56 protein-coding genes and 1 tRNA gene (1 of these 57 cut by a window edge) are annotated in these 55,615 nt (G+C 59.6%); 22 read left to right on the top strand and 35 right to left on the bottom strand.

Annotated features, from left to right (window positions below; translation table 11 throughout):
- Positions 1–59 precede the first annotated feature (59 nt).
- Positions 60–1,358 (bottom strand): ABC transporter substrate-binding protein, encoded by a 1,299-nt coding sequence (locus JNB85_RS21475; RefSeq protein ID WP_220336331.1) that lies wholly within the window; start codon positions 1,356–1,358, stop codon positions 60–62.
- Between the two features lie 29 nt (positions 1,359–1,387).
- Entirely contained in the window at positions 1,388–2,476 is a 1,089-nt protein-coding gene (locus tag JNB85_RS21480) for an ABC transporter ATP-binding protein (protein WP_220336332.1), read from the bottom strand.
- 266 nt (positions 2,477–2,742) lie between these two features.
- On the opposite strand from JNB85_RS21480, the gene JNB85_RS21485 reads away from it, so the two are divergent.
- Complete coding sequence (locus tag JNB85_RS21485) at positions 2,743–3,453, top strand: GntR family transcriptional regulator (RefSeq protein WP_220336333.1); 711 nt, start codon at positions 2,743–2,745, stop codon at positions 3,451–3,453.
- A gap of 4 nt (positions 3,454–3,457) precedes the next feature.
- Here JNB85_RS21485 and JNB85_RS21490 read toward each other — a convergent pair whose 3' ends face one another.
- Positions 3,458–3,865 (bottom strand): DUF4174 domain-containing protein, encoded by a 408-nt coding sequence (locus JNB85_RS21490; RefSeq protein WP_220336334.1) that lies wholly within the window; start codon positions 3,863–3,865, stop codon positions 3,458–3,460.
- Positions 3,866–3,967: 102 nt separating this feature from the next.
- Positions 3,968–4,351 carry a BRA0787 family protein gene (locus JNB85_RS21495; RefSeq protein WP_112564635.1) on the bottom strand — a complete coding sequence of 128 codons (384 nt, stop codon included), beginning with the start codon at positions 4,349–4,351 and terminating at the stop codon, positions 3,968–3,970.
- 320 nt (positions 4,352–4,671) lie between these two features.
- On the opposite strand from JNB85_RS21495, the gene JNB85_RS21500 reads away from it, so the two are divergent.
- The 3 genes from JNB85_RS21500 to JNB85_RS21510 all read left to right on the top strand — a co-directional run bounded on the left by JNB85_RS21500 (position 4,672) and on the right by JNB85_RS21510 (position 5,571).
- Positions 4,672–4,878 (top strand): hypothetical protein, encoded by a 207-nt coding sequence (locus JNB85_RS21500; RefSeq protein ID WP_183740935.1) that lies wholly within the window; start codon positions 4,672–4,674, stop codon positions 4,876–4,878.
- A 9-nt stretch (positions 4,879–4,887) separates the two neighbouring features.
- On the top strand, positions 4,888–5,103 hold the full coding sequence (locus JNB85_RS21505; protein ID WP_338050341.1) for a hypothetical protein: 216 nt from the start codon (positions 4,888–4,890) through the stop codon (positions 5,101–5,103).
- Between the two features lie 219 nt (positions 5,104–5,322).
- Positions 5,323–5,571: a DUF2934 domain-containing protein gene (locus JNB85_RS21510; protein WP_220336563.1), complete on the top strand. Its 249-nt coding sequence runs from the start codon at positions 5,323–5,325 to the stop codon at positions 5,569–5,571.
- 9 nt (positions 5,572–5,580) lie between these two features.
- On the opposite strand, the gene JNB85_RS21515 is transcribed toward JNB85_RS21510, so the two are convergent.
- The gene (locus tag JNB85_RS21515) at positions 5,581–7,509 is read right to left on the bottom strand and encodes a DUF5054 domain-containing protein (protein WP_220336335.1); all 1,929 of its coding nucleotides are present in this window, start codon (positions 7,507–7,509) and stop codon (positions 5,581–5,583) included.
- Between the two features lie 468 nt (positions 7,510–7,977).
- Positions 7,978–8,163: a hypothetical protein gene (locus tag JNB85_RS21520; RefSeq protein ID WP_220336336.1), complete on the bottom strand. Its 186-nt coding sequence runs from the start codon at positions 8,161–8,163 to the stop codon at positions 7,978–7,980.
- A gap of 126 nt (positions 8,164–8,289) precedes the next feature.
- Here JNB85_RS21520 and JNB85_RS21525 point away from each other — a divergent pair, with 126 nt between their 5' ends.
- The 4 genes from JNB85_RS21525 to JNB85_RS21540 all read left to right on the top strand — a co-directional run bounded on the left by JNB85_RS21525 (position 8,290) and on the right by JNB85_RS21540 (position 10,508).
- Positions 8,290–9,015, top strand: coding sequence for a LuxR family transcriptional regulator (locus tag JNB85_RS21525; protein ID WP_220336337.1), 726 nt, complete (start codon positions 8,290–8,292; stop codon positions 9,013–9,015).
- Positions 9,016–9,172: 157 nt separating this feature from the next.
- The gene (locus JNB85_RS21530; protein WP_220336338.1) at positions 9,173–9,838 is read left to right on the top strand and encodes an acyl-homoserine-lactone synthase; all 666 of its coding nucleotides are present in this window, start codon (positions 9,173–9,175) and stop codon (positions 9,836–9,838) included.
- Positions 9,835–10,026 (top strand): hypothetical protein, encoded by a 192-nt coding sequence (locus JNB85_RS21535; RefSeq protein ID WP_183740948.1) that lies wholly within the window; start codon positions 9,835–9,837, stop codon positions 10,024–10,026. The genes JNB85_RS21530 and JNB85_RS21535 overlap by 4 nt, the downstream gene beginning before the upstream one ends.
- A gap of 251 nt (positions 10,027–10,277) precedes the next feature.
- Positions 10,278–10,508, top strand: coding sequence for a DUF2934 domain-containing protein (locus JNB85_RS21540; protein ID WP_220336339.1), 231 nt, complete (start codon positions 10,278–10,280; stop codon positions 10,506–10,508).
- Positions 10,509–10,521: 13 nt separating this feature from the next.
- On the opposite strand, the gene JNB85_RS21545 is transcribed toward JNB85_RS21540, so the two are convergent.
- A complete protein-coding gene (locus tag JNB85_RS21545) occupies positions 10,522–10,890 on the bottom strand; it encodes a response regulator (protein WP_112541191.1) in 369 nt (122 codons plus the stop codon).
- 192 nt (positions 10,891–11,082) lie between these two features.
- On the opposite strand from JNB85_RS21545, the gene JNB85_RS21550 reads away from it, so the two are divergent.
- Positions 11,083–11,158 (top strand) — tRNA-Ile (locus tag JNB85_RS21550).
- A gap of 23 nt (positions 11,159–11,181) precedes the next feature.
- Here the strand turns inward: JNB85_RS21550 and JNB85_RS21555 are convergent.
- Together JNB85_RS21555 and JNB85_RS31250 are read right to left on the bottom strand one after the other, a co-directional pair.
- Positions 11,182–12,372, bottom strand: a complete 1,191-nt coding sequence (locus tag JNB85_RS21555; protein WP_220336340.1) for an adenylate/guanylate cyclase domain-containing protein — start codon at positions 12,370–12,372, stop codon at positions 11,182–11,184.
- Between the two features lie 10 nt (positions 12,373–12,382).
- Complete coding sequence (locus JNB85_RS31250) at positions 12,383–13,243, bottom strand: polysaccharide lyase family 20 protein (protein ID WP_420852286.1); 861 nt, start codon at positions 13,241–13,243, stop codon at positions 12,383–12,385.
- A gap of 262 nt (positions 13,244–13,505) precedes the next feature.
- On the opposite strand from JNB85_RS31250, the gene JNB85_RS21565 reads away from it, so the two are divergent.
- Positions 13,506–14,096 carry an ankyrin repeat domain-containing protein gene (locus JNB85_RS21565; RefSeq protein ID WP_220336342.1) on the top strand — a complete coding sequence of 197 codons (591 nt, stop codon included), beginning with the start codon at positions 13,506–13,508 and terminating at the stop codon, positions 14,094–14,096.
- A gap of 29 nt (positions 14,097–14,125) precedes the next feature.
- Complete coding sequence (locus tag JNB85_RS21570; RefSeq protein ID WP_220336343.1) at positions 14,126–14,653, top strand: YHS domain-containing (seleno)protein; 528 nt, start codon at positions 14,126–14,128, stop codon at positions 14,651–14,653.
- On the opposite strand, the gene JNB85_RS21575 is transcribed toward JNB85_RS21570, so the two are convergent.
- The 3 genes from JNB85_RS21575 to JNB85_RS21585 all read right to left on the bottom strand — a co-directional run bounded on the left by JNB85_RS21575 (position 14,654) and on the right by JNB85_RS21585 (position 19,379).
- A complete protein-coding gene (locus JNB85_RS21575; RefSeq protein WP_220336344.1) occupies positions 14,654–16,870 on the bottom strand; it encodes an adenylate/guanylate cyclase domain-containing protein in 2,217 nt (738 codons plus the stop codon). It lies immediately after the preceding gene.
- Positions 16,871–17,304: 434 nt separating this feature from the next.
- Positions 17,305–18,648, bottom strand: coding sequence for an O-antigen ligase family protein (locus tag JNB85_RS21580; protein ID WP_220336345.1), 1,344 nt, complete (start codon positions 18,646–18,648; stop codon positions 17,305–17,307).
- A complete protein-coding gene (locus JNB85_RS21585; RefSeq protein ID WP_220336346.1) occupies positions 18,642–19,379 on the bottom strand; it encodes a glycosyltransferase family 25 protein in 738 nt (245 codons plus the stop codon). Before JNB85_RS21585 ends, JNB85_RS21580 begins: the two co-directional genes overlap by 7 nt.
- Positions 19,380–19,609: 230 nt before the next feature.
- On the opposite strand from JNB85_RS21585, the gene JNB85_RS21590 reads away from it, so the two are divergent.
- Positions 19,610–20,353, top strand: coding sequence for an SIMPL domain-containing protein (locus tag JNB85_RS21590; RefSeq protein WP_220336347.1), 744 nt, complete (start codon positions 19,610–19,612; stop codon positions 20,351–20,353).
- 113 nt (positions 20,354–20,466) lie between these two features.
- Here JNB85_RS21590 and JNB85_RS21595 read toward each other — a convergent pair whose 3' ends face one another.
- The 6 genes from JNB85_RS21595 to JNB85_RS21620 all read right to left on the bottom strand — a co-directional run bounded on the left by JNB85_RS21595 (position 20,467) and on the right by JNB85_RS21620 (position 23,863).
- Positions 20,467–20,847 (bottom strand): hypothetical protein, encoded by a 381-nt coding sequence (locus tag JNB85_RS21595; RefSeq protein ID WP_220336348.1) that lies wholly within the window; start codon positions 20,845–20,847, stop codon positions 20,467–20,469.
- A gap of 147 nt (positions 20,848–20,994) precedes the next feature.
- Positions 20,995–21,303: a hypothetical protein gene (locus JNB85_RS21600; RefSeq protein ID WP_220336349.1), complete on the bottom strand. Its 309-nt coding sequence runs from the start codon at positions 21,301–21,303 to the stop codon at positions 20,995–20,997.
- A 122-nt stretch (positions 21,304–21,425) separates the two neighbouring features.
- Positions 21,426–21,848, bottom strand: coding sequence for a secondary thiamine-phosphate synthase enzyme YjbQ (locus tag JNB85_RS21605; RefSeq protein ID WP_220336350.1), 423 nt, complete (start codon positions 21,846–21,848; stop codon positions 21,426–21,428).
- A 71-nt stretch (positions 21,849–21,919) separates the two neighbouring features.
- Positions 21,920–22,273 carry a DUF1428 domain-containing protein gene (locus JNB85_RS21610; RefSeq protein ID WP_220336351.1) on the bottom strand — a complete coding sequence of 118 codons (354 nt, stop codon included), beginning with the start codon at positions 22,271–22,273 and terminating at the stop codon, positions 21,920–21,922.
- A gap of 121 nt (positions 22,274–22,394) precedes the next feature.
- Positions 22,395–22,793: a DUF427 domain-containing protein gene (locus tag JNB85_RS21615; RefSeq protein ID WP_220336352.1), complete on the bottom strand. Its 399-nt coding sequence runs from the start codon at positions 22,791–22,793 to the stop codon at positions 22,395–22,397.
- A 134-nt stretch (positions 22,794–22,927) separates the two neighbouring features.
- Positions 22,928–23,863, bottom strand: coding sequence for a phytanoyl-CoA dioxygenase family protein (locus JNB85_RS21620; RefSeq protein WP_220336353.1), 936 nt, complete (start codon positions 23,861–23,863; stop codon positions 22,928–22,930).
- Positions 23,864–23,998: 135 nt separating this feature from the next.
- Here JNB85_RS21620 and JNB85_RS21625 point away from each other — a divergent pair, with 135 nt between their 5' ends.
- Positions 23,999–24,862 (top strand): helix-turn-helix domain-containing protein, encoded by an 864-nt coding sequence (locus tag JNB85_RS21625; protein ID WP_220336354.1) that lies wholly within the window; start codon positions 23,999–24,001, stop codon positions 24,860–24,862.
- Here JNB85_RS21625 and JNB85_RS21630 read toward each other — a convergent pair.
- The 10 genes from JNB85_RS21630 to JNB85_RS21675 form a co-directional block, all read right to left on the bottom strand.
- Entirely contained in the window at positions 24,859–25,746 is an 888-nt protein-coding gene (locus JNB85_RS21630) for a DMT family transporter (protein ID WP_220336355.1), read from the bottom strand. The genes JNB85_RS21625 and JNB85_RS21630 overlap by 4 nt on opposite strands.
- A gap of 83 nt (positions 25,747–25,829) precedes the next feature.
- Positions 25,830–26,630: an AraC family transcriptional regulator gene (locus tag JNB85_RS21635; RefSeq protein ID WP_220336356.1), complete on the bottom strand. Its 801-nt coding sequence runs from the start codon at positions 26,628–26,630 to the stop codon at positions 25,830–25,832.
- 100 nt (positions 26,631–26,730) lie between these two features.
- Positions 26,731–27,528, bottom strand: coding sequence for an APH(3') family aminoglycoside O-phosphotransferase (locus tag JNB85_RS21640; RefSeq protein WP_220336357.1), 798 nt, complete (start codon positions 27,526–27,528; stop codon positions 26,731–26,733).
- A gap of 50 nt (positions 27,529–27,578) precedes the next feature.
- Positions 27,579–27,740 (bottom strand): hypothetical protein, encoded by a 162-nt coding sequence (locus tag JNB85_RS21645; protein WP_220336358.1) that lies wholly within the window; start codon positions 27,738–27,740, stop codon positions 27,579–27,581.
- A gap of 101 nt (positions 27,741–27,841) precedes the next feature.
- The gene (locus tag JNB85_RS21650) at positions 27,842–28,936 is read right to left on the bottom strand and encodes a DUF930 domain-containing protein (RefSeq protein ID WP_220336359.1); all 1,095 of its coding nucleotides are present in this window, start codon (positions 28,934–28,936) and stop codon (positions 27,842–27,844) included.
- A 48-nt stretch (positions 28,937–28,984) separates the two neighbouring features.
- Complete coding sequence (locus JNB85_RS21655) at positions 28,985–29,728, bottom strand: DUF930 domain-containing protein (RefSeq protein WP_223216576.1); 744 nt, start codon at positions 29,726–29,728, stop codon at positions 28,985–28,987.
- Between the two features lie 108 nt (positions 29,729–29,836).
- Positions 29,837–30,130, bottom strand: coding sequence for a GYD domain-containing protein (locus JNB85_RS21660; RefSeq protein WP_220336361.1), 294 nt, complete (start codon positions 30,128–30,130; stop codon positions 29,837–29,839).
- Between the two features lie 235 nt (positions 30,131–30,365).
- On the bottom strand, positions 30,366–32,420 hold the full coding sequence (gene rpoD / locus JNB85_RS21665; RefSeq protein ID WP_220336362.1) for an RNA polymerase sigma factor RpoD: 2,055 nt from the start codon (positions 32,418–32,420) through the stop codon (positions 30,366–30,368).
- A gap of 520 nt (positions 32,421–32,940) precedes the next feature.
- Positions 32,941–33,978, bottom strand: a complete 1,038-nt coding sequence (gene tdh, locus JNB85_RS21670) for an L-threonine 3-dehydrogenase (RefSeq protein WP_220336363.1) — start codon at positions 33,976–33,978, stop codon at positions 32,941–32,943.
- Between the two features lie 21 nt (positions 33,979–33,999).
- Positions 34,000–35,187: a glycine C-acetyltransferase gene (locus JNB85_RS21675; RefSeq protein WP_220336364.1), complete on the bottom strand. Its 1,188-nt coding sequence runs from the start codon at positions 35,185–35,187 to the stop codon at positions 34,000–34,002.
- 175 nt (positions 35,188–35,362) lie between these two features.
- On the opposite strand from JNB85_RS21675, the gene JNB85_RS21680 reads away from it, so the two are divergent.
- On the top strand, positions 35,363–35,605 hold the full coding sequence (locus tag JNB85_RS21680) for a type II toxin-antitoxin system VapB family antitoxin (RefSeq protein ID WP_220336365.1): 243 nt from the start codon (positions 35,363–35,365) through the stop codon (positions 35,603–35,605).
- Positions 35,605–36,027, top strand: coding sequence for a type II toxin-antitoxin system VapC family toxin (locus tag JNB85_RS21685; protein ID WP_220336366.1), 423 nt, complete (start codon positions 35,605–35,607; stop codon positions 36,025–36,027). Before JNB85_RS21680 ends, JNB85_RS21685 begins: the two co-directional genes overlap by 1 nt.
- Positions 36,028–36,148: 121 nt before the next feature.
- Here the strand turns inward: JNB85_RS21685 and recQ are convergent, their stop codons facing one another.
- Together recQ and dnaG are read right to left on the bottom strand one after the other, a co-directional pair.
- A complete protein-coding gene (gene recQ, locus JNB85_RS21690) occupies positions 36,149–38,014 on the bottom strand; it encodes a DNA helicase RecQ (protein WP_220336367.1) in 1,866 nt (621 codons plus the stop codon).
- Positions 38,014–39,999 carry a DNA primase gene (dnaG, locus tag JNB85_RS21695; RefSeq protein ID WP_220336368.1) on the bottom strand — a complete coding sequence of 662 codons (1,986 nt, stop codon included), beginning with the start codon at positions 39,997–39,999 and terminating at the stop codon, positions 38,014–38,016. Before dnaG ends, recQ begins: the two co-directional genes overlap by 1 nt.
- Positions 40,000–40,665: 666 nt before the next feature.
- Between dnaG and JNB85_RS21700 the strand changes: the two genes are divergently transcribed.
- Positions 40,666–41,562: a hypothetical protein gene (locus JNB85_RS21700; RefSeq protein WP_220336369.1), complete on the top strand. Its 897-nt coding sequence runs from the start codon at positions 40,666–40,668 to the stop codon at positions 41,560–41,562.
- Here the strand turns inward: JNB85_RS21700 and JNB85_RS21705 are convergent.
- Positions 41,543–41,995 (bottom strand): GatB/YqeY domain-containing protein, encoded by a 453-nt coding sequence (locus tag JNB85_RS21705; protein ID WP_220336370.1) that lies wholly within the window; start codon positions 41,993–41,995, stop codon positions 41,543–41,545. The genes JNB85_RS21700 and JNB85_RS21705 overlap by 20 nt on opposite strands.
- A 272-nt stretch (positions 41,996–42,267) precedes the next feature.
- Between JNB85_RS21705 and carA the strand changes: the two genes are divergently transcribed.
- Both carA and JNB85_RS21715 read left to right on the top strand, forming a co-directional pair.
- Positions 42,268–43,473, top strand: a complete 1,206-nt coding sequence (gene carA / locus JNB85_RS21710; protein WP_220336564.1) for a glutamine-hydrolyzing carbamoyl-phosphate synthase small subunit — start codon at positions 42,268–42,270, stop codon at positions 43,471–43,473.
- Between the two features lie 115 nt (positions 43,474–43,588).
- Positions 43,589–43,909 (top strand): antibiotic biosynthesis monooxygenase, encoded by a 321-nt coding sequence (locus JNB85_RS21715; protein ID WP_220336371.1) that lies wholly within the window; start codon positions 43,589–43,591, stop codon positions 43,907–43,909.
- A gap of 22 nt (positions 43,910–43,931) precedes the next feature.
- Here the strand turns inward: JNB85_RS21715 and JNB85_RS21720 are convergent, their stop codons facing one another.
- The 3 genes from JNB85_RS21720 to JNB85_RS21730 all read right to left on the bottom strand — a co-directional run bounded on the left by JNB85_RS21720 (position 43,932) and on the right by JNB85_RS21730 (position 47,764).
- Complete coding sequence (locus JNB85_RS21720; protein WP_220336372.1) at positions 43,932–45,335, bottom strand: MATE family efflux transporter; 1,404 nt, start codon at positions 45,333–45,335, stop codon at positions 43,932–43,934.
- 141 nt (positions 45,336–45,476) lie between these two features.
- The gene (locus JNB85_RS21725; protein ID WP_220336373.1) at positions 45,477–46,724 is read right to left on the bottom strand and encodes a TCR/Tet family MFS transporter; all 1,248 of its coding nucleotides are present in this window, start codon (positions 46,722–46,724) and stop codon (positions 45,477–45,479) included.
- Between the two features lie 134 nt (positions 46,725–46,858).
- Complete coding sequence (locus JNB85_RS21730) at positions 46,859–47,764, bottom strand: LysR family transcriptional regulator (RefSeq protein ID WP_220336374.1); 906 nt, start codon at positions 47,762–47,764, stop codon at positions 46,859–46,861.
- A 111-nt stretch (positions 47,765–47,875) separates the two neighbouring features.
- Here JNB85_RS21730 and JNB85_RS21735 point away from each other — a divergent pair, with 111 nt between their 5' ends.
- Positions 47,876–48,868: an aldo/keto reductase gene (locus tag JNB85_RS21735; protein WP_220336375.1), complete on the top strand. Its 993-nt coding sequence runs from the start codon at positions 47,876–47,878 to the stop codon at positions 48,866–48,868.
- Between the two features lie 52 nt (positions 48,869–48,920).
- Here JNB85_RS21735 and ypfJ read toward each other — a convergent pair whose 3' ends face one another.
- Complete coding sequence (gene ypfJ, locus JNB85_RS21740; protein ID WP_220336376.1) at positions 48,921–49,853, bottom strand: KPN_02809 family neutral zinc metallopeptidase; 933 nt, start codon at positions 49,851–49,853, stop codon at positions 48,921–48,923.
- 491 nt (positions 49,854–50,344) lie between these two features.
- Between ypfJ and JNB85_RS21745 the strand changes: the two genes are divergently transcribed.
- The 3 genes from JNB85_RS21745 to JNB85_RS21755 all read left to right on the top strand — a co-directional run.
- Complete coding sequence (locus JNB85_RS21745; RefSeq protein WP_220336377.1) at positions 50,345–51,373, top strand: zinc-dependent alcohol dehydrogenase family protein; 1,029 nt, start codon at positions 50,345–50,347, stop codon at positions 51,371–51,373.
- Between the two features lie 174 nt (positions 51,374–51,547).
- Positions 51,548–55,033 (top strand): carbamoyl-phosphate synthase large subunit, encoded by a 3,486-nt coding sequence (gene carB / locus JNB85_RS21750; RefSeq protein ID WP_220336378.1) that lies wholly within the window; start codon positions 51,548–51,550, stop codon positions 55,031–55,033.
- A gap of 119 nt (positions 55,034–55,152) precedes the next feature.
- Positions 55,153–55,615: the 5' end (the start) of a T6SS phospholipase effector Tle1-like catalytic domain-containing protein gene (locus JNB85_RS21755; protein WP_220336379.1), read on the top strand. The gene runs 728 nt beyond the window's last position; only the first 463 of its 1,191 coding nucleotides appear in the window; it begins with the start codon at positions 55,153–55,155; its stop codon lies off the right edge, out of view.

Consider the following 55,615-nt stretch of genomic DNA (forward strand, 5'->3'; position numbering starts at 1 on the left):
GCTCCCTCCCCCTTGTGGGGAGGGCTGGGGAGGGGAAAAGCGGCAAACGCCGACGTGCCTTACGCCGCGATGAACTCGTTCCAGCGGCGCACCATGTAGCGATCCTCGTCCATGACCGAGTTCCAGCACGCCACATGACCCATGCGCTCCTCGAACGAACCACCATCGCGAACAGCGCCGGCCTTTTCCATGACCTTGCCTTCCGGCGAGAGGATATCGCCCTGTGCCGGCTTGCCTTCGATCCAGTAGCCCCATTCGTCTGCCGTCATGAAGTTCTTGGCCGTATCCATGCAAGCGGAGTAATAGCCCTGACGGTTGAGATAGCCCCCGACCCAGCCAGACGTGTACCAGTTGATGTACTCATAGGCGGCGTCGAGCTGTGCGCCCTTGAGGTGGGCGGCGAGGCCGAGACCGCCACCCCATGAACGATAGCCTTCCTTGAGCGGCTGATATTTGCAGGCAATGCCCTTGGAGCGGACGGCGGCGACGGCCGGCGACCACATGGACTGGATGACGACTTCGCCCGACGCCATCAGGTTGACCGACTCGTCGAAGCTCTTCCAGAAGGCTCGGAATTGGCCGTCGTGCTTTGCCTTGATCAGGAACTCGATCGTCTTGTCGATCTCCGCCTTGGTCATGTTGCCCTTGTCGGCATATTTGATGTTGCCTAGAGCTTCCATGATCATCGCGGCATCCATGATGCCAATCGACGGGATGTTGAGGATCGAGGTCTTGCCTTTGAACTTCGGATCCATGATATCAGCCCAGGTGGTGATCTCGCGGCCGACGAGGTCGGGGCGAATGCCGAGCGTATCGGCATTGTAGATCGTCGGCATCATGGTGAAGAGCTCGGTCTCCCCCTTGGCGAACGTCTTGGCATCTTTGCTTTCGACATAGCCAACGGTGTGCGGCGCCGTACCCTGGGCAATGACGCTGTCTGGCTTCAGCTTGCCGTTCTTGAAGAGCGGCACGACCTTGTCGTAATACTTCAGCTTCTTCACATCCATCGGCTGGATGACACCGGCCGGATATACCTTTTTCAGGATCCAGTATTCGATATCGGCGATATCGTAGCTGTCAGGCTGGGTGACCGCGCGCTGGGCGGCAGCGTCGGAATCGGTCGCAGTCATCTCCAGCGTAATGCCGAGGTCCTGCTTGCACTTCTCGGCGATCGCATTGATGTTCGAAACGCCGGTGCCGAACTGGCGAAGCGTGATGTTGGACTGCGCCCAGATGGTCGGGAAGCCGGTGATAGCGCCCGAGCCGGCAATGGCGCCGACGGCGGCAGCACCCGTCTTCAGAAGCGCGCGGCGGGAAATTCCCTTTTCCGCCTTCGTGATTTTCGTTTCAGTCGTCATGGCAGTTCCCCTTTTTTTGATAGTGAAGTTCATGCGGAAACGCGGCCAAGGAGGACGGCATCCTCCAGAGCCCAACTCAAAGACACCGCATCGCCGACCGAGACCGGGCTGGCGAAGTAATCGCTGTCGCTTGCGATGACGGTGAAATCGTCGCTGCCAGCCCCGAAGACGGTGATCTTCACCGAGGAGCCGCGATATTCGATATTCGAGACGACACCGTTGAAGCCGAGGGTCCAGTCGGTCGCCACCTGAAGGCGAACACGATCGGTGCGGATGCCGATATCGACGGCTTCGCCGACCTCCCTGCCCGTCCCGCGCACGGAAAAACTCTGCCCTTCAGGCACCGTCATGACGATCACGCCATTCTCGCTCGAAGTGACACGGCCGGAGAGAACGTTATGATCGCCCATGAAGCGGGCGACAAAGGCAGTCGCCGGCTTTTCGAACACCTGCCGCGGAGACGCCGCCTGCTCGATCTTCCCATCATTCATGATGACGATGATGTCGGCGAGCGCCATCGCCTCTTCCTGGCTGTGCGTCACATGCACGAAGGTGATGCCGAGCGTCTTCTGCAGTTTTTTCAGCTCCGCGCGCATGCGGATCTTCAGGAAAGGGTCGAGTGCAGACAGCGGCTCGTCGAGCAGCAATGCTTCCGGATCGGTGATCAAGGCACGCGCCAGAGCGACGCGCTGCTGTTGACCGCCGGAAAGCTGCGCCGGCCGCCTGGTGGCATAGGCCTCCATCTGCATCAGCTTCAGCATCTCCAGCGCCTTGGCGCGGCGCTCGTCCTTGTCGACGCCTTTCATCTTCAAGCTAAAGGCCACGTTGTCGACGAGATCGAGATGCGGAAACAGCGCATAGGATTGGAACATCATAGCCGTGCCGCGCTTTGCCGGCGGGAAATCGGTGACGACGACATTACCGAGCCGGATATCGCCCGATGAAATCGTCTCATGTCCCGCGATCATGCGCAGCGTCGAGGTTTTGCCGCAGCCGGATGGACCGAGGAAACAGCAATAGGAACCGGCCGGAATTTTCAGGCTGATGGCATGGACCGCCGTGGTCGCGCCATAGACCTTTGAAACGGATGCTATATCGATCTCTGCCGCTTTCGACATCGTGTCTTCCCCTGTTCGAGAAAGACAATGCATCTGGCGTGCCAATTTAGTGAGCACATCTTAAGCCGTTGCAAATCATGAATTTTTAATAGCATCATCCGGCCTGACAAAATTTCTGCCACTTTTCGCGTTGCACACAAAATGGGCTTTCGTCCTCAATTCGTGCAGAAAATCGTATACAATTTCGCCCACGCCGTGCGTACAAATTCGTTTAACTTTTGAGACAAAGGCGGCTATTGTTTGCTGACATCAAGGAAACCGATTTCATGAAATCCGCCGCCAGCGCCATGAGCCACGACGACACCCAGGATACGGGCGTCCCGCAGATCCGCGATGCCATCAGGGACGCGATCGTCGAGCGACGCCTGTCACCCGGCACGAAACTATCGGAAAGCGACGTCGGTAATCTCTTCAATGTCAGTCGCACGCTGGCGCGCGCAGCCCTGCAGGCACTTTCTTATGAAGGTCTCGTCAGCGTCGAGAAGAACCGCGGCGCTTTCGTCGCCTATCCCTCCCCAGACGAAGCCCGACAGATCTTCGCCGCCCGGAGGTTGGTCGAGCCGGGCATTCTGCGGGAAGCGGCGGTCCACATCACGCGATCCGATATCGAGCACTTGAAGCAATTGCTTTTGGAAGAAGGCCGGCTGATGGGTGAGCGCGGCCAGACGGCAAGACGAGCCGAAATAAAAGCATCGGGCGATTTCCATCTGACGCTCGCCGCCATCTCGGGCAATGCGATCATGCAGCGCTTCATGGAAGAACTCGTCGCCCGCTCATCCCTGGTGATCGCGCTCTACGGGCAATCGACCGTCTCGAGCTGCGGCCATGCCGAACACGGGGATATCATCGAAGCAATCGAAAGCGGCGAACTCGATCGCGCCTGCCGTCTGATGCTTCACCATATCGCCCATATCGAGGCTGATCTCGATCTGCGCGAACGCAAGAGCGTTGGGCTGAAAGAAGCATTCGAACTTTGAAAACTCAGTGATGCGGTGATCGGATGTCGGCGGCGCGACGGATCTCCTCCACACTCATCGGCTGGCTGGAACGCAACTTCACCTCGCCATCGGTGCCGACAAGTACCAGCCCGAATTCGCCGCTGAGCGGCCCTTGAAGCTCATCGCGCAGCTCGTCTGCATCAAGGTCCTTGCCATCCTCAAACATAGAGAATGCGCCGCCGCCGGCGATCGTGAAGACCTCGATATCGTCCTCGATCAGCCGCATCTGCGACTTGCGCAGCAATTCGTCCTGAACGATTGGCCTGTCGTCCTCGGCGTCGGCAAAGACGATGAGGACGTTCTTTTCGCCGCGGAACTGTTCCAGCGATCGCGGCAGGTGAGCCTCGCGACCGCCCGTTCCCATAATTTCGTGTAGAATGGATTTCAACATGGTGCTCGTCCTTCTCTGCCTGTTTCAACGGCTGGAAATGAGCAGGGTTCCGCAGAAGGATGGAGGAATGGGATCGCGGCCAGTGCCGCGATCCTGAAAGCCCTATTCGCGCGGCTCAGCTTCGGATGCGCGCGTCGAAAGAGCGGCGATGTCAGGCGTGCCATTGGCAAGAAGGCGCTTGCGCACCAGAACGCGCATGACGCGCGCCGCCGTCGAGAAGGTCATCTGGTCTAGCGGTCCCTCGCCCTCCCAAGGCTTGGTCAGCCGTTCGGTGACGGCGCCGACGATATTGGCCGGGACGATATCGGTGCATTCGCGCATAGCCTCGAAAACGAAGCTGATGGGAATAACCCTGCCTTCATGGGTGACAATCGGCTCCGTCAGTTCGCTGTCCCATTCCTCGTACGCATAAAGCGCCTCACGGAACAGCTGTTGCAGGGTGAACGGGGCATGTCCGTTGTGAAGTGGCGGCAGTGCATTCATCATGTCTGTCTCCTCTGATGGATTTAGCCAGCTTCCTCAAGACCCGGCCCGGATCGACGCAAGACGAGAGCTCGACTCCTCCCTCGGACCAGATACACGATTCATTTTATAGAGTAACACAGGCGTGATAAAGCCATTTCTGCCCTCCTTGTCTGCAGGCATCTTCTAACCGATTGAAATTCATTGAGACTTGCTGGTATTTTTTTGCTTTTGGAGCCGGTTAAAATGGCGTTTCGCCGCCAAGAGGGCATCGAAGGGGCAGATTTGGAACCTTTAGCGCACTAAGCGGTTTTGCCTCGGCAAGCAGCCTGGGGAGATCCGCAATGACGCAAATTCACCAACCTGAACGACGCAGCCGCACCCTGCGCGGCCGCCCCTATAGTCTTCAGGAGTTCGCCGCCAAATACGGCCTCAAGAAAGAGCAGGCCGAAAGCCTTTTTACCCGCTTCGGTCCGTCTTCGGTTGAGTTGGACTTGCTGATGGCGGCCAAGCGCCGTCCGCCTGTTCTGCCCGATCATATCCACGAGTAGGACAGGACCGTGAACGGTAAAGACAAAATCCGCAAAGACGCCGAAGGACAGTTCGCGCGTTCGCGAGAGGGCCGCCGCAACAGCGGCGTCTCCAGCGCCAAGCCGCGCGACGTTACCCATTCCGATGATGCCACCATCCATCGCACATCGCCCGACCAGAAGTCGCGAAAAGACTGGGACGTCAACCACGGCGAGGCCAACAGCGAGCGGTCACGCTCTGAATGATCGCCCTCTCTGAGCGCAAAATTTCACCGAATATGTCGGGAACACACGTCGGGTGAACTCGTTCTTACACTGAGCATGGCAAGAGGTCATGCCAACCCATCGAAATGCCGGCGTTTGCCGGCTCCTTTCTACACGAGCAGCTTGAGGTACCGCCTTCGGCGGGAGGCCAATCGTGTGGAATCGCTGGCGGGAAAGAAGATCGGCAAGAAGGACGACACGATGAGCAATACCTCCCGGCATGACTGGATATGCAAGCGGGCCTACGCACTTTGGGAAGCGGAAGGCAGGCCGCATGGCCGCGACGCTGAGCATTGGCTTCAGGCGACTGCCGAGCGTGACAGGCTGGAACAAACGCGCGCATCGGCTGATGGAAACGAGGTTCTCGTCAAATTCCGGCCGAAAGTACCAGAATCCCACAAGCCCACCATCCAGATCAGTCAACGCCACAGGCTCCCGCGAGCGGTATGAACAGGCGAGCTAGTCCAGGCGTATCCGGAAACGGGCGGAAAAATCGCCTTCCCACCACATTGGGAAATTGGTTCCCCACTTGTTATTATGCAGGTTGAAGCGGATTCCCGCTTCAAAATCCGGCAGCTCCTTACAGAACGTCATGAAATCCCAGCCCTGCGGCGCAACCAGCGGCGTGTCGAGCGGCTCGACGAAGAGCATTCCGGCATCCGCAAGGTCGCCGCGGACGGCGGAGACGGCCTGAAGCTGCGCGCCGCCCGACATGGCGAAACTGCAGGACCGGTGCCACAACCCCGTCTTCCTGAAAGCCCAGTCCTTTGCGCCGTCGGGCGTGAACGACAGGAAGCTCGCCTCGGGCATACGATTGGCCGGCTTGTCCCGCAGCGAGAGGCGCAATTGCAGGCTATCGTCATCACCCGAAAACTCCACGGCGAGCTGGGGTGGCGCCCCAAACCGCTCGACGGCTTCCGCGGGCATGGACAAGAGAACCCCGTCGTTGCCCGCACGTTCCAGTCTCGGCACATAAACCTTCGAAAGCGCCGCACCCGAGCGACCAAGCCCAGGCTTGTCGTGATCGAGCACTGCCCATTCCTGCCGATGCGTCAAATAGCTGCCCATATGTCTGGCGACATCGGCAGCGTCATAACTCTCATAGCGATAGGCGATCAACGAACCGTTGCGGCCGGCAATCCGGCGCCCCAGCGGCGAAGTTACCGCAGCGACATCGCCGGTCACCTCATCGAGCTCGATCGACCAGTCGCTGGCAACAAGGCGGGTCTCCCTGCTCACGCTGCCGACGAGCGCCGGCGCGAAGAGCTCTGCGAGCACCGTCTGCGCCTGCTGCTGGTCGTCGGCATCGAGTTCGGCGACAGCCTGGTCGATATAGCCGCGCTGCTCGTCCCACGACGCCTCGGTATAGGCGAAACGGTAATCCCCTTTGCGGGCCGCTTCGAAATCGGCTTTTGCCCAAGCCTTGTCGTCGCGCAGATAGGATTTGATATCCACCCCGCACGTATGCTCCGCCACCATGGCGAGCCCGCGGCCGAAAGCAAGCCTGCGCTGATTGAGTCCCTCGCCCGCGAAGCGGTCATAGAGCCGTTGCAGGGCCAGAAATTTCGCCGTCTTCAACGGGTCCGTGGCGCTGCCATGAATCCAGCTGTCGCCCAGCTCCAGCTCCAGCACCGGGAAACGCTCGCGCTTCTCCCAGAGGATCGCACCATAGTTCTCCAGCGTCGCCGCGCGGATGACCGCTTCAGGCGCGAGGCGGCGCACGTCGCGATAGGCCTCCGCCGTCTGCGGCACGCTTTGCGGGCCGATATTGTCCTGCGTATGTGCAAAGCTCAGCCCGTCGTCGAAACCTTCGGGAAAATAAGTTTCGCCATAGGAGCGCTGGTACATGACCACGACCTCGGCGCTATCAGGCGCACGCCAGCGAAAAACATCAGGCACGTCGGGCGGCGGGGAAGCCGTATTGACGCCGAGATGCAGGAAGCGGATGCCGGCTTCGGCAAGCAGCGGCACCATGCCGAGCGTGTGGCCCGGAACGTCGGTCATCTTCGCCGCAATCGTCTGCTTGCCAAAGCGGCGGTCGAGCTCCTGCGAATAGGAAAGACCCGCTCGGAACAGGTCCGGTGACATGAGTTCGGTGTGGGTGGTGAAAGGCAACCCGTGCCAGCGGATGAGCCCGCGTTCGATCGCCTGTTCCAGTGCCGCGACCTCGGCAGGCGAGCGCGAAGTCAGATGATCCCAGATCAGCCACGCGCCTGTTGTCCAGATGAATTTCGGCTCTTCAGGGTTTTCGGCATAGAAATGCGCACCGGTCTCGATCGCCTGCGGAATGAAGCGCTCGTGATATTGCCGGCGAACCTTCTCCGCATGGTCGGTGAAACCGATATCGAGATGGGTCTTGAAGACCAGGTGCACGCGCTTTTCCGTCATCTGCATCCGCTAGATCAGTCCGGCTGTTGCCAAGCAGCTCTCGTGAGAAGCAACGCAAATGATTTTGCGTTCGACATGCAATCCCGGCCCACCTCCCACTATGGCACAATAGCGGTTTGTGTAATCGTTTCCACACACACCTTTGCGCTTTGCGGTAACGATCCGTCAAGCATGTTTGCTGGAGAAGCCGCGAATATGCTGCATATTTTGTTAAGCTGCACTTCGCCTATCTTGCTTCCGGCAGGCAACGCAAATTAAGTGGCGACAAAGTATGAAAGCGTGTTCATTCGCCATTAACCTGACGGCCACGGCGGTGCACCCGCGATATACCTGTCATCTTGCTGCTTTACACGACATGAAACGGACCTTCCCGATGGCCTCCATGATCGAATTCACCGTGACCTGTCCGGCGCGCCTGCGTCACGTCTATGGAAGAAATGCGTGAGCGATGTAACGGTAAAGGAGCGATTATTTCTCTTCGCAGAGCGTCCGGTGAACCTCTGTCCAGAACAAGGCAAGCAACCTATCGCCGTTGCGTTCAGCGACCAGCGCACGGATCAGCGCCTCGGAGCCAGCCATGTCCTGCCAGCTCGATCTCAGCCCTTTGGCTGCCTGATGGCATTCGGCGATGTCGAACGTTCTCTTGCTGTCCATCTGGAGCCTCCCCGGAAAAGGCGCTAACAGACGGGTCCGGAAAAGTCATTCCCCGCATATGTGGGGATGCCTTGTATTTTCGACATCCCTCGCGGTAAGATTGAACGTTTTGAGGCAGACGGCACGATGACAGAAAATAGCTATTCGCAAAAGTTCGAACCTATTTTCGAACAAATCAAGGCTGCGGCCAATGTCGATGCTTCCATCCGCATCTTCCAGGCGGAATATGCCGTCGATTATGTCACCTATCACCTCGCTCAGACCATCGCGGCAAAGATCGACGCCCCTTTCGTGCGCACCACCTATCCGGACGCCTGGGTCTCTCGCTATCTGCTCAACAGCTACGTGAAGGTCGATCCGATCGTCAAACAGGGCTTCGAGCGCCAGCTACCCTTCGACTGGAGTGAGGTGGAGCCTACACCCGAAGCCTACGCCATGCTGGTCGACGCCCAGAAGCACGGGATCGGCGGCAACGGCTATTCGATCCCGGTGGCTGACAAGGCGCAGCGCCGCGCGCTGCTGTCGATCAACGCCCGCATGCCGCTCGATGATTGGACCGCCATGGTCAAGACCTATCGCAACGAGTGGATCGAGCTCGCCCATCTCATCCATCGCAAGGCCATCTACGAGCTTCACGGCGAGAACGATCCGGTGCCGACGCTTTCTCCGCGCGAAATCGAATGCCTGCATTGGACGGCACTCGGCAAGGACTACAAGGACATCGCCGTCATCCTCGGCATTTCAGAGCATACGACCCGCGATTATCTGAAAACTGCCCGCTTCAAACTCGGCTGCGCCACCATTTCCGCGGCGGCCTCGCGGGCCGTACAGCTGCGCATCATCAATCCCTGAATGCCTGCTGGTCTGGCTGAATCATTCTGAGCCGGAAATGCTCTGAACGACCCCCTCATATGCGGGGGCTCATCTGTAGGCACCCATATGAGGGAATTTCCGATCCCGTCGTCCTGAACCAATCTGCCCTCACGAACTCAACACGCTGGAGGGCAAAATGTTCGTTATCATTCAGGCACATGAGTATCAGAAATATGCTTTCATACTCGACCAGATGTTCCGCCTGCGCAAGAAAGTCTTTGCGGACACCCTTGGCTGGAACGTTCCGGTAATCGGCCCTTTCGAGCGCGACAGCTATGACTCGCTCTGCCCGGCCTATCTCGTTTGGTGCGACGAAACCCGCACCCGCCTTTACGGCGGCATGCGCCTGATGCCGACGACCGGACCGACCCTCCTCTACGACGTCTTCCGCGCAACCTTCCCGCAGGCAGCCGATCTCGTCGCCCCCGGCATCTGGGAGGGAACCCGCATGTGCATCGACGAGGAAGCAATCGCCGACGATTTTCCCGATATCGATGCCGGCCGCGCCTTCTCGATGCTGCTGCTCGCTCTCTGCGAATGCGCCCTCGATCATGGCATCCACACCATGATTTCCAATTACGAGCCGCACCTGAAGCGCATCTACAAGCGCGCCGGCGCCGAGGTCGAGGAACTCGGCCGCGCCGATGGCTACGGCAAGTATCCGGTCTGCTGCGGCGCCTTCGAAGTTTCCGAACGGGTACTCACCAGGATGCGTGCATCCCTCGGCATCGATACCCCCCTCTACACCCGCTACGTCCCGACGCGTTCCGTCGTGACCCAATTCCTGGAGATGGCAGCATGAACCGCGTGAATGAAACCACAGTGCAAAAAGATATCGGTGCGTTGGAACGACATATCCTCGCATCCCGCGATATCGCCACGCAGATGGGAGACCCCTTCCTCTCCTATCTCCTCTCGATGGCTCTTTTCACCATCTATGAGAAGAAGGCGCATCAGGAAAACGATCTGCTGAAGAGCAGCTACAACTAGAGCAATTCCAGCAGAAGTGCGCAGGGATTTTGCGTTCGGACCTGCGTGAAAACAAACAGATAGAGCATTTTCAGCGACCCGAAGAAAATGAAAATGCTCTGACGGCTCCCCCGGGGCCGGCGGCCGGGCTTGAAGCAGACCTCCCTTCAGCTCGGCTGCGCCTCCCGATATCTCTGCCGACATCTGGCGCCTCGCCGGAACATTCCGCTTCCCGGCCGGTTTTGCGATGACCGAGACCACGGGAGATAGCCATGACAAACCGGACCGAGAACCGCGTGCGCGAACGCGCCTATGCAATCTGGGAAAAAGAAGGCAGGCCGGAAGGCCAAGATCGGCGCCACTGGAAGGAAGCCGAGGTCGAACTGCGCGGCGAAACGACGAAAGTCAACGAACAGGCTCGCAAGCAGATCGAAGAAACCGAAACCGCGACGGGGGCAATCGGCGTCCCCATTCCGCCGCCGTCGATGGCGAGCCCCGATTGATGCCCGCCTGCAGCTACCGCGTCATCGAATCGATCGCCGAGATCAAGGCCTCGTGCTGATAGGGTTTCGGCAGGAAAGCCGTGTTGGCGGGCAACGACATCGGATCGAGCCGCACCATGCCCGAGGTGATGATGATGCCGATATTCGGCCGCATCGCCCTCACCCGCTTGGCCAACTGGATGCCATCCATCGAACCGGCCATATTCACATCGGTGAAGAGGATATCGACATCGTTGCGGGCCTTCAGAAGCACCATTGCCTCGTCCGCGTTCCCAGCCTCGAGCGCCACATGCCCTACGTCTTCGAGCACATCCAGAATATTGAACCTGATCAGCGGTTCGTCCTCGACGATGAGAACCACGGCACCCTGGGAAGCCACCATTCTGCGATTGCCCTCTTCAGATCCTGTCTGACAGCAGTAAATGTAGCCCGCCCGCGAAGGTTCCAGAGGGCAGGCCGCAAATATGCACCGTCCACAGATGCTTGCGCTCATGGCTTGTGACTGTCCCGGATTTGCGTTAATCGGACAAAAGCCGCGGGAGCCATTGCCCCGGCTGACCGCACCCTGGGTGCCGGGCCTGTAGCTCAATGGTTAGAGCCGGCGGCTCATAACCGCTTGGTTGGGGGTTCGAGTCCCTCCGGGCCCACCATTTGTTTTTTGTCCATTGTACGATCAGTTTACGGCAGCCGAAGCGGGAACCTCGATAATCACGGAATCCTGACAGTCGTCGATATCGTCCCAATAGGGCACCGGCGTCATTCCGTTGGCCCGGAATTGCGCAAGGTTCTGATGTCCTTTTGAGTTCTCCGGGCCTCCCTGCTTCCAGTTGGTGAAAGTGACCGTTTCTCCGTCGAGCCAGTGCCACCCCTGACCGGGCTCCACAGAGCCCGGTGTCTGGACCAAACCGATCATTGGTCCACTGACCTGCTTTGAGCCATCGCTGATGTCTTGCACCATCCAGTGACCAGGTTGCTGAAGAGACAGGTCAAAGAGATACATGTTCTCGGCCGCCGAATTGATCGTCACGACATGCCCGCCAAGCGCATCAGCCAGTTCTTCAAGTACGTCCATCGTGAGACCGCCCCAGTAGCGGATAATGTAGTAGTCGGAATTCTGAAAATGCCCTGTTGTAACGAGATCGAACTTCGCAAGAATTTCCTGCTTTGTCAGGCCATTGAACTGCCCCTGCTCATCACCACGAGTGGCCCAGTCAGGCGTCCGTATATTCAGGAGCAGGTAGCCAGACAACATGGTTGCGACTAATGCCAGGCTGACGATTGTCAGCTGCATCGAAGGGCGCTTCACAGTTCTGATGAGAAACGTCTGGAGCGCGTGGCCAAAGCTATTGCTGGTGGGGCCTATTGCATAGACCTTGATCGGCTTTTCCAGATTTTTGACATATTGCTCGCCAAGCTTGGTAAGCGTCGTCGGTAGCTTGCGGTCAACTTGCTCATAGACGTTCTCAGAGACGCAGATGCCGCCTGGCACCGCTACCGATTCCAGGCGAGCAGCGATGTTTACGCCGCCACCAAGCACATCCCCGTTCTGCTGGATCGTGACATCACCGATATTGATACCGATGCGGTAAAAGAGCCTTTCTCGCTCCTTGACCCCAGCGTTATAGGCCTTGTGCGCTTCCTGTATCTCTATGGCCGCTTCAACGGCTTCAACCGGGCTCTCGAAGACGGCGATAATGCTGTCGCCTGCGGTATTGGCGATACGTCCGTTATATTTTGCAATCAACGGGTCCATCCGACTACGAAGTTCCACAAGATGGAACAATGTCGAAGTCTCGTGCTCCTCCATATGACTGCTATACTGCGCGACATCGGCCGCCAGTATCGTCGCGAGGGTGCGCCTCATGATGCCCCCTCTACTGGGTACCGTCCACCATCTCTCGACTGGAACCTCGCCGGATACCGCTGTACCAGGCCACCAGAGGGGCATCAGACTTGAGACGGCTTACGAAGCTTCGGTAAACGCCGTACTTGAAATAGACAGGTACGTTTCGATCGACATTAGGACCCTTTACTCCTACCTTCTTTGCGCCGTTGACCCACACATCAATAAAGCCCGCCGGGGTCCTGGACCAAATCGCGTGGATAGTTACGCTCGTCCAGTGGCCCTTCATTGCATTCGCGGAACTGAGTCCAACCTGCCGTAAGGGGGGAAGTGGGCGCATGGGGTCCGCTTGTCTCACCGAAGGATTTGACAACTCGAAGATATATCGGCCGTTCTGAATCTGGAAAAGAACCGGCGGTTTGCCGTTGCCGAACTGGTGAAACTGACCGAGCTTAGTATTGATCGAGCCACTGGCTGGCCAATCTTTAGGAATGAACACCGAGAAATGGTACCAATACTCGTGATCCAGCCGTGAAGCTGGCTTGTTTTCCCACTTCTCGACCCTTTCCCTGTCCTTGTGGCAGTCACCAGTGGAGGCGGGACAGTCACCCGAGCGTAATTCGAAGCGCTCTGCTCTCGTCCCGTCCGGGGCAGCACCTCGCTGATACGAGTAACCTCTCGTGGATTGAAGGGAAAAACTGCCAAAGTTGTCCGCAGCTTGCGCCTTTGGCGCAAAACCGAGGGAAGCGGAAGATAGAATGATCGCAGTCGCTAAAATGCCATGCCGAGAACTAGATCCGCGCATCCATCCTCCACTGCGGCAATGCTTTGGCCGCCTTCCTGAGAACGAAGAAGACCACATCCAGCCGTGACCTGCAACACGCGCCGGCATAAGCAATTTGCAGGATAGGCGACTGCAAGGAGAGCAATACCAATCACATTCACCGTCGGAGGATTACAAACGCTGCAGGCACTCTTCGCTGATATGGAGCCTGAACGGCCGTGCTAAAGACGTTATTCTTTGGCTTTAATAGGTCGGTCAGCACAGCAATCCCCCACATACCGTCGCCATTCATTGCCGCCCTAGCATATTCATGATAGCTTAACTACGCTTTCGCGCTTGTAAGCCAGGGATGGCAAGACGGGGGTGCGCGATGAATGTCCTTTGGATCAGCTTCATCTGTTTCGGCCTTGGGATTTCCGCGGCGTTCGCGGGCCCACTGCACGATGCCGCGCGCGAAGGCAATGTCGAGCGCGTCAAGCAGCTTGCCGATCAGGGCGCCGACCTCGCTGAACTGGATGATACGGGCGAACCGGCGCTGCTGATTGCGGCGCTGTCCGGCAAGGCCGATGTCGTCACCCTTCTTCTCGATCGCGGTTGCGACATCGAAATCCGCAACAAGGGCGGGCTGACAGCCCTGCATGCGGCGGCCTATGGCGGCCATGTCGATATCGTGGAATTGCTGGTGGCGAGAGGTGCCGCCGTCAACGATCACGAGAACTTCTATCATATGACACCGCTGCATGCGGCCGCCGAAGAAGGTCATGCCGATGTCATTGCTTTCCTGCTTGCGCAGAAGGCCGAGATCGAGCCGAAGGAAAGAAACGGCTACACGCCGGTGACCCAGGCCGGATGGCGATCGCACTGGGACGCCGTCACTCTTTTGTTGAAAGCAGGCGCCGCCTGTCAGGGAGCCGACCTCACGGGTCAGTGGCTCTATGACGAATGCACGAAGCGAAAATGAGTGCGCGCCTGAGAAACGGGAGCATTGAAATGTCTCACTGGAATGGAATTCTGAAGGCGGCTGCCATAGGCGGCGTCGCGGTGCTGCTGCTGGCGAACGAGGCGACAGCGGAAGATTTCGTCAACACGGGCTATTTCGGGGATGTGGCGATCAAGGGCTATGACCCTGTCGCCTATTTCACGGATGATAAGGCCGTGGAGGGATCGCCGCAATATTCTCACCACTGGCTGGGCGCCACCTGGTATTTTGCCAGTGCCGAGCATCGTGACATGTTCGTCAAGGATCCGGGCAAATATGCGCCGCAATATGGCGGCTACTGCGCCGATGGGGTGTCCTTCGGAACGGTGACCACCAATATCGATCCGAATGCCTGGCGGATCATCGATGGCAAACTCTATATCAGCTATGATCCGGGTGCCGCCGAAGGGTTGGTGAAGAACCCGACGAAGGTGGTCGAGTCCAAAAAGCACTGGTCGGAAGTGCAGAACATCCTGATCTCGGAGAAGGCGCAGAAAGACTGGCAGCATCCCTCTGCCCAGCAACTGACCAATCGGTGATCAGCCCCCGATCGAGAAGAATTTCAGCGCCTGCGGCGTGACATGCACATATGTCGCGCCGGGCTCGTCGGGAGCGCGATTACGATAGACATTGCCGCAGACCATCCTGTCGAGGAAATAACCCGGGAATTTCTCGCAGAGCCAGTCTCCCTTGATCTCGACGGTGCCGGTAATATTCGTGTTGGCGCTGCGATAGGCGGTATTGCCCGCTTTGTCGAAGAACTGGACGAATTGCGTGCCGTTGCGGTGCTTGCCGGTCCAGCTCTTGTCACTGATAAGATCGCGCAACTGCTCGCCGGTGACCTGATCGGCCTTCTCGCCCTGAAACCCAAAGGGCCATTCGGGAATTCCCGCTTTCTGCAGCCTGCTCAAATGCAGGTTCAGATCGTCCTTGCGCCAGTAGTCGTAGAGATAGCTGTAATAGGTCAGATTGCTTTCGGGAAAAAGCGCCAGCAGCTTTGTCTTTTCCTGCAGGCTGCGCTTCGGGTCGCCATCCTCTATATAGGCGGCAGTCAGGAATTCGCGCGCAGCCTCCGCATTGGGAAGTGCGTCGCGGGCCGCCTCCATCAGCGAGATCGACCGGTCGTCATCACCGATGATGTAGAAGACGATACCCGCCAGCAACTGGAAGCCGGATGATGGCGAAGGATCGAAGCGCAACGCCTTTTCCATTTCGGCGGTCGCCTGGTCATGATTGCCGATATGAGCGAGCACGAGGGCCAGATTGCCATTGGCTTCCGCGTCGCTCGGCTGCGCCTGCACGGCACGGTTCGCCGATGTCAGCGCCTCCGTCTGGCGCCCGTCAACCAGCTGCAGGAGGGCAAGGACCGTATGCGCCCGCGCATTGTTCGGATCGATCTTCAATGCCTGCCCAGCCGCATCATAGGCAATCTTGCGGGCCACGGCCGCCGACCAGAGAATATTGTAGTCGTTGCGCCAGACATCGACGGCGATGCGCGCGATCCCCGCATGCGCATCGGCAAAGTTCGGATCGAGGTCGATCGCCTTCTGGTAATAGGACAGCGCCTCGCGGTAGGTCCCCACGTCTCCATAGGTGAGGCCCGCCTGCTCGGCGCGCATGTAGTAATCGTAGGCCTCGAGATTCTCCGTGGGTATCTGCGCCAGTTGCGTGCGCTCGCCCTCGCTGAGCCTGATCGCAAGTGCTGCGATGATCTTGCTGATGACATCATCCTGGACCGCGAAAAGATCGGCATATTCGCGGTCGTAGCGCTCGGCCCAGAGGGAAAGGCCGCTCAGCGCATCGATCAGTTTGACATTGATGCGTAATCGTGAGCCCGCCCGCTGCAGCGTCCCTTCAAGGACGTAGTGAACACCAAGCTCCGCCGCCACATCCTGAATCTTGCCGCCATCATCGCGAACCGCAAAGACGGAGTGACGCGCGATGACGAAGAGGCCGGAGACTTTCGACAGTTCCGTAATCAGATCATCGGTCAGCCCTTCTGCAAGATGATCGTGCTCGACGTCGCCGCTGACATTGATGAAGGGCAATACGGCAACAGAGGGCTTGTCCGGCAAAGGATAGGCAAAGCGCTGGGTCAACGACGGGGTTTCGAGCAGCGCCCACGGCTGCCGCCACAGCGCCGCTCCGGCCAGAATGAGCACGATAGCAGCAGCAGCCATTGCCGCGATGCGCCGGCGGCTGAAATATTTTCGCAGATTGCTGGACTTCTTTGCTGCCGCCGGATTGAACACGACGCGATAGACGCGCACGGGTTCAGCAATGCTTTTGACCCTTTGCTCGCCGAGGGAAACGAAAGCCACATCAAGCTTCGATTTCACCTGGTCGTAGGCTGGCCCGGAAATCGCTATTCCGCCGGGTTCGGCGAGCGACTGCATGCGGTCGGCCAGGTTGACGCCGTCACCATGAATATCGTCGCCCTCGACGATGATATCTCCAAGATTGATACCGATTCGGAAATCGAGACGACGATCGGCCGGGATCTCCGCATTATGCTTCGCCTTCAGCTTCTGCACATCCACTGCGCAGCGCACGGCATCGACGACGCTGTGAAACTCCACCAGCAATCCGTCGCCCATGGTCTTGACCAGCCGCCCGCTATGCTCGGCTATCGAGGGCTCGACGACTTCCCTCATGTCCGCCTGGAAACGCAGACGCGTCCCCTCCTCATCGGCCTGGCTTAAACGGCCATAGCCTACGACATCGGCAATCAGGACGGCTGCAAGGCGACGCTCCATGTCAGTCTCTTCCCTGGAAAGGACGACGGCGGCATCTTACAGTACCGCTCTACCCGATACCATTGACGGTTGAGAGGAAGGTCTTCAGCCTGTCGCATGGCGAGGCCGCAATGTCATATCACTGTCATATTCTGCATAGGTGGCATGCCAAAATGCCCATTGTTGCAGCACCGCGCACAAATTATATGCTCGCCGGCCAACAAAAATAACAAAAGTGAACTTTGCTATGCACTTGATTTTCAAACGCCGCAAAAGCGGCCTCATGCGACGGATCGTCAATGGCCTTGGTTCTGCCCAGCAGCGCTATCGTGATGCGCGCGAGGCAAGGAAGACCGCGATCCACCCTTCGTTTCTGGACGATTTCGGCATCTGACAACGCGGGCGCTCCAGCTTAAGGAGCGCTCGGCCCCCTCGGGCCGGGTCTCATCGCCCCCTCAGGCAGCCTTCTGATCCCCGGATACCATGCCGGTATCCTGCCTCATCTCCCCCTTCTTGAGCATGATTCCGCAGGCAAACGCGACGGCGGAGAACACGAAGAAGAACGATTCGCCGATTGCCAGCCGGTTGTTGGAGTTCGACAGGATTGTTCCAAGGAAGAAGAGCGTGACCATCGTATAGGCCAGCAGCGTGCTGAGGCTGATCAGCCTGGCTCTCCACGCGGCAAAAACTCGGCTGTACATGCCTGTCGCCAATATGGCGAAAACGATGAGGCCGAACAGCCCGTGACGGACGAGCATCTCGAAGTAGCCATTATGGAGCAGCGTATAGGGTACGCTGGCATAGGTGGTGGACTGCCAGAGGGTGAGCCAGTGGTTGCCTGCACCGAAGAGCGGCGCTTGGGCAATTACTTCCGATGCATTCGCCCAGAGTTGCAGCCGCTCGCTCATCGACTCCGGCGTATCTTTTGACGCGATCGCAGCAACGACAGCATTCCACATTCCATGCGCAGAGATTTCGGTTTCGATCCGCGCGGTGGCCTCGTAGGTCGGGCCGGCAAACCTCCAGATATCATCGCCGCCGACAAAAAGCGCTGCTACGAGGAGAGCGACGACGACAGCCCCTACCAGCGCGGCCCGGCGTCTGTTTGCGTAAAGCAGCAGCGAGGCGAGCATGAGGGGGCCGACGAGGACAAGGCTCAGCCAGACGCCTTTCGCCTTGGAGCCGTAAATATTGAAAAGACTGAGCGCGATGATGAGCGTCGCGACGGCAAAGATCCAGCTGCCAGAGCGGCGCGCGAGCTTGCCGGTCTCCCAGGCGTGCAACAGCCAGTAAAAGGCGCCGATCATCAGGAAGCCGCAGCCGATCGCGCCGTGGATCAGGTTGTTGTGGAAGAGCGGCGAAATACGGTCGTCACCTGCAAGGATCAGCCGATAATCGGTGGAGATCAAGAGGGCGGCAAGGGCGATCGGGAAATAGATCGCAAAGACCGTTTCGATATGTTTGCGGCTGGAATAAAGCGCGATGCCCACAGCCGGGAAAAACAGCGGAAAGGCGTAGAGCCAGTCGGACGCGCCCTTCTCACCATAAACGATCAGGCCGAACAGAAAGCGCAGCAGCGCGTAGGCGCCCCAGGCAACACAGGCATTGGCCAGCCAGTCACGCCTCAGCAGCCAAAGATTCGGCCTGCACCAGACAAAGGTCGTCCCGATCAGCAGCAGCGCCGCATAGCGATAAGTATCGCTTTCCAGAATGGGAGCCGAAATCAGCAGCAGCCACAGGACGACGAGGACGGGCTTGAGGCGGGAGGGCGTGGCGATCGGCTCTTCGCTCGCTACCATAGAGAATATTGCACCCTTCTAGCATAATCGGCGGCACGAAGCAGATGCGTGACGGAGCGGCGTATTCCTTTGAATTTCTGCCGCCTGTAATCGAGCTTCGTCGCGATCGCCGTTTCGTGGCTGTTCGCCCCTAGCTCTATCAGATTGTTCTTGACCGTAAAGGTATTAACCTCGGTCGACCACCCGCGCTCTAATGCCACATCGAAGGGATAGACCATGACGTTCATGGTCCTCAGAAGCTTCTTGGCACCGGATCGGGTGACCAGATAGCATGCGGCCGAACCCTGCGGCCCGTGGATGCAGCGGCCGATGGCATCCCCGAATTTCGTCGTTGCCTTCTGCATGAAGCCCTTGGACCGGTGGTTAAGCAACTTGACCAGTTCGGCTTTCGGAATGGCAGCAAGCACAGCCTCTGCACGTTCTAGCAGATCGGCCCGCAGTTCCACGTCATCTTCCATGATGATCGCCGCATCGTTGCTGCTGTCGAGAAACTCGGTGAGCGCCTTGACGTGACTGCGATAGCAGCCGTGCTCGCCTGGCAGATAGTTCCTGCCATTGCGAAGAAGAAATTGCCGCTTGTTGATGTCAGCCTTGTCGTGCGGCTGGATCTGCGCGCCATCCACCCCGGATATCCTGACGACGTCGAGCGCCAGCGAATTGGCTTTGCGCGAAAGCCCTTCCCAGCGAGCGACGGAGCGGTTCAGGTTGATGACATAGGCACCGATTTTCATATAAAGCGAAACTTCAGCATGAGACAGGAATGCGGGCCTTTATAAGTCGAGGCTTAACCGCGGGCAACATCCGCACGCCCATGTTAGCTACCATGCGTTGATTACCCCCTACACCCTTTAGTCGAAAGCAATCCTAGTGATAAAGCAATTCTCATATCGATTCCTGCCGCAATAGCTTCACAATCCGCAGACACAAAGCTCGCAGGGACGCAAACAGCCGAGGAACAAACATGGCGCCGAACTACACCAAGACTGCCCTTCTGACAGCCTTTCTGAGCCTGCCGCTTGCGGCATCCGCTCCGCTTCTAGCGCAGGAGAATCGGCCGCGCGAAGCGGTCATCACCGTGTCCGGAGAGGGCGAATCGGCATTGGCTCCCGATATGGCCGTCGTCAATCTCGCCGTGGTCAAACAGGCAAAGACCGCCCGCGAAGCGCTCGACGAAAACAACAAGGCGATGAGCGAGGTGCTGGCCGCACTGAAAAAGAGCGGCATTGCCGACCGCGACCTCCAGACCTCGGGCTTTTCGATCCAGCCGCAGTACAACTACCCGCAGCCGGTCGACAACCAGCCGCAGCCGCCGCAGCTGATCGGCTATCAGACCAGCAATTCGGTCACCGTTCGCGTCCGCGACCTGTCCAAACTGGGCGAGATCATGGATCAGTCCGTCACGCTCGGCATCAATCAGGGCGGCGATATCCAGTTCACCAACGACAAGCCGGAAGCAGCCTTGGAGGCAGCCCGCAAGAACGCTGTCGCCAACGCGATCAAGAAGGCGAAGACCTTGAGCGAAGCCGCCGGCGTGAAGGTCGGCCGCGTCGTCGAGATCAGCGAGAATGTCGTGCGCCCGATGCCGCAGCCGGTCTACCGCGCCGCGATGATGAAGGAAGCCTCAGATGTCGCCGCCGTTCCCGTCCAGGGCGGCGAGAACAGCTACAATGTCACCGTCAGCGTGACTTTCGCAATCGAGCAGTAAACTTCGGAGGGCGCTTCGGCGCCCCTCTCCCAAAGGAAAAGCAGCTCAAAAGAAAACCGCCCTGCTGTCAGCAAGGGCGGTTTTTTATGCGATGGACGATCGTGCGCCTGGTTTTAGCGGCGCAGGAGCGGGCAACCGCGAACGTTGCCGAAGGTCATCTCGCTCGGGCCGCGGCGGCTCCAGCCCTGCACGATGACACGGCGCGGGGTGATATCGACGACGCGCGTACGGCGCAGGCCGTAATCCTCGGCGATGTTTTCCGCCATGCGCGGATCGCAGCCGCGCGGCGGACGCCCGTAACCCGGTGGGGGCAGAGGCGGACGGCCATAACCCGGCGGCGGTGGTGGCGGACGGCGCCAATCCGGCGGAGGCGGACCACCGTCCGGTTCGCCAATAATGATATTCACCTGTGCTGCAGCCGGCGCAACGGTGCCGGCCAGCGCAGCAGCGGAAAGAAGGGCGGCAAGCCCCGCCTTCGCCAGAAACTGCATCATGAAAAGATCCTCGTGGTTGGTAGCCGCGGGCAACTGCCGGAGCTGTTCCGGAATCACTTACACACAGTTCTGAGAGAACACGGGCGAAAGCGTCGCGGTCAAGGCAAAACGGCCGGAGCTCGAGTTTTCCGGCTCCGGCCGAACGAATTAGCGGTACATGAGCGGGCAGCCGCGCACATTGGCGAAGGCCATGCGGTCCCAGCCACGGCGGTCGCGGCCCGCGACGACGACACGGCGCGGCGTGATCTTGGAAATGCGCACGTCTCGCAGGCCGGAATAGCGGGCCTTGCGGATGGCCTGCATCGGCGAGCAGCCACGAACCGGCGGGCGGTGATAATACTGCGCCTTGACAACGAAATCCGTCTGGGGCGCAGCGAAAGCGGCGGAGCCAGCAAGCGGAATGGAACTCAAAGCGAGCAGTGCGGCGAGCGAAGCCTTGGCAAGGAAATGCGACATTGGGTTTTTCTCCTCGTGGTGTTTCCTCGATCTCCCTCTTGGGATTGTCGCAAGACTAAACGCACGAAGCTGAATGCCGTTCGAACCATCCATTCAGTTGGCATTCACAAGGCGTAATGATTTCACGGACTCAAATGCAGCACCACGTCGCGCCGGTGCGGACGGTCACGGTGCTCGAAGAGATAGATGCCTTGCCAGGTGCCGAGTACCAATCGACCGCGACTGATGGGAATGCTGATCGAAACCTGAGTAAGTGCCGCCTTGATATGAGCAGGCATATCGTCCGGTCCCTCTGTCGTATGCACGACCCACTGCATTGATGGATCGGATGACGGCGGCACGAGGCGACGAAAAAAGCTGTTGAGGTCCGTCTTCACATCGGGATCCGCGTTTTCCTGAATGAGCAGCGAACAGGAGGTATGGCGCACGAAAACCGTCAGCAGCCCCTCCTCCATGCCGGACTGTCGCACGAAGGTTCGGGCTTGATCGGTGAATTCGTAGAGGCCCTGACCACGGGTGGAAAGCGTAAGCATCGTCTGGGGCAAGGCAGTCTCCGTCGCAGATTGTCTCTCGCGAGGTGGCGCGCCTTGCCCTCGAAGTCAATGCGGGTCCCATGCTAAAGCCGAAGCATTTCCTCGAAGCCGCCGTAGATCATGCGCTTGCCGTCGAAAGGCATCTGCCACTTGTCGCTGGAAAGGCGCGGATCGGCCATGACTTTTGTATTGATCTCGTCGCGCTGCTGTTTCGATTTGTAGAGGATCCAGGAAAAGACCACCACCTCATCATCCTTGGCCATGACGGCACGCGGAAACGAGGTCAATTCGCCGTAGGGCACGTCGTTGCCAAGGCACTCGACATATTCGAGCGCGCCATATTCCTTCCAGATCGACCCGGCATAGGCGGAGAATTCCTTGTAGGCATCGACATTCCCGCGGGGAACGGCGACGATGAAACCATCAACGTAGGACATTGCACTTCTCCTCTCGTGTTAACGTCCGAAGGACGTTCGACGCTGGCCACATCCGACATTGCCGCGTCAATTGACGCCTGCGGCCGATGTGGCAAGGAGATGAAAGCCTTCGGCTGTGCCCTTAAAACTGCCCCGCTTCCGGCGACGGCAGCTCTTCGATGGAATCGACCCTGTCAGGATAAAAGGCCAGATGGTCCTTGATGTTGGCAACGGCAGGATGGGGTGCCTCATAGGTCCAGATCGCATTCTTCGAACGGTCGCCGCCATCAGGAATGCTATAGTAGGAGGCATCCCCCTTGTACGGGCAATGGCTCGTGTGGTCGGTGCGCTCCAGCAGCGACATGTCCACATCCTTGCGTGGAATATATTGCACCGGTGAATAGGAGGCTTCGCGAAGCGTCAGCGCATCATGCGTATCGGCAATCACGCGGCCGCCGAGCTTGACGACGACGCGGGAGGGATTGTGTTCGACAGTGATCGGATGATCCGGCCCGGGAATCTTGATCGGCTTGCCTGACATGGATGTCGTCTCCGGATTGAGTTCGCTCCGAAAGAGATAGGGTACGCAGGCGAGCAACCCAAGGGGCGGCCCCCTCGGCGCTTTGGAAAGAGCGCGGAGGCATCCACCTCCGCGGCTCGTGATCTGCTATCCGCTTACCAACGGTCGAGGCCGAGCAGCTTGCGGCCGAGCGGCGTCAGTTCGGCAGTCTTGGCATTGTGCTTTTCCCACTCACGCGGGTCGCCAGGGAAGGCGTCGCGCTTTGGATGGTCGAGCTCCCGCCATAGGCGGATACGCTCTTCGCGCTCTTCGGCATTGTCGTATTCAGCCGGATGCATGGAGATATACTGCGCCATGCGCACGCGGTTCTCCGCGTGGTTCGGGCGAACGCCATGGGCGAGCAGCGAATTGAAGATCATCAAATCGCCCGGCTCCATATCGATGTTGACGGCGGAAAGCCCGGTCATATCGGGATGCATGGGATCGCGATCCTCGGGCTGCGTCTTCACCCATTCTTCGAAATGCTCGAAGAGATAGGGAACGCACTGGAAGCCGCCGACATCGCCATCCTGCTTCTTGAGGCTCAGCACGCCCTGCACGCCGATCGGCAGCGGCCGGATCGACGTATCGACGTCCCAGTGGATGAAGCCGTTCGGATTGCCTTTGACCTTCTTCGGCGGGTTCAGGTTGGCGCGATCGATCGTCACCCAAAGATCTTCACGATCCCAGATATCGACAAAGACGTCGTAGACGCGCTTCTCCATCCGGTTGTCCCAGAGAGCCTGGTGATTGTAGATCTCCAGCATGCCGGTATTGTTGAGCTCTTTCATCTTGTGCTCACGGCGCTGCGGCGCATACCAGGTCGAAACGTCGTTCGGATCCTTCTCGTCAAAACGCCAGAGCACCTCCACAAGTCGCTCGACATTCGCCGCAGGAACGGCCTGGCGAACGATGACATAGCCCTTCGTCGTCCAGTGCTGCCAGTCCGCCTCCGATAGCACGCGCAGCGGCAGCGTCTTCTTGATATCCTTGAGCTGCGTGGTGACCGACGACGCCGTCGGATGAGCGTCGCGTTTCACTGCCAGTTGCATGAGATCCTCCCATCATTTGATCCATTCCTGTTGTTTCAGGCGATGGAGGGAGTCTAGCGGCTAATCGCAGCTCATGTTGTGCCAGCTTGGCAAATTATGATACTATTCTGGCGTCGCTTATCTGAAAGGCGCTTGATGAGGCCGTATCTCGAAATCCTGCCACGCCATGCGGACAGCTCCTGGAGCATGCTGAACCGGCGGCTGGATGACGCGATTCCCTTCCAGTGGCACCACCATCCCGAATTCGAGCTGACGCTCACGCTGAACTCCATCGGCCAGCGTTTAATCGGCGACCATACCGGAGAGTATGAGGATGGCGACCTCGTCCTCGTCGGCCCAAACCTGCCGCACACCTGGGTATCGCGTGCGAAATACGACGAGGCAAACCCGCATGTCGCCCTCGTGCTCTGGTTCCACCCGGACTGGATACGGAAGATGACATCAGGGGCCGTCGAGCTTCGCCCCGTCGAAGCGATGCTTGCCCGCGCCGAGCGCGGTCTGCACTTCTCCAAGGAAGCCGCCGCAGCAGTACGCAGCGATATCGAAGCGATCTTTACAAAACCGCCCGCCGAGCGACTGCTCTCACTCTTTAACATTCTCGGCGCCATCGCCGGTGATCGGCAAGCATCCGCACTCGCCAGCGCACCCGGCCAGAGCCGGGAACTGCAGGAGAGCCGTGAGCGTATCGACCGTGTCCTCACCCACCTGCATCTGCATTATGCCCGCACGATCGCACTGGAAGAACTTGCCGATATAGCCGCGCTCAGCGTCTCCGGCCTGCACCGCCTCTTCCGTCGCCATACCGGCACCACCGTCTCGGACTATCTGATCCGCATGCGCATCGGTGATGCCTGCGCCCGCCTTTCGGCCACGGCCCAGCCGGTCGGCCATATCGCCGATGCCGTCGGCTATGGTTCGCTTGCCAATTTCAACAGACAGTTCAGGACGCAGACCGGAATGACGCCGCGGGAATACCGCAACGTCTTCCGCCCCGCTTAAACCCCGGCCGTTCGCCGCAGGCTGGCGAAGCCAAGGCCTATGACCGCCGCCAGAACGCAGGCAATCCCGAAAATCTGGTTGGTACCGATCGCCTCTCCGAGGATGAGGAATGCGAAAATGACGGCTGTAGCCGGCGCAACAGCCGTAAAGAGAGAGGCCTCCGCGCCGCTGACGCGCTCTGCTCCCGCATACCAGAGAATGAAGCCGCCAACCGTCGGCACCAGCGCGTAATAGACGACCGCAAGCAGAGCAGGTTGCGAGGCGATGCCGATATCGTGATGCTCGAACAAGGCGGGCACACCCGCAACGGCGAAGCCGATGGTCGTCATCAGCGCCGACTGCGTCAATGGCGGAATGAACGTATTAAGCCGCTTGTTGAGCAGGATGAACAGCCCCTCGCAGACGACCGCGCCGAAAATTAGCATGTCACCGACAAGCGACCCACTGCCGGCAGCCGGCGAAAAGGCAATGGAAAAGACGCCGGCGGCGGCCAGCCCGATTGCCAGAAGCAGGAAGCGTTGCGGCCTCTCGCCAAGCACGAGGATGGAGATTGCCGCGGAGACGACCGGCAGCGTGCCGATGATGACGCCGGCATTGGCCGCCGACGTCAGCGACAGGCCCGAAATCAACAGCGTCGTGTAGCCTACGCTCCCCGCACCCGCCTGCGTGACGAGGATCAGCCAACCCCGCCCGGAAAGCCGCGGCAGCCGCGCTCCTGTCCAGCGCATCAGGAAGAGGAAAAAGGGAAAGGCCACCGCAAAACGCAAGGCCGTCGCCGTAAAAGGCGGCAATCCGGAAGCAATGACCTTGCTGGCGACAACGGTGCTGCCGACTGTCGTCATGGCCAATGTGAGATAGATATAACCTTGAAATTCCCTGCTCATCTGCCGCTCCTTTCGAGACGGAGCAAGCAAACAGCCTAAGAGGCCAGGGGTCTTGAACGAAATTGCAAGGGACAAGCAAGCGATCAGGAATGCCCGCGCGCATAGGTGCCGGGCGTCAGGCCATAGCGGGAAACGAAGGCGCGCGTCATATGGCTCTGGTCGGCAAAGCCGCTTTCGACTGCAGCCTCGGCGAGCGTCGCACCACCGGCGATCAGCCGGCGGGCAAGATGGACGCGGGCCTGAACGTGATAGGCATGCGGCGTGAAACCCGTCGCCCGCGCAAAGGCGCGCAGCACCTGAAACCGGCTGAGGCCGCTCTCCCTTGCCAGATCGGCAAGCGATATCTCGGCGGCGGGATCATCATCGATCATGCTGCGGGCATGAACAATGGAATGCGGTGCCATGGCCGGCCCCTCCCGCATCGCCGTTTCGCGCAGAGCATCGGCAATGACCGACAAGAACAGCTCTTCGCAGCGCATCCGTTCTTCATCGCCGGTCACAGCGGAAAACAGCACGCGAAATCGATCGGCGAGTAGACCATCGTGGATGACAGGACGCGGAATTTCCGAGCGATTGGTCCCGCCTCCTGCAATCTCGCGCGCAAGACCCTCCATCACCGCAGGATCGAAATAGAGGATCCTCCAGGAGCGTGCCTCGCCGATCGGCGCCCCGTCATGAACCTCGTTCGGGTTGACCGTGATAAGATCGCCGGCCTCCGCCTCGACCATGCCGCGCCCGCTCAGCGATTTTTGAGCCCCGGAAAAGATGAGGCCAATACCGAACTGCTCATGCGTATGACGCGCGAAACGATGGCCTGATGTCGCCGCCACTGCTTCCACGCCCGGTACAGACGAGCGCAGCATCCTGAACTGGCTGATGGCCATGGCAATCTCCTTCGCGGCCGACTCTGCCAGCCGGCGGCGAGCCTATCAAGCCCAGAGTGGGCAGCAGTTTTGCGTCCGGAATTGCGTTAAAACAAGAGTTCTAAAAGAACTCGTCGAGGAGCTGATAATAGTCCATCTTGACGGGATCGATGATCGACAGGCCATAGGCATTGAGAAACAGCCGCACGAATTCCTCGCCGAGATTATCGGCAATGCTGCGGCAGGCGAGCGCGATATCCTGGTAGCGGTCGGCCACACCAAGGCGGCAGCAGTCGATATAACCCGCAAGCCGCCCGCCAGCCGCCATGAAATTCGGCTGGCAGGCGTCGCCATGCGCAATAACGAGATTTTCGCTATCCGGCCGCAGCCGCTGCAATTCGCCAAAGAGGAAGAAGGCGCTTTTGCCGAGCCGCTCCTCGTCGAAATCCGTCTCGTCGACGACGCCGGCCCGCACGCGCGCTGCAGCGGCCGCGAGGCGCTTCTCCAGACGATGATCGAACGGACAGGCATTGATATCGAGGCTGTGGAGGGCACTGAGCGCTGAGGCAAGGATCTCGATGCGCTCTTCGGGCAGCAGTGTTGCTGCAGTGACGAGATCGGCGCCCGGCAGTGCCGTCATCAGCAGGAAGCTGCGCTCTCCGTCGCTCTCATGGGCGACGACCTCTGGACAATCGAGGCCCTGACTGCGAAGCCAGATAAGTCTCTCGGCCTCATCGGCAAGCTCGCAAAACGGCCCGGCCTCCTCGACCTTCAGGTAAAGTCCGGGACGCCTCTCGCCTTCCAGGCGGAAAACGCTAGCCGAGGAACGGCCGAGCGCATCACGCCGCCATTCATAGCCACCAAGATGGCTCCGGAGGGAAACTGGAAGTCTGCCATCCTCTTGAAGTGGAACGACCATGACGATCCTGTGATGGGTAGAAACTCTGCCTGAAAGCCGGTGTGGGCGCCTTAGTGGACGGTTCCGGCGGGCGCGCTTTCCAGGAGAATTTCGAAAGCTTCTTCCAGAGCGGCGACCAGAATATCGGTCAGCTCGTCTGCCTTATTTTCCAGAAACATCAGGCTGACAGCTTCTTCCTGGCGCTCGAAGAAGTGCTCGATCTCGTTCGACATATCATGTGTCCCTTCGCTACCGTACCATAACGGCGATGGGGAAACGATAGAGATGGTTTCTTGCGTGTGGCTTGTTCCAGGATGTGCCGGCCGCGCCGGTGTCAATACGGAAACCCCCTGCTTTTCCACTGACTACGCGGAACTGCGCTCCCAACGCGGAATGCGAAGGAAACAACCTTTGTGGCATCCGGATCCACCTCACAGCGAAGGCTCACGTCATACCAATTCTCTGACGTGCGGAAAGCAGCCTCGAGATTGAGAACAGTGCCGCTGGACAATCCTTGTTGCGGAAGGATTGTCGGCGCAAAACTTGGAGAAGAATGAACAAGTTGCTGCCGAAGCTCAGTGGAGCACAGCTGACCGAAACGCTGCTTGCGTGGCAAACCATCTATTAAAGTCCTTGCGACAGGATCCTCGCTATCGGTTTGCGAGAACAATGTCTTGGCGACTTTCAGGTTGTTCTTCACGGGTTCGGCTTTGGAGGTCTCTGAAGGCTTAGGCTCCGGCGGCTTCACCTGCTCAATACTCGTCATGGTTTCGCCGGACATTTCTGCAAGGGGCGCGTTGCGCTCCGGGGAAACGTCAGTGGCCATCGTCTTGGGCAAAGTCACATCGTCCGGTACGGGAGCCGCCGGCGGCGTTTCTATTGGCGGTTTTTCTTTAGCAGACGCATCCGCAGGCTGATCAGCCTCCGAATCATGTTGTGGCGCTGCTTCAGCAGGCCTCACTTCGCCCTCTGAAGAATTTCCCGTTGTCGATTTTTGAGGACCGCTATTCTTGTCGCTGAATTCAGTTACCGATCGCAAACTCGGCATGGGCATTGGCTTTGCCCGATCGGGAGCTTTATCCGCCGGCGGAGGCGGCGGTGGTGGCGGCGGCTCTGCCTTCGCCTGTTCCTTGGGCTTCTCTTCCTCTTTCGGCTTCTCCTCGCGCTTCTTTTCTTCCGGCTTTTTCTCCTCCGGCGGCGGCACTAGCTCGACCTTTACGCTCTCATCCTCGGCGGGTTTCGCGTGGATGTCAGGGAGCCCGAAAATCAGCAGCGCGACGATCGGCACATGCACCAGCACGGACGCGATAACACCCCAGCGAGCGCGAGGCTCCTGGTGTTCCGTCTCGTGGTCGGTATCTGCCGGTTCGACTTCTTCTTCTGTCACAGCAGCGATGTGGCCTTTAAAACCGGCAGCATCAAGCCACAAATGGAAAAAACCTTGTGATGATGGCCTTCGTGACCGTTAGCAGCGGGCTCACTGGTCGGCCTCGCCATCCTCGGCCACCAGATTGTGTTCCTGCCACAGGTCCTTCGGAATGACATCGCCAATCGCAAAGGCAAAGGCGGTGACGGTCTTCCCCGCGGGATCCACTTCGCAATGGAAGCGGATATTGAACCAATTACGCTTGCTCCGGAAAGCCCCGCCGTCCACCTCGATACTGTTGCCCCTCACCTTCTCCGGCTTCATGGCGTATGGCGCGACAAGATCGGGCGCCGATCCCGGACGGGAACGACTGACCTGCTCCAGCGCTTCGAGGTTGCAGAGCTGCAGATAGCGCTCCTCACTGGACAGCGTGCCAAGCAACTGAAGTGCCACGCGGCTGCGCGGGTTGGCGAGTGTTTTTGCAGAAGAGAGTTCCGTTGCCTGCCTCAGCGGTGGTGGACCCGATCCCATCGGCTTCGGCAGCGCAGGCGGGAACGAAGGCATCTCTCTGGATGCCGTCTCAGGCGCCACCGGCACGATGTCCCCACCCGCCGAACTTCCGCTGTCTCCATGGCTTAGCGGAGGCGGCACGACCGCAGGCGGCGGAACCGGGATCGCAGCAGCAGGCGGCGGTGTCACGACTTCAACGTCGATGCTCTCTTCCTGCGGCGCCCTAGTCGGCTGCACGTCAGGCAGGAAAGCAAGCAGAAGCAAGCCGATGACCAGATGCAGCACGAGCGATGCCGGCAATGCTGGATCGAACTTTCCTCTCTGCAACAGGCCGGCATGTTCCATCGGCAAGGCAAATCCATGCTCTGGGTTCAAGGTGCAGCGACACTGCCAGCACCGCGGAACAACCGCAACGCTGCATCTGGCTCGTCACGAGTTATCGGCCATTCTGCCCTATGAGAGCGACCCGATGATGTCGCGATAATTCACTTCCGAGAATGCCTTCAGGGTTTTCGTACGCACATTGCCAGCCATGGCGAGCGTCAGCGTGAAGCGCGCCATCACCCGATCATCAGGCGCCTCGCAGATGGCCGCCATGTCATATTCGCCCATGGTGAGATAGAATTTATCGAAGGAACCGCCCATGCTGCCGAGCAAATTCCTTGCCGCATCCAGCCGCTTGGCAGAGTCCTTTACGGTCCGGATACCCTGATCGGTCCAGTTTATCAGCAGAATGTACGTAGTCATACTGCACCTCCCGGCGGAGGCCACGGTCACGCGGCGCATGATACCGCTCGCACGCCGCGACCGCTCTCTTCCCCGCGGCCGAAATTATAAGCCTGTCACTCCATGGGGACAAGCAATGCCGGAAACATCAATCGGGCTAGACATGTCCCATTGGGCTAATCCGCTCCGCCTTGCAGACAAAGAAAACCCGGCCAGCAGTACTGACCGGGTTCTGATTTCAGTCCTCATCGACGCCTTAGCTGTCGAGGAACGAGCGCAGCTTGCGTGAGCGGCTCGGATGCTTGAGCTTGCGCAGCGCCTTCGCCTCGATCTGACGGATACGTTCGCGGGTGACCGAGAACTGCTGGCCGACTTCTTCGAGCGTGTGGTCAGTATTCATGCCAATGCCGAAGCGCATGCGCAGCACACGCTCTTCGCGCGGCGTCAGCGATGCCAGAACGCGGGTCGTCGTCTCGCGCAGGTTCGCCTGGATGGCGGCGTCGATCGGAAGCAGCGCATTCTTGTCTTCGATGAAATCGCCGAGATGCGAATCCTCTTCGTCACCCACGGGGGTTTCGAGCGAGATCGGCTCCTTGGCAATCTTCAGGACCTTGCGGACCTTTTCGAGCGGCATGGCAAGCTTTTCGGCCAGCTCTTCCGGCGTCGGCTCGCGGCCGATTTCATGCAGCATCTGGCGCGAGGTACGAACGATCTTGTTGATCGTCTCGATCATGTGCACCGGAATACGGATCGTGCGGGCCTGGTCGGCGATCGAGCGGGTGATCGCCTGACGAATCCACCATGTCGCATAGGTCGAGAACTTGTAACCGCGGCGGTATTCGAACTTGTCGACCGCCTTCATCAGGCCGATATTGCCTTCCTGAATGAGGTCGAGGAACTGCAGACCGCGGTTCGTGTACTTCTTGGCGATGGAGATGACGAGGCGAAGGTTCGCTTCGACCATTTCCTTCTTGGCGATCCGCGCTTCGCGCTCGCCCTTCTGCACCATGTGCACGATGCGGCGGAATTCCGAGATCGAAATGCCGGTTTCCGTTGCGAGATTCTGGATCTCCTGGCGGATGTCGCGGATCGTCGTGTTCTCGCTCTTGGCGAATTCCTTCCAGCCGCGAGCGGCCAGATTGCCGATCGACTTCATCCAGTTCGGGTCGAGCTCGGCGCCCTGATACTGTTCCAGGAACGAGTCACGCTTGACGCCGTAGGATTCGGCCAAACGCAGCAAGCGGCCTTCGTTCTGTACGAGGCGCTTGTTGATGTCATAGAGCTGCTCGACCAGCGCGTCGATGCGGTTCTGGTTGAGCGACAGCGACTTGACGGCCTTGATCAGCTCGTCCTTGAGCTCCTTGTAGCGGCGCTCCTGGGCGGAAGACAGCGTACCGGTGGCAGCAAGGCGCTGCTCGACCTGCTGGTCCTGCAGCTTGCGCAGCTTCTTATAGGTCTCGGCAATAATGTCGAGCGTTTCCATGACCTGCGGGCGAAGCTCGGCTTCCATCGCGGCGAGCGAGAGGTTCGATTCGTCCTCGTCCTCTTCTTCCTCTTCCGGAGGCATGCCTTCGCCGCCGACATCGGTAATGTCGTCGTCACCCGAGCGGGCGCGGCGGGTCTTTTCCTTCTCCTCGGCAGCCTTGCGGTCAGCCTCGATCTTCTCGGGGCTCTGGAACTGCGGGGCAGCCTTGGCTTCCGGACCGGAATAGGTGGTTTCGAGATCGATGATCTCGCGCAGCAGCGTCGTGCCTTCGTTCAGTTCGTCGCGCCAGATGATCAGCGCCTGGAACGTCAGCGGGCTCTCGCAGAGGCCTGCGATCATCGTTTCGCGGCCGGCCTCGATGCGCTTTGCGATGGCGATTTCGCCTTCGCGGGACAGAAGCTCGACGGAACCCATCTCGCGCAGATACATGCGCACCGGGTCGTCGGTACGGTCGGTCGGCTCTTTCTTCTTGGTGGTCGCAAGCGCCGTGCCGCCGGAAGGCGCAAGTTCGCCGCCTTCGCTCTCGTCGTCGCCGGAGCTGTCGTCGTCGTCGCCGCCGGAAGCGCCCGCTTCCTCGGCCTCTTCGTCCTCGATGACGTTGATGCCCATGTCTGACAGCATCGACATCGTGTCTTCGATCTGTTCGGACGTCACTTCTTCGGAAGGCAGGACGGCGTTGAGCTCGTCCATCGTCACATAGCCGCGCTTCTTGGCGGCCTTGATCATCTTCTTGACCGCGTCATCGGAAAGATCGAGAAGAGGGCCGTCGCTTGCGCCGTCGCGTTCGACTTCCGCTTCTTCGTTCTCTTTGACCTTCGTTGCCATTTATATCGTCGCCTTCCTGACGCTATTCATACTCGCTGCGATGAATGGTCGTCTCGTGGCCCGGCGCGTGCATGCGCACCGGCCTCGAATCACCTATACCCACCTAACGGGATGACATTTAAAGCCTGATTAACCATGATCGCCGGCATCGGACAGCAAAACTTCATTGCTATTGGATCTCCGGCCATGGTTATGCGATCCGCCTTGACCCAGTTCACCGCTCAAGTCGAATGGTGATTCCCACAAAATTTGTTCTCGTCAAGCTTTTCCAGAAAAAAAGCCACCGAAAACCCGGAAAAAGCCTTATCCACAGGCTTTGAACCGCGCCAGCGATTGCGAAGCTTATCTAGTATGTCACCGCCAAAAGACAAGGGCGAAAGATTCGGCCCTTGACTTTATTGAACGGCTTGGCGTGACAGCCCCTCATAGGCGTTCGCCGTCAGGGCCGATAGATCGAGTGCTGGCATACAGCACGGATTGACGGACTCTATCTCCGTTCGGCGCTGTCGCATCGCGCCTCTCACATCCAGTCCATCACGACCTTGCCGGAATTGCCCGAGCGCATCGCCTCGAAACCTTCACGGAAATCGTCGATTTTAATGCGGTGCGTGATGAGCGGCGACAGATCCAGCCCGCCCTGGACGAAGGCGATCATCTTGTACCAGGTCTCGAACATCTCGCGGCCATAGATGCCCTTGAGGTTCAGCATCTTGAAAATGACCTTGTTCCAGTCGATCTCGAAACCGGCCGGCGCGATGCCGAGGATAGCGATCTTGCCGCCATTGTTCATCTTGTCGATCATGTCGCGGAAGGCGGGTGCTGCACCCGACATTTCAAGTCCGACATCGAAGCCCTCGGTCATGCCGATCGATTTCATCACATCGGCAAGATTTTCCCTCGAGGCATCCACCACATGATCGATGCCGAGCTTGCGGGCGAGATCGAGACGGTTCGGATTGATGTCGGTAATAACCACTTTGCGCGCACCGGAGCGCTTGGCAACGAGCGCGCCCATGATGCCGATCGGGCCGGCACCGGTGACAAGCACATCTTCGCCGACGAGATCGAAAGAGAGCGCGGTGTGAACTGCATTACCGAACGGATCGAAGATCGCCGCAATCTCATCCGGGATATCGTCGGGAATGGCAACGACATTGGCTTCGGGAATGCAGACGAACTCGCCGAAGGAGCCCGGCCGGTTGACGCCAACGCCGAGCGTGTTGCGGCAGAGATGCCCCCTGCCCGCACGGCAGTTGCGGCACTTGCCGCAGACGATATGACCTTCGCCTGAGACCCGCTCGCCGACGCGATATCTGGTGACGGCAGAACCGATCTCGGCAATTTCGCCGGAGAATTCGTGGCCAACCACCATCGGCACCGGAATGGTTTTCTGCGCCCACTGATCCCAATTCCAGATATGCACGTCCGTACCGCAGATCGCCGACTTCTTCACGCGGATCAGCACGTCGTTCGGGCCGACGTCCGGCACCGGCACATGCTCCATCCAGAGGCCGACTTCGGGCTTCGCCTTGACCAGCGCTTTCATCATGTTGGACACGATCGTATTCTCCTCAAGGCCTTAGATAACGCCGAGTTCGCGGCCGGCTTCGGCAAAAGCGGCGATCGCCCGCTCCACATCAGCCTTGGAATGCGCGGCCGACATCTGCGTGCGGATGCGTGCCTGCCCCTTCGGCACGACGGGAAAGGAGAAGCCGATCACATAGACGCCCTTCTTCAGCATCAGCGCCGCCATATCCTGCGCGAGCTTCGCATCCCCCAGCATGACCGGAATGATCGGATGCCCCTCGCCTGCGAGCGTGAAGCCGAGCTTGGTCATTTCGGAGCGGAAGAGCGCCGCATTGGCCGACAGCCGCTCGCGCAGCGCATCGCCATTGTCGATGAGGTCGAAAACCTTCAGCGAGGCAGCCGCAATGACCGGCGCCAGCGTGTTGGAGAAGAGATAGGGGCGCGAACGCTGCCGCAGCCATTCGACGATCTCGGCCTTTGCCGAGGTATAACCGCCCGATGCGCCGCCAAGCGCCTTGCCGAGCGTGCCGGTGATGATATCCACCCGGCCTTCGACGCCGCAATATTCCGGCGAGCCGCGGCCATGCTTGCCGACGAAACCGACGGCATGGCTGTCATCCACCATGACCATCGCGCCGTATTTCTCGGCGAGATCGCAAACGCCCTGGAGATTGGCGATGATGCCGTCCATGGAGAAGACGCCGTCGGTCGCAATCATCTTGAAGCGGCTGCCTTCGGCCTTCTTCAGCTCTTCTTCCAGCGCCGCCATGTCATTGTTGGTGTAGCGGAAGCGCTTGGCCTTGGAGAGGCGCACGCCATCGATGATCGAGGCATGGTTCAACGCATCGGAAATGATCGCATCCTCTTCGGACAGCAGCGTCTCGAACAGGCCGCCATTGGCATCGAAGCAAGAGGAATAGAGGATCGTGTCTTCCATACCGAGGAAGGAGGAGATGCGCGCCTCGAGCTGCTTGTGCTCTTCCTGCGTTCCGCAGATAAAACGCACCGAGGCCATGCCATAACCATAGCGGTCGAGCGCCTTCTTGCCGGCATCCGCCAGCTCTTCGTTGTCGGCTAGGCCGAGATAATTGTTGGCGCAGAAATTCAGCACGCGCTCGCCGGACGCAATGGCGATTTCGCCGGCCTGCTTCGATGTGATGACACGTTCGGACTTGTAGAGGCCGGCATCCTTGAGCGAAGCAAGCTCCGACTGCAGGTGGGAGAGAAATGCTTTTGTCATTGTAAACGCCCTTATCCCAAAAACGTCCTCCGATGGGCGCTGCAATTAGCACAAAGCAGGTGCTGATGTCCCTGATCCGGTACGAAAATATTTTCCGTAGCTGAGGATCCGCCGTGGCAGACATTGAAATGAATATCCAAAAGAGATATTTGCATATGCAAAAAGGAATATCATCATGGCGCTTTATATTCGGGACCCCGAAGTCGACGAGCTTGCAAGTGAGCTACAGCGTTTGACCAAGGCTGCGACAAAAACCGACGCGGTGCGAACGGCGCTCCATCATGAGCTTGCGCGCGCACGGCAAAGCCAGCCGCTGCGTGAACGCCTTGCGCGTGCAAAATCGCTGGCGGATGCGATGGGACCAAATGATCCGTCATTCGATATGAAGAAATTCAGCGACGAGATGTGGGGCAGCTGATGTTCATCGACGCATCGGCAATCGTCGCCATCCTTGCTCGAGAGCCTGGCCATGAGGAGCTTGAAAAGACTTTGGCGGCCTCGGGTAATCCCACCATGCACATCTCGCCCCTCGTCCGCTTCGAAGCCATTCAAGCGCTCGCGCGGCAAAAGACGCCGATCGGCAAGAAGACGACACCTGAACTCTTAGAGGCAGCGGCCCAAGCGGTGGATGCATTCGCCGAAGATCTGGTTCTTGACGAGATTCCGATCTCACATGAGATCGGCGAAGGTGCCCTGTCTGCAAGCATGCACTACGGAAAAGTCGTTGGTCATCCGGCAGATCTGAATTTCGGCGATTGTTTTGCCTATGCTTGCGCCAAAGCACTGAAAACGCGCCTTCTCTACAAAGGCAACGATTTCCTCCATACAGACCTTGCCTGACTACCTTCTCAAGGATCAATCGTTTGGGGATCAGGACTGCCGTCGATATCCACGAATCCAAAAACCGCTATGCTGGATCGGACTTCCGCATCGCATGCAGCGAAAGATCAGTGCAGCCGGGCTATTCGTCGTGAGAGAGGATGATATCGAGGAAAGCGTCGCCGTAGCGCTCGAGCTTCGACTGGCCGACACCGGAAATGCCAAGCAACTCCTTGCGGCTGCGCGGGCGCTCAGTGGCAAAAGCAATCAGCGTCGTATCCGGGAAGACGACATAGGGCGGCACGCCAAGCGACTTGGCGATCGACATACGCTCGGCCCTGAGTGCCTCGAACAATGCACTATCCGTACCCGATAGCCCCGTCCTGCGCTCCGCGCGCTCGGTCTTCTTCGCCCGTCGCTCGGAAGGCGCACGATCTTTGCGGAAGAAGACCTCGCGTTCGCGCTTGAAGACGGCACGCGCCTCCGGCTCAAGCTTCAAGGCTCCAAAAGCCTCATGATCGACGCGGATCAGTCCCATCGCCATCAGCTGGCGATAAACTGATTGCCATGTGCGGACCGGGATATCTTTGCCCGCGCCGAAGACCGGCATGTCGACATGGCGGAAGCGTTCCGTCTTCTCGTTGACATTGCCGACAAGCACGTCGATGACGTGGCCGGCGCCGAAACGCTCACCGGTGCGATAGACGGCCGCCAATGCCTTGATCGCAGCGTCGGTTCCATCCCAGGTCTCGACCGGTTTCAGGCAGGTATCGCAGCTGCCGCACTTGCCGCCATGCGCTTCGCCGAAATGCGCCAGGATCGCCTGCCGCCGGCAGGATGCGGTCTCGCAGATCGCCAGCAGCGCATTCAGCTTGCCGCGCTCGATGCGCTTGATCTCCTCGGCCGCGTTGCCCTCATCGATCATCCGCCGGCGTTGGATCACATCGGCCATGCCATAGGCCATCCACACCTCGGACGGCAGTCCATCGCGACCCGCACGCCCTGTCTCCTGATAATAGGCCTCGACTGAACCCGGCAGATCGAGATGAGCGACATAACGCACATTCGGCTTGTCGATACCCATGCCGAAGGCGACGGTTGCCACAAGGCAAAGCTCTTCTTCCTTGAGGAAAGCATCCTGGTTGGCATCACGCAGCGCCCGATCCATACCGGCATGATAGGGCAAAGCCCGGATGCCCTGCGTGTTCAGCCAGTCGGCCGTCTCTTCCACCTTGGCGCGCGACAGGCAGTAGACGATGCCGCTATTGCCCTTGTGGCCGGACAGGAAGCGCAGGAGTTGCTGGCGCGGCTGATCCCGCTCGACGATTTCATAGGAAATGTTCGGCCGGTCAAAACTGGTGGTGAAGACTGCGGCATTATCGAGCATGAGCCGCTCGATAATGTCCTCCCGCGTATGCGCATCGGCAGTCGCCGTCAGCGCAATGCGCGGCACGCCCGGATATTGCTCCGCAAGCCTGCCGAGCTCGCGATATTCCGGCCGAAAGTCGTGGCCCCATTGCGAAACGCAATGCGCTTCATCGATGGCGAATAGTGCAATCCTGGCATTACCGATCAGCTCGCGGAACCCATCCATCAGGATACGCTCGGGCGTCACATAGAACAGATCAAGTTCGCCGGAGGAAATGCCGCGCCGGATTGCGACATATTCTTCGCGCGAAATGGATGAGTTCAGCGCTGCGGCGCGAATGCCGAGCTGCTTCATCGCTTCCACCTGATCACGCATCAGCGCAATCAGCGGCGAAACGACGATGCCAAGACCCGGGCGGCAAAGCGCCGGGATCTGGAAGCAGAGCGATTTGCCGGCACCCGTCGGGAAGAGCACGACCGCATCGCCGCCGGCAACAACGTGCTCGACCACTTCCTGCTGCCGGCCGCGAAAGGCGGAATAGCCATAGACGCGCTTCAGCACATCAAGCGGCTTGGCCGCGCCTGAAAACAGCGCATCGGATGCGGAGAAGGACGGTTCGTTGTGTTCGGCCTGCGACATCAGTGGCTCGCGGCGCCCTTGACGCGGCCTGAGAGCACACCGAAGCCATCGATGATGGCTTCCTGATTCTCAAGCCGCAACGCCTCGTATTGCACTTCTTGCGATGCGCGCATCAGCCGATCGATCTCCGCATCATCACCGGCCTCCGTCGCCTGCGCGATATCGCGCTCCAGCTCGATCTTCTGCCAGCGCAGGTCCTTGGCGCGCTTGTGGAAGGCAAGCGCCTGGCGATAGCCTTCGCGCGCATCCTCCATCGCTGCCTCCTCCGTCGCCGTCCAGAGCCGGGCATTGCGCACCTGCTGATCGAGGCTCTTGAGCAGCGGACCGAAACCGGCAACATCGAGGCATTCCAGCAGATAGTCGCGCGTCAGATGCGGTCCGGCGACGACTGCGGCCGCACCCAGCATTTCGGACCAGAGCTTCTGCAGTTCGCGACTGTCGTATTCTATGGAAGCGATTTCGTCGTAATCGTCGAGCATCAAGGCGGGATGGTTGATGACGGTCAGCGCCAGCACGCATTCTCTCAGCGCCGTATTGTCCTGGTGCCCCCGCACGAGGCCCGAACGGGTCAGACGATCCGACGCGGCAACCGGCGTTCGAGGTCCCGCCGGAGCGCCACCTTTCTGGCCTCGGAAATTGCCGCCATTTCCACCGCCGAAATTGCGCCGCTCGTTGCCACCGCGGTTCTGGAACTGAGGCTGGAAGAAGCTGTTCAGCCGATCGCGCATATCCTGCTGGTAATGGCGCCGCACATTCTCGTCGGCGATGACGGCAACGAGCTGCCTCAGTCGTGCTTCCAGTTCAGCGCGCGCTTCCGGCGTATCGAACTTGCCGGCTCTCACCTCGCGATCCCAGAGCATTTCCGAGAGCGGCTTGGCCTGTGCCATGACCCTGTCGAAAGGTGCCCTGCCCTCGTGCTTCACGAGGTCATCAGGATCCTTGCCATCGGGCAGTAACGCGAAACGCACGCTGCGCCCCGGCTTCAGATGCGGCAGGGCCAGATCGGCGGCGCGGTTGGCGGCACGAATGCCGGCGCCGTCGCCGTCGAAGCAGAGCACCGGCTGCGATGTCATCTTCCACAGCAGATCGAGCTGGTTTTCCGTCAGCGCTGTGCCGAGCGGTGCCACGGCATTTTCGACACCGGCCTGATGCAGCGCGATGACATCCATATAGCCTTCGACGGCGATGATCGTGCCCTCGCCATTCGAACCCTGCATCGAGCGGCGCGCACGGGCGAAATTGTAGAGTACGTTGCCCTTATGGAAGAGCTCCGTCTCATTGGAATTGAGATATTTCGCCGGCGCATCCGGCGACATGGCGCGTCCGCCGAAGGCGATGACCTTTTCGCGGGAGGAAAGGATCGGGAACATGATGCGGTCGCGGAACCGGTCATAGGAAACCGGCACGTTTTCATGCACCACTAGCCCGCAGGCCTCGATCTGCTCTTTGCTGACACCCTTGCCAGCCAAAAATTCTTTCAGCGCATTGCGGCTGTCGGGTGCAAAACCGAGCCTGAAGGTCTCGATCGTCCGCCCCGTCAGACCGCGATCGCGCAAATAGGCGCGCGCCCTGGCTCCATTTGCCGTCTGCAACTGATCCTGGAAGAACTGCGTCGCCAGTTCCATGACGTCGAGAAGCGAGGTGCGCTCCTTCTCGCGCTTTTCCATCTGAGGATCGGCAACCGGCATTGGCACGCCCGCCATATCGGCGATCGTCTGCACAGCTTCGGGGAAGCTCTGACCTTCGAGCTCGGTCAGGAAGCGGAAATGGTCGCCGGTCACGCCGCAACCGAAGCAATGGTAGCGACCCTTGCGGTCCTCGCAGTGGAAGCTCGGCGACTTCTCGCCGTGGAAGGGGCAACAGGCCCAATAATCGCCGCGCGATACATTGGTCTTGCGCTTGTCCCAGCTCACGCGCCGCGCAATCACGTTCGATATAGGAACGCGGTCGCGGATATCGTCCAGGAAGGTGGGGGAAAAGCGCATCTCTACCTCTTGCAGAACATCCATATAAGCAGCTTTGCCGCGCTGCGCCACGAAACTTCTGCCGTAAATCCCGCTTTTCACAGGGCCGAGGAGATTGTCACAAACGCCTGCCGATGCCACTCAACAAAGCGTTATCGGACCCTGGCAGCAGGTGCGACATTTTTGACATTTCCCAATTTTCGCGAAGCCGGCAATGTCCATTTCGCGAAAAGCCAACCCAAAGAAAGAAGACGTAAAAACAATATGTTACGATAGATCACGAGCGGGCCACTCGACCTTTCGTGGTCGTCAGGACCGAACTTCATATTCACATCCCGGAAGGCCAAATCCGGGATTATTATATTTTTGTAATTTGAATAAGCCGGGGCCTGGCCATAAGTTCGATCTCAACAAAGCGATCCCCAAGCGAGGCACCATCCCTACCCCCGGCGCCGCCTCGCAAGGGTGCCTTTGCAAATACCCGCCGGCTTGGGTTTCGACCCTGTGTCGCTGACGGAAGCAAAGAGCAAGAAGGCAGGAGCGCCCCCAGCTCCTGCCTTCTTAATTTTTGGGCTATACGCAGCCGTTTTATTGAGCTTTACCTTACCAATTAACCCCTAAAACACAAAAGCATTGACACTTCCAATAGGCGTGGCAAATGAATCCACAAAACTCCTGGACAGCGTCATGGCCTACACCGCAGAAAATCTTGCAGCCGACGATAGTTTTCTTGCTGCAGTTCTTTATTGTGCCAATCAAATGCTCGCGATTTATCGCGACAGCCCGCGTATTGCATCGATATTCGCCGCACAGCAGCGCTGGCTGATGGCGCATACGGGTTTCGCTCTCTATTACGGCTATCCCGGCGATGAGAGACGAGGCCTCTATTCTGGCCGCTTCATCGATTTCGTCATCCAGAACAAGATCGCCAGCCGCAACACGGCAGCTGCCTTCGTGCAGGAGATGCTGGCCTACCGGTTTCTGCGTCCCATTCCGGGCGACGACAAACGCACCCGCTTTCTCGAGCCGACGGAAACGGCGGAGCAGCATTTTACCAAATGGCTGGTCGCCCACCTGATGATTCTGGATAGCCTCGATGGCGGCCGTCGCGCGGAAAATCTGACCGCCGATCCCACATTGATCGCCCGCCTGCAGCCGCTCATCGGCAAGAAGATCATCGAAACCGACGCCGTGCGCGATCCCGGCGCCACCTTCAACCTCTTCAACTGGGCCGATTCCGGGGGCCTCGTGATGGATTACCTGATTTCGCGCCTGCCGGGCTTTCCGCATTCTGCCGACCGCGTCGTCATCGGCCCGCTGTCACTGCGCGAGATTCGCGATCAGTTCATGATTTCCAATACGCACCTGAAACGCCTGCTCACGCAGGCGGCCGACATGGGAAGCGTGGGATGGACCGAGCCGCCGAGAAAGGGGGATTTCTGGCTCTCCCGTGGTTTCGTGCTCGAATATTGGAACTATCAGGCAGCGAAATTCGCCATCATCGATGCTGCCGCCGAAGTGGTACTTGGGCCTGCGGTCGAAGAACAACCGCAGGCAAGGCGCCTTATTTCAGCAGCTCTTTGACCGTGCCGGAAGCCTTGGCGAAGTCCATCTGGCCGGCATAACGCTCTTTGAGTGCAGCCATGATCTTACCCATGTCCTTCGGGCCTTCGGCGCCGACTTCCTTGATGATGGCGGCAATATTGGCGCGCACTTCATCATCCGAAAGCTGCTTTGGCAGGAAATCCTGGATGACGGCGATTTCGGCGCGTTCCTTCGCGGCAAGTTCCGGACGGGCGTTCTCTTCGTAGATCTTTGCCGACTCATCGCGCTGCTTCACCATCTTGGCGAGGATCTGCAGCACTTCATCGTCGCCAGCCTCTTCCTTGCCGGCGCCTCGATTGGCGATGTCACGATCTTTGATCGCCGCCTGGATGAGACGGATGGTGCCGAGGCGGTCCATCTTCTTTGCCTTCATGGCCTCTTTGAGCTCAGTGGCGAGTTGATCGCGCAGCATGTCACTACTCCTTTTAAAATGGCGCTTTCATAAACCAGGCTGATGCATGGGATCAAATAAATTGCGAGAATCCCGCCAATATCAGCAGGAAAACTGCCGCAATCTGCAGTACAAAGATTGACCTAGGCAAAGAGCGTGGCTATCTACCGCCACCTGCACCAAAATTCGTGATCAGGCGTCAAACGCGGCCAAAGCCGCGCGCCTGCACCTGCGAGATCAAATGGCCGGCGCGCGTTTTCGTAAACGCCAAGCCCGCCGGAAACGGGATGAAGATGACCGCAACAGCACCCTGGACAACCGAAAAGCCGACCGCCCTGCTCGTTCTTGCCGACGGCACCGTCATCGAAGGTAAGGGGATCGGAGCCACCGGCAAGGTCCAGGCTGAGGCGGTCTTCAATACGGCGCTCACCGGCTACGAGGAAATCCTTACCGACCCATCCTATCTCGGCCAGATCGTCACCTTCACTTTCCCGCATATCGGCAATATCGGGACCAACGAAGAAGATATCGAAGACCTGACGCCGGCAGCACGCCACGGCGCGGTCGGCGTCATCTTCAAGGCCGATATCACCGAGCCTTCGAACTACCGCGCCGCCAAGCATCTCGACGCCTGGCTGAAGGCCCGCGGCATCATCGGCCTCTGCGGCATCGACACCCGCGCACTGACGGCCTGGATCCGCGAAAACGGTTCGCCCAACGCCGTCATCGCCCATGACCCCACGGGCAATTTCGACGTCGAAGCGCTGAAAGCAGAAGCCAAGGCATGGAGCGGCCTCGAAGGCCTCGACCTTGCCAAGATCGCCTCCTCCGGCCAGTCCTCGCAGTGGTCCCAGACACCCTGGGTCTGGAACGAAGGCTACGGCGAACTCAGCGCCTCCGACAGCAAGTACCACGTCGTCTGCCTGGATTACGGCGTGAAACGCAATATCCTGCGTCTCTTCGCCGGTCTCGATTGCAAGGTCACGGTTATGCCTGCAACGACGAGCGCCGAGGACGTGCTCGCCCTGCAGCCGGACGGCATCTTCCTGTCGAACGGCCCGGGCGATCCGGCAGCGACAGGTGAATATGCCGTGCCAGTCATCAAGGAACTCATCAGCACCGATATCCCGGTCTTCGGCATCTGCCTCGGCCATCAGATGCTCGGTCTTGCGCTCGGTGCCAGGACCGAGAAGATGCACCAGGGCCATCACGGCGCCAACCATCCGGTCAAGGACCATACGACCGGCAAGGTCGAGATCGTCTCCATGAACCACGGCTTCGCGGTCGACACGAAGTCGCTGCCCGAAGGCGTTGAAGAGACTCACGTATCATTGTTCGACGGCACGAATTGCGGCCTGCGCGTTCTGAACAAGCCGGTCTTCTCCGTCCAGCACCATCCGGAAGCCTCCCCCGGCCCGCAGGACAGCCACTACCTCTTCCGCCGCTTCGTCAACATGGTGCGCGAGAAGAAGGGCGAACCGGCGCTCGCCGAACGTTGATATCGGATCAAGGCCCGCCCAGTGTGGGCCTTTTTCTTTGCCCGCATATTGACCTCAACTTAACTTGAGGAATTACAGAACTGCCTGCAACACACCAGATGCAGGAGAAGATTGGATGAGCGGAGCTTTCTACAGGATAGACAAATTCGTCGTGCCGGCTGCGGCGCGCGAGGAATTTCTCGTCAATGTGATGATGACCCATAAGGTGCTGGAGGCGCAGGACGGCTTCGTCAATCATAACGTGCTTGAACAGGTTGCCGGTCCCGGCGAATTCAATTTCGTGACCGTTGCCGAATGGGAAAATGCCGATGTCGTCGAACGCGTGCGAGCAGTCGTTGCCGCAGCCCACAAGGCGGCCAATTTCGACCCGCAGGAAATGTTTGCGCGTCTCGGCATCCGCGCAGATCTCGCCAGCTACAAGCCCGTTGCGGCCTGACAGCTGACATATGACGGCCGGCTTAAACCCCGGCCGTCACGCCTTCACGGCGAACGAGAAAGTAGAAGCGTACGCAGAGCATGGCGGCGGCCGCAGCCAGCCCGACGAGAAAACCATACCAGATTCCAAGCCCGCCGAAGCCGAGCGGGAAAGCAAAGGCCCAGGCGAGGAAGAAGCCTATCGGCCAATAGGCGATCAGCGCCATGATCATTGGCACGCGCGCATCCTTCAGCCCACGGAGCAGCCCGCTGGCAATTGCCTGCAGGCCATCGACGAACTGGAAGAGACCGGCAACGACGATCAGCGGGCCGGCATAGGCCAGCACTTCCGGCGCCTCCGGTAGGCTGACATCAAGGAACAGCCGCGCCAGAACCTGCGGTATGGCCGCAAAAATGATGCTGCCGATAATGGACGCAGCGGCGGCAATGATGAGGACCGTGATCGCTGCCCGCACCAACCCGGCATGATCGCCCTGCCCGTGCGCGACGCCGACACGAACGGTTGCCGCCTGGCCGAGGCCGAGCGGGATCATGAAGGCCATTGAGGCCCATTGCAGAGCGATACCATGCGCAGCAAGCTCGATCGTGCCGATATGGCCCATCAGCAGCGAGGCTGCCGTGAAGAGACTGACCTCGGCAAGAATGGTGATGCTGATCGGCAAGCCCAAGCGGACGACCTCGAAGAAGGCATGCCAGTCCGGTTTCCAGAAGCGCACGAAAATCTCGTAGCGCCGCGTCTCCTCCCTGCCCTGCACATAAGACAGGATGAAAAGGAAACCGGCCGTCTGCACCGCGACGGACACGATGGCAGCGCCTTCCAGCCCCATGACCGGAAAGCCGAAATGGCCGAGCACCAGGATGTAGGCGCCGATCGCATTCAGCACCAGCATGGCGATGGTGACCTGGAGAATGACGCCGGCCTTGCCGATGGCGCTGACGAGCCCGCGCATGACATTGTAGAGCAGGCCCGGCAGGACGCCGAACTGACCGATGACGATGTAGCCGTGAGCAAGCTTCGCCACTTCAGGCTTCTGCCCAAAGTACCGCAGGATTGCCTCGGAATTGTAGAAGGCCGGCTGCATAAGCAGCCAGTAGCAGATGACAACCCAGATCCCCATGCGCAGGGACCGGCGCACGCTCACGACATCGCCGCGGCCGTAGGCCTGGGCCACCATCGGGATGACGGCAATCGCAAAGCCCGACCCGAAAATCAGGATCGTGAACAGGAACTGGGCGGAAAGCACCATGGCAGCAAGATGCTCGGCTCCGAGCTGACCGACGATCATCACATCGGTCATGCCGATGCCGAATTGCGCAAGCTGGGCGCCGATCAGCGGCACGCCGAGCATCAGCGTGGCGCGAAAATGCGCAGACCAGCGGTTGTCGTTTACAGGCGCGATGGCGCGCACGTCGATCGGCGTGTCCATGACACTATTCCTGAAATTGAATCGTTAAGGGCCGCAATGCGGCAAAATATCATGTGGGCTTAGAGCAAAGCGGCACAAAGAACCACCCCAGAAACAGGCAGATGCTGAAAAATTCATCACGGCTTCACTGTTTTTGATGAATCACTCCGCCGCGTTGAAACCGTGTGCCGGCGCTTTCGATGTCGTCACGCGCGTCAGAAATACAACCGCAGCAACGAGGATGAAGAAAGCGGCGAGCAGATAAGGCGCGCCGGCAAAGGTGATCGGCGCATCCGGCTTGGTGAAATAGCCGAACATCTGCGTGAAGATCAGCGGGCCGATGATCGTTGTGATGCTGCTGATGCTGGTGAGCGCGCCCTGCAACTCGCCCTGCGCCGAGGGCGGCACCTTGCCGGCGGCAATGCTGCGCAGCGGCGGATCAGCAACATTCTCCATGACCGTCAGCACGATCACGGTATAGACGACCCAGCCCTCCCAGGCGAAAGCGTAACCTGTGAGGGCGGTCATCGAGAAACAGAGGCCGAGCACCGCCGTCTTCCATTCGCCGAGAACGGGCACGACACGCGGCAGGACAAGTCCCATGACGAGAGCCGCACCGATGCCGTAGATGCCGAGCGACAGGCCGATCTGTCCTTCGCTCCAGCCGTAGCGGAAGGTCGAGACGAAGGACCAGACCGACGGATAGACGGCATGGGCGAGGAAGAACAGAAACATCACCAGGCAAACCCAGCCGATACCGGGATAATGCCGCATCTGCCGCAAAGCGCCGAGCGGGTTTGCGCGCTTCCATTCGAAGGTGCGGCGGTTCTTCGCTTCGAGCGTTTCCGGCAGCAGGAAACAGGCGGCAACGAAATTGATGAAGGAAAGCGCTGCCGCGCCGAAGAACGGCACGCGCGGCCCGAACTCACCGAGGAAGCCGCCGATGACGGGGCCGACCGTGAAACCGACACCGAAGGCGATGCCGATCAGGCCGAAATTCTTGGCGCGGTTCTCTTCATTGCTGATGTCGGCAATGTAAGCCGAGCAGGTGGCGAAGCTGCCGCCGCTGATGCCGGCAAGCACGCGGCCGATGAAGAGCATCCAGTAACTGGTGGCAATGGCGCAGATGAAATTGTCGAGCGCGAAGGTCAGCACCGAGAGCAGCAGGATCGGACGGCGCCCGAAACGGTCGCTCAAGTTTCCGAGCAGCGGCGCAAACAGGAACTGCATCAGCGAATAGATCAGCATCAGCCAGCCGCCATCGACGGCCGCATCGCTGACCGTGCCGCCCGTCAGCTCCTCCAGATAAACAGGCAGCACCGGCATGATGATGGCGATGCCGATAATATCCAGAAAGAGAATGATGAAGACCAGGAAGAGGCCGCGGCGAACGAATTTCGGATCAAGCATGACACATCTCTACAGCTGATATTTTCTGGAAAGACGATCTCGTCGCCGAATATATGGCATAGCCGATCGGAATGACCGAAACAATACGTGAACATTTCAATATTCTTGATAGAGAGGCCGCTAAAACTGATGGTTCAGGTGCTCCTTCGTTGCTCCATCCGCACAAAATCGACAAAGGCCCGCAACGGCGCGGGCATATGACGGCGGCTCTGATAGTAAAGAAACGGTCCGGAAAATTCGCTGTCCCACTCACTCAAAATCCGCACCAGCCGGCCTTCCGCAATCCCTGGCGCGAGCAGTTCTTCAAAGGTACGGATGACGCCAAGACCGGCGAGGGTGGCTTCGATTTCCATCTCCACGGCATTGGCGATGATGGGACCGGATGGCGTGATGGCGAGTGTTTCCTCACCGCGCTCGAACTCCCAGGCAAGCGTAGCGCCGCTGATGAAGCGATGGCGGATGCAGCTATGTTCCAGCAGGTCCCGCGGATGCTGTGGCATGCCCTGCTTTTCCAGATAGGAGGGAGCAGCCGCCGTCACATAGCGCTGCCGGCGCGGCCCGATCGGCACAGCGATCATATCGCGCTCCAGCCTCTCGTCATAACGAATACCGGCATCGAAACCGGCGGCCAGCACGTCGATGAATGTATCTTCACCAATGATTTCCAGCGTGATCTGCGGGTAAAGCGCCAGAAACCGCGCTGCGAGGTCAGCCATGAAGAGCTTCAGGACGATACTCGGCACGTTGAGCCTGAGCGTGCCCGCCGGACTGTCGCGAAAACTGTCGAGCTGACCCAGCGCGGCGGCCACTTCCGAAAGCGCCGGCGAAAGCCTCTCGAGCAATAGTTGACCCGCCGCCGTCGGCGTGACGGAGCGCGTCGTACGATTGAGAAGCCTGACGCCGAGCCGCTCTTCGAGGCGCCGCAGTGAATCGCTCAGGGACGACGCGGAAACCCCGCGCTTGCGGGCTGCGGAGCGGAAACTGCGCTCTCTTGCAATCGCGGCAAAGGCATCCAGATCACTGAGGGGAAGATCATCCATTGTGCATATTTCCGTACGGCCCGTTCGATATCATCCGGATTATCGCACAAACATGGCTGCTGTAAAACGGCATCCGAAGACGCCATTGGGGCATCGCTGAAGGAGAAGAAGATGCAGACCTATCGTTTGGGAAAAACCGGTCCTGATGTTTCAGCCATCGGCCTCGGCTGCATGGGCATGTCGGGCATGTACGGCCCGTCCGACCGTGCTGAAAGCATTGCGACCATCCATGCCGCGCTCGACGCCGGCGTCAACCTGCTTGACACAGGCGACTTCTATGGCATGGGCCATAATGAAATGCTGATCGGCGAGGCGCTCAAGGGCCGCAAGCGCGAAGACGCCATCATCAGCGTCAAGTTCGGGGCCTTGCGCGATCCCTCCAATGGCTGGAACGGCTACGACGCCCGCCCGATCGCCGTGAAGAATTTCCTTGCCTACACCCTGCAGCGCCTCGGCGTCGACTACATCGACATCTACCGCCCTGCCCGCCTCGATCCCAACGTTCCGATCGAGGACACGGTGGGAGCGATATCGGATCTCATCCAGGCCGGCTACGTCCGACATGTCGGCCTCTCTGAAGTCGGCGCCGATACAATCCGCCGGGCCGCCGCCGTCGCACCGATTGCCGACCTGCAGATCGAATATTCGCTTATCTCCCGCGGCATCGAGGATGAGATCCTGCCTGCTACCCGCGAGCTCGGCATTTCCATCACTGCCTATGGCGTGCTGTCGCGCGGCCTCATCAGCGGCCACTGGCAGAAAGGCCAGCAGGGCGCAGGCGATTTTCGGGCCGTCAGCCCGCGCTTCCAGGAAGGCAATGTCGATGAAAACCTCGCCTTGGTCGAAGAGCTCCGGAAGATTGCTACCCTCAAGGGCGCCTCGGTCGCGCAGGTCGCGATCGCCTGGGTAGCAGCTCAAGGCAAGGATATCGTGCCGCTGGTCGGCGCCCGCCGCCGTGACCGGCTGACGGAAGCGCTCGGCTCCCGCGCGCTGGAGCTCACCGCAGACGATCTCTCCGCCATCGAACGCGCCGTACCGAAGGGTGCCGCCAAGGGCGCGCGCTATCCGGAGGCCCAGCTCAAGCATATGGACAGCGAAAAGTAATCTGTCTAACGCACCGGCACCCTGCCTTCAGGCAAGGTGCCGGATGTTGTGATCAGATCGGGTTGGAGAAAGTATCGCAGGCCGAAAGCTGCCCGCTGTCGAAGCCACGCTTGAACCAGCGCATGCGCTGCGCCGACGTGCCGTGGTTGAAACTCTCAGGCACGACATAGCCCTGCGAACGCTTCTGGAGCGTATCGTCGCCGATCTGCTGCGCCGCGTTCAGCGCCTCCTCCAGATCGCCGGCCTCGAGGATGCCCTTCTGCTGTGTAAACTTGCCCCAGATGCCGGCAAAGCAATCCGCCTGCAACTCGACGCGAACCGACATCTTGTTCGCGTCCGCCTCACTCATGCGCTGGCGAGCCTCATTGAACTTCGGCAGGATGCCGAGCAGGTTCTGCACATGATGGCCGACCTCATGGGCGATCACATACGCTTCGGCGAAATCGCCTGAAGCGCCGAACCGATCGGAAAGCTCCTGGAAGAAGGCCGTGTCGAGATAGACCTTGTGGTCTCCGGGGCAGTAGAAGGGGCCGGTCGCAGCCGACGCAAATCCGCAGGCCGACTGCGTCTGGCCGGAGAAGAGAACGAGGCGCGGCTCCTCGTAATCCTTGCCCTGAGACTGGAAGATGCCGTGCCAAGTATCTTCAGTTTCAGCGAGAACCGTGCGCACGAAGGCAGCCATCTCGTCGTTGGCGGGAGCCTGCGGGGAGGATTCGCTCTGCGAATAACCGGAGCCATCCATTGAGCCGCCGCCCTCCATCACCTGCAGCAGGTCAACGCCCATCGCCTTGAAGATCAGGTAGATGACGACGAGAAAGATGATCGTGCCGATGCTGAGCCCGCCGCCACGGCGACCAACGCCGCCACCCGACGGAAAACTGAAGCCGCCACCGCGGCCGAATGGATTACGTCCGCCCAGGCCACCGGACGGATCGCCACGACGATCCTCGATATTGTCGGACTGACGCCGGCCTTTCCATTCCATGTTCGATCTCCCCGGCGATGCCTGTTTACATTCAACATATATATCCGTCACCGGCCGGAATTCCAGCGGTCCTGACCAGCGCCCCCAGACGCTGGGATCTTGATGTTGAAGCTCCATGAGAGAGCACCACTATGACCGCGGTCGTCACCCGGCCCATTATGTTCGTTGTCCGTCAGTTCACTTGTTCGTTGCTCGCGGTTGAGCGGGTCCCTTTTGTCCAGCATTTGCGTCGACACCGCTCGGCGGCTTGCCTTGCCCCTGGCGTGCCAACTCCTTGTCGATGGTCTCTCGCGAACCTTCGGCAGGTTCCTTGTCCTTTGGATCTACCATTGCAGCCTCCAGTTTCTCGGCTGCAAACCTCGGGCACAGGATATTGTTCCCGAGGGCAGCCGGTATACCAAAGCTTCGGGTAAGGAGGAGGCACCCCGTACTTGACGAGACTTCCGCTTTGGCTCTTCCTGAGCGAGGGAGAGAATGTGGGAGAAGACTTAATGAAGGCCGTGTGTCTGGAAGCGACCGGGAGATTATTCCTGCGCGAGGTCGAAAAGCCCGCTCCCGGGCCGGAAGATCTGCTGGTGCGCATCGAAGCTTGCGGCATCTGCGGCACGGACCGTCATCTCTTCCTCGGCGAATTCCCCTCCCATCCACCGGTGACGCTCGGCCACGAATTCGCGGGCATCATCGAGGCCGTCGGCTCCGAAGTCATCGGCTTTCGTCCCGGCATGCGCGTAACGGGTGATCCCAACATCGCCTGCGGCCGCTGCGAAGAATGCCACAATGGCCGCGTCAATCTCTGCCGGAACCTGCAGGCGATCGGCATCCATCGCGATGGCGGCTTCGCCAACTATGTCATCCTCCCGCAGAAACAGGCCTTCGCCCTGCCGCTCGAACTCGATCCGCTGCATGGCGCCTTTTGCGAGCCACTTGCCTGCTGCCTGCACGGCGTCGATCTCGCTAATATCAAGACCGGCGCCTCGGTGATCGTGCTCGGCGGCGGGGTGATCGGCCTGCTCACTGTCCAGCTTGCTAGACTTGCCGGAGCGACGCGCGTTCTCCTCGTTACCCGCGATGCGGGGAAACGTGCGCTTGCCGAAACGCTGGGTGCCACCGCGAGCTTTGATCCGTCAGATGCAAACGCAGTCAGCAGCATTACCCGCGAAGGCGGATTGCTGCCTGGCGGCGCTGATGTCGTCTTCGAATGCGCCGGCGTGCCGGAAACAATGATGCAGGCGCCGAAGCTCGCGAGGCGTGGCGGCACTGCCGTCATCCTCGGCGTCATGCCGCAAGGCGCAAAGATAGAGATCGAACCCTTCGATCTGCTGTTTCGCGAAGTGAACCTTACCAGCTCTTTCCTCAACCCTTTCACACACGGGCGCGCAGCCGATCTCATTGCTTCCGGCGCGATCAAGGTCGAGCCGCTGATTTCGCGCCGAGTGACGCTGGAAAAGGCACCCGAAGCAATCGCTAATCCGGCGCTAGGCGGCGAGATTCGCACCCTTGTCGTACCCGATCGGCAATAGGCTTCCAAAGCCCCGTCCGAATTCCTGTCGATTCCGTGATTTATGGGGTTCCGTTTGCAAAAACATTTGCCTATAAGCCGCTTCTAGCCTGAAAAGACCCTCAATGCGCGACCCGACCTGGTGACCTCCCCACCCTGGCCGGCTTTTTGCGCAGCCAGACAATGGATATCGCCCATGCCGAAGCGCCAAGACATCAAATCGATCCTCATCATCGGCGCGGGACCGATTGTCATTGGCCAGGCTTGCGAATTCGACTATTCCGGCACCCAAGCCTGCAAGGCGCTGAAGGAGGAAGGCTACCGCGTTATCCTGGTCAATTCCAATCCGGCAACGATCATGACCGATCCGGGTCTCGCCGACGCAACTTACGTCGAGCCGATTACCCCTGAAGTCGTCGCGAAGATCATCGCCAAGGAGCGCCCGGATGCACTGCTGCCAACCATGGGCGGCCAGACGGCACTGAACACCGCTCTCTCCCTGAAGCGCATGGGCGTGCTCGACCGCTACAATGTCGAGATGATCGGCGCCAAGCCAGCCGCGATCGACAAGGCCGAAGACCGCGCCCTCTTCCGCGAAGCGATGGCCAAGATTGGTCTCGAAACGCCGCGCTCTATGCTGGCGAACGCCACCGACATCAAGGATGCCGACCGCAAGACGCATGAGGCCGAGCGCGCTAAGCTGCGCGACAGCCTCTCCGGCGCCGATCTCGACAAGGCGCTCGACGAACTGGAAAACCAGTGGAACCTCGGCGAGAGCGACCGCAAGCAGCGCTACATGAATCACGCCATGGCGATCGCAGCACAGGCGCTCGACCATGTCGGCCTGCCCGCCATCATCCGCCCGTCCTTCACGCTCGGTGGCACCGGCGGCGGCATTGCATATAACCGCTCGGAATTCTTCGACATCGTCGGCGGTGGTCTCGATGCTTCGCCGACCACGGAAGTGCTGGTCGAAGAATCCGTCCTCGGCTGGAAGGAATACGAAATGGAAGTGGTCCGCGACAAGGCGGACAACTGCATCATCATCTGCTCCATCGAAAACATCGATCCGATGGGCGTTCATACCGGCGATTCGATCACCGTTGCTCCGGCGCTGACGCTGACGGACAAGGAATACCAGATCATGCGCAACGCCTCGATCGCCGTGCTGCGCGAGATCGGCGTCGAGACCGGCGGTTCGAACGTGCAGTTCGCCGTCAACCCGAAGGACGGCCGCCTCGTCGTCATTGAAATGAACCCGCGCGTCTCGCGCTCCTCAGCACTCGCCTCCAAGGCCACCGGCTTCCCGATCGCCAAGGTCGCCGCCAAGCTAGCCATCGGCTACACGCTCGACGAACTCGAAAACGACATTACCGGCGGCGCGACCCCGGCATCGTTCGAACCTTCGATAGACTATGTCGTCACCAAGATTCCGCGTTTCGCCTTCGAGAAATTCCCCGGCGCCTCGCCGGTCCTGACCACGGCCATGAAGTCCGTCGGCGAAGTCATGGCGATCGGCCGTACCTTTGCGGAATCGCTGCAAAAGGCGCTGCGCGGCCTCGAAACCGGTCTGACCGGCCTCGACGAAATTGAGATCCCCGATGCCGAGGAAGGCGAATCCAGTCTGAACGCCATCCGCGCCGCGATCGGCACACCGACGCCGGACCGGCTGCGCATGGTTGCCCAGGCCCTGCGCATGGGTCTGACCATCGAAGAGGTTCATGAAGGCTGCAAGATCGACCCCTGGTTCATCGCCCAGCTCAAGGCCATCATCGATATGGAAGCTCGCATCCGCGAGCACGGTCTGCCGACCGACGAGACCAACCTGCGCATGCTGAAGGCCATGGGCTTCTCTGACGCCCGCCTTGCCACGCTGACCGGCAAGCGCCCCAAGGAAGTGGCCGAGCTGCGCAACTCGCTCAACGTCCGCCCGGTCTTCAAGCGCATCGACACCTGCGCTGCCGAATTCGCATCGCCGACCGCTTATATGTACTCAACCTATGAGACGCCCTTCGTCGGCGCCGCCCGCTCCGAAGCGCTGGTTTCCGACCGCAAGAAGGTCGTCATCCTCGGCGGCGGCCCGAACCGTATCGGCCAGGGCATCGAATTCGACTATTGCTGCTGCCACGCCGCCTTCGCCCTGAAGGATGCCGGCTACGAAGCGATCATGATCAACTGCAACCCGGAAACGGTTTCGACCGACTACGACACGTCCGATCGCCTCTATTTCGAGCCGCTGACGGCCGAAGACGTGATCGAAATCCTGCGCGCCGAGCAGGAAAAAGGCGAAGTCGTCGGCGTCATCGTCCAGTTCGGCGGCCAGACGCCGCTGAAACTCGCCGAAGCGCTGGAAAAGAACGGCATCCCGATCCTCGGTACCGCACCTGACATGATCGACCTTGCCGAAGACCGCGATCGCTTCCAGAAGCTCCTGATGAAGCTCGACCTCAATCAGCCGAACAACGGCATCGCCTACTCCGTCGAGCAGGCCCGTCTCGTTGCCGCCGAAATTGGCTTCCCGCTGGTCGTTCGCCCCTCTTACGTGCTCGGCGGCCGCGCTATGCAGATCATCCATGCCGAGAGCCAGCTGCAGACCTATCTCCTCGACACAGTTCCCGAACTGGTGCCTGAGGACATCAAGGCGCGCTACCCGAACGACAAGACCGGCCAGATCAACACGCTGCTCGGCAAGAACCCGCTCCTCTTCGACAGCTACCTGACCAACGCCATCGAAGTCGACGTCGACTGCCTCTCCGACGGCACCGACGTCTATGTCGCCGGCATCATGGAACATATCGAAGAGGCCGGCATCCATTCCGGCGATAGCGCCTGCTCCCTGCCGCCGCGCACATTGTCTCGCGAAATGCTCGACGAGCTGGAGCGCCAGGCCAAGGCAATGGCGAAGGCGCTCAATGTCGGCGGCCTGATGAACGTGCAGTTCGCCATCAAGGACGACACCGTCTACGTCCTCGAAGTCAACCCGCGTGCCTCGCGCACGGTGCCCTTCGTCGCCAAGACCATCGGCGCGCCGATCGCCAAGATCGCTGCCCGCGTCATGGCCGGCGAGAAACTCGATGCGACCTTCGCGGCCTATGGCGAAAAGCCCGATCCGCGCGCTTTGAAGCACATCGCCGTCAAGGAAGCCGTCTTCCCCTTCGCCCGCTTCCCCGGCGTCGATACGCTGCTCGGCCCGGAAATGCGCTCGACCGGCGAAGTCATCGGCCTCGACAGCGATTTCGCGCTGGCCTTCGCCAAGTCGCAGCTCGGCGCCGGCGTCGAGCTGCCGCGCGAAGGCACGGTCTTCGTATCCGTGCGCGATGCCGACAAGCCACGCGTTCTGCCGGCGATCCGCATCCTCGTCGAACAGGGCTTCAAGGTGCTGGCGACCGGCGGCACGGCCCGCTTCCTCGCCGAAAACGGCATTGAGGCGACCAAGATCAACAAGGTTCTCGAGGGACGTCCGCATATCGAGGACGCCATCCGCAACCGCCAGGTCCAGCTCGTGATCAACACGACCGATGGCAACAAGGCGATCTCGGATTCGAAGTCGCTGCGCCGCGCCACGCTGATGCAGAAGGTGCCCTACTACACCACGATGGCCGGCGCCGAGGCCGCCGCTCAGGCCATCAAGGCGCTCAAGGCCGGCAATCTCGAGGTCCGCCCGCTGCAGAGCTACTTCTGATCCCGCGAAGAGGCATCGCCTCTTCGCCTTCACCTCGTCGGCACGCCAAAACTGCGACCCAAAATTGCAGACACGGATACTTGATGTTAGCCTGCTCCCGGTCGTATCGGGGGAGCAGCATGTCGAAGAACATCGTCATTCTGTTCGATGGCACGTCGAACGAGATAACTGCAGACCGCACCAATATTTTGCGTCTGTTCGGAACGCTGAAACGCTCCGACGACCAGATCGTCTACTACGACCCCGGCGTCGGCACACTAAGTGCAGCAGATGCCTGGTCGCCCTTCTATCGTCAATCTATCGAAGTGTGGGGCCTTGCCACCGGTTGGGGTCTCGATCAAAACGTCAAAGATGCCTACCGTTTCCTCGTCGAAAATTATGATTCCGGCACGCCCGACGATCATGGAGGTCATCCCGACCGGGACCGCATCTACATTTTCGGCTTCAGCCGCGGCGCCTATACGGCCCGCGTTCTCGCAGGTTTCATCCATGCCTTCGGGCTGTGCAGCAGGTATCACCTGAACCTGCTCGGTTACGCTTACAGAACCTATAAGGGCATTCCCGAACAGGAGCAGCGCGCCG

It is taken from the genome of Rhizobium mesosinicum (assembly GCF_019511345.1).
In the GTDB taxonomy this organism is placed as follows: Bacteria; Pseudomonadota; Alphaproteobacteria; order Rhizobiales; family Rhizobiaceae; genus Rhizobium; species Rhizobium mesosinicum.

Bases quoted from the DNA above. Each gene is read 5' to 3' on its own strand.
- JNB85_RS21475 (WP_220336331.1), bottom strand. From the start codon at position 1,358: ATGACGACTGAAACGAAAATCACGAAGGCGGAAAAGGGAATTTCCCGC.
- JNB85_RS21480 (WP_220336332.1), bottom strand. From the start codon at position 2,476: ATGTCGAAAGCGGCAGAGATCGATATAGCATCCGTTTCAAAGGTCTAT.
- JNB85_RS21485 (WP_220336333.1), top strand. From the start codon at position 2,743: ATGAAATCCGCCGCCAGCGCCATGAGCCACGACGACACCCAGGATACG.
- JNB85_RS21490 (WP_220336334.1), bottom strand. From the start codon at position 3,865: ATGTTGAAATCCATTCTACACGAAATTATGGGAACGGGCGGTCGCGAG.
- JNB85_RS21495 (WP_112564635.1), bottom strand. From the start codon at position 4,351: ATGATGAATGCACTGCCGCCACTTCACAACGGACATGCCCCGTTCACC.
- JNB85_RS21500 (WP_183740935.1), top strand. From the start codon at position 4,672: ATGACGCAAATTCACCAACCTGAACGACGCAGCCGCACCCTGCGCGGC.
- JNB85_RS21510 (WP_220336563.1), top strand. From the start codon at position 5,323: ATGAGCAATACCTCCCGGCATGACTGGATATGCAAGCGGGCCTACGCA.
- JNB85_RS21515 (WP_220336335.1), bottom strand. From the start codon at position 7,509: ATGACGGAAAAGCGCGTGCACCTGGTCTTCAAGACCCATCTCGATATC.
- JNB85_RS21520 (WP_220336336.1), bottom strand. From the start codon at position 8,163: ATGGACAGCAAGAGAACGTTCGACATCGCCGAATGCCATCAGGCAGCC.
- JNB85_RS21525 (WP_220336337.1), top strand. From the start codon at position 8,290: ATGACAGAAAATAGCTATTCGCAAAAGTTCGAACCTATTTTCGAACAA.
- JNB85_RS21530 (WP_220336338.1), top strand. From the start codon at position 9,173: ATGTTCGTTATCATTCAGGCACATGAGTATCAGAAATATGCTTTCATA.
- JNB85_RS21535 (WP_183740948.1), top strand. From the start codon at position 9,835: ATGAACCGCGTGAATGAAACCACAGTGCAAAAAGATATCGGTGCGTTG.
- JNB85_RS21540 (WP_220336339.1), top strand. From the start codon at position 10,278: ATGACAAACCGGACCGAGAACCGCGTGCGCGAACGCGCCTATGCAATC.
- JNB85_RS21545 (WP_112541191.1), bottom strand. From the start codon at position 10,890: ATGGTGGCTTCCCAGGGTGCCGTGGTTCTCATCGTCGAGGACGAACCG.
- JNB85_RS21555 (WP_220336340.1), bottom strand. From the start codon at position 12,372: ATGAGGCGCACCCTCGCGACGATACTGGCGGCCGATGTCGCGCAGTAT.
- JNB85_RS31250 (WP_420852286.1), bottom strand. From the start codon at position 13,243: ATGCCGGCGCGTGTTGCAGGTCACGGCTGGATGTGGTCTTCTTCGTTC.
- JNB85_RS21565 (WP_220336342.1), top strand. From the start codon at position 13,506: ATGAATGTCCTTTGGATCAGCTTCATCTGTTTCGGCCTTGGGATTTCC.
- JNB85_RS21570 (WP_220336343.1), top strand. From the start codon at position 14,126: ATGTCTCACTGGAATGGAATTCTGAAGGCGGCTGCCATAGGCGGCGTC.
- JNB85_RS21575 (WP_220336344.1), bottom strand. From the start codon at position 16,870: ATGGAGCGTCGCCTTGCAGCCGTCCTGATTGCCGATGTCGTAGGCTAT.
- JNB85_RS21580 (WP_220336345.1), bottom strand. From the start codon at position 18,648: ATGGTAGCGAGCGAAGAGCCGATCGCCACGCCCTCCCGCCTCAAGCCC.
- JNB85_RS21585 (WP_220336346.1), bottom strand. From the start codon at position 19,379: ATGAAAATCGGTGCCTATGTCATCAACCTGAACCGCTCCGTCGCTCGC.
- JNB85_RS21590 (WP_220336347.1), top strand. From the start codon at position 19,610: ATGGCGCCGAACTACACCAAGACTGCCCTTCTGACAGCCTTTCTGAGC.
- JNB85_RS21595 (WP_220336348.1), bottom strand. From the start codon at position 20,847: ATGATGCAGTTTCTGGCGAAGGCGGGGCTTGCCGCCCTTCTTTCCGCT.
- JNB85_RS21600 (WP_220336349.1), bottom strand. From the start codon at position 21,303: ATGTCGCATTTCCTTGCCAAGGCTTCGCTCGCCGCACTGCTCGCTTTG.
- JNB85_RS21610 (WP_220336351.1), bottom strand. From the start codon at position 22,273: ATGTCCTACGTTGATGGTTTCATCGTCGCCGTTCCCCGCGGGAATGTC.
- JNB85_RS21615 (WP_220336352.1), bottom strand. From the start codon at position 22,793: ATGTCAGGCAAGCCGATCAAGATTCCCGGGCCGGATCATCCGATCACT.
- JNB85_RS21620 (WP_220336353.1), bottom strand. From the start codon at position 23,863: ATGCAACTGGCAGTGAAACGCGACGCTCATCCGACGGCGTCGTCGGTC.
- JNB85_RS21625 (WP_220336354.1), top strand. From the start codon at position 23,999: ATGAGGCCGTATCTCGAAATCCTGCCACGCCATGCGGACAGCTCCTGG.
- JNB85_RS21630 (WP_220336355.1), bottom strand. From the start codon at position 25,746: ATGAGCAGGGAATTTCAAGGTTATATCTATCTCACATTGGCCATGACG.
- JNB85_RS21635 (WP_220336356.1), bottom strand. From the start codon at position 26,630: ATGGCCATCAGCCAGTTCAGGATGCTGCGCTCGTCTGTACCGGGCGTG.
- JNB85_RS21640 (WP_220336357.1), bottom strand. From the start codon at position 27,528: ATGGTCGTTCCACTTCAAGAGGATGGCAGACTTCCAGTTTCCCTCCGG.
- JNB85_RS21645 (WP_220336358.1), bottom strand. From the start codon at position 27,740: ATGTCGAACGAGATCGAGCACTTCTTCGAGCGCCAGGAAGAAGCTGTC.
- JNB85_RS21655 (WP_223216576.1), bottom strand. From the start codon at position 29,728: ATGGAACATGCCGGCCTGTTGCAGAGAGGAAAGTTCGATCCAGCATTG.
- JNB85_RS21660 (WP_220336361.1), bottom strand. From the start codon at position 30,130: ATGACTACGTACATTCTGCTGATAAACTGGACCGATCAGGGTATCCGG.
- rpoD (WP_220336362.1), bottom strand. From the start codon at position 32,420: ATGGCAACGAAGGTCAAAGAGAACGAAGAAGCGGAAGTCGAACGCGAC.
- JNB85_RS21675 (WP_220336364.1), bottom strand. From the start codon at position 35,187: ATGACAAAAGCATTTCTCTCCCACCTGCAGTCGGAGCTTGCTTCGCTC.
- JNB85_RS21680 (WP_220336365.1), top strand. From the start codon at position 35,363: ATGGCGCTTTATATTCGGGACCCCGAAGTCGACGAGCTTGCAAGTGAG.
- JNB85_RS21685 (WP_220336366.1), top strand. From the start codon at position 35,605: ATGTTCATCGACGCATCGGCAATCGTCGCCATCCTTGCTCGAGAGCCT.
- recQ (WP_220336367.1), bottom strand. From the start codon at position 38,014: ATGTCGCAGGCCGAACACAACGAACCGTCCTTCTCCGCATCCGATGCG.
- dnaG (WP_220336368.1), bottom strand. From the start codon at position 39,999: ATGCGCTTTTCCCCCACCTTCCTGGACGATATCCGCGACCGCGTTCCT.
- JNB85_RS21700 (WP_220336369.1), top strand. From the start codon at position 40,666: ATGGCCTACACCGCAGAAAATCTTGCAGCCGACGATAGTTTTCTTGCT.
- JNB85_RS21705 (WP_220336370.1), bottom strand. From the start codon at position 41,995: ATGCTGCGCGATCAACTCGCCACTGAGCTCAAAGAGGCCATGAAGGCA.
- carA (WP_220336564.1), top strand. From the start codon at position 42,268: ATGACCGCAACAGCACCCTGGACAACCGAAAAGCCGACCGCCCTGCTC.
- JNB85_RS21715 (WP_220336371.1), top strand. From the start codon at position 43,589: ATGAGCGGAGCTTTCTACAGGATAGACAAATTCGTCGTGCCGGCTGCG.
- JNB85_RS21720 (WP_220336372.1), bottom strand. From the start codon at position 45,335: ATGGACACGCCGATCGACGTGCGCGCCATCGCGCCTGTAAACGACAAC.
- JNB85_RS21725 (WP_220336373.1), bottom strand. From the start codon at position 46,724: ATGCTTGATCCGAAATTCGTTCGCCGCGGCCTCTTCCTGGTCTTCATC.
- JNB85_RS21730 (WP_220336374.1), bottom strand. From the start codon at position 47,764: ATGGATGATCTTCCCCTCAGTGATCTGGATGCCTTTGCCGCGATTGCA.
- JNB85_RS21735 (WP_220336375.1), top strand. From the start codon at position 47,876: ATGCAGACCTATCGTTTGGGAAAAACCGGTCCTGATGTTTCAGCCATC.
- ypfJ (WP_220336376.1), bottom strand. From the start codon at position 49,853: ATGGAATGGAAAGGCCGGCGTCAGTCCGACAATATCGAGGATCGTCGT.
- JNB85_RS21745 (WP_220336377.1), top strand. From the start codon at position 50,345: ATGAAGGCCGTGTGTCTGGAAGCGACCGGGAGATTATTCCTGCGCGAG.
- carB (WP_220336378.1), top strand. From the start codon at position 51,548: ATGCCGAAGCGCCAAGACATCAAATCGATCCTCATCATCGGCGCGGGA.